General features: G+C 75.0%; 50 protein-coding genes (1 of these 50 only partly in view). 13 read left to right on the top strand and 37 right to left on the bottom strand.

Translation table 11 applies throughout. From position 1 onward, the window contains the following. Positions 1 to 56: 56 nt before the first annotated feature. The 9 genes from ACFQ8Y_RS17235 to ACFQ8Y_RS17195 all read right to left on the bottom strand — a co-directional run bounded on the left by ACFQ8Y_RS17235 (position 57) and on the right by ACFQ8Y_RS17195 (position 8,541). Positions 57 to 1,331 (bottom strand): ABC transporter substrate-binding protein, encoded by a 1,275-nt coding sequence (locus ACFQ8Y_RS17235; protein ID WP_430586246.1) that lies wholly within the window; start codon positions 1,329 to 1,331, stop codon positions 57 to 59. A 5-nt stretch (positions 1,332 to 1,336) separates the two neighbouring features. Continuing rightward, entirely contained in the window at positions 1,337 to 2,512 is a 1,176-nt protein-coding gene (locus ACFQ8Y_RS17230) for a branched-chain amino acid ABC transporter permease (RefSeq protein WP_430586245.1), read from the bottom strand. After that, entirely contained in the window at positions 2,509 to 3,387 is an 879-nt protein-coding gene (locus ACFQ8Y_RS17225) for a branched-chain amino acid ABC transporter permease (RefSeq protein ID WP_430551800.1), read from the bottom strand. Before ACFQ8Y_RS17225 ends, ACFQ8Y_RS17230 begins: the two co-directional genes overlap by 4 nt. Positions 3,388 to 3,444: 57 nt before the next feature. After that, on the bottom strand, positions 3,445 to 4,164 hold the full coding sequence (locus ACFQ8Y_RS17220; RefSeq protein WP_430563034.1) for an ABC transporter ATP-binding protein: 720 nt from the start codon (positions 4,162 to 4,164) through the stop codon (positions 3,445 to 3,447). Further along, entirely contained in the window at positions 4,161 to 5,003 is an 843-nt protein-coding gene (locus tag ACFQ8Y_RS17215) for an ABC transporter ATP-binding protein (protein ID WP_430586244.1), read from the bottom strand. The genes ACFQ8Y_RS17220 and ACFQ8Y_RS17215 overlap by 4 nt, the downstream gene beginning before the upstream one ends. Positions 5,004 to 5,131: 128 nt before the next feature. Further along, positions 5,132 to 5,887, bottom strand: coding sequence for a glucose 1-dehydrogenase (locus tag ACFQ8Y_RS17210; protein WP_430586243.1), 756 nt, complete (start codon positions 5,885 to 5,887; stop codon positions 5,132 to 5,134). Positions 5,888 to 6,004: 117 nt separating this feature from the next. Beyond that, positions 6,005 to 7,075, bottom strand: a complete 1,071-nt coding sequence (locus ACFQ8Y_RS17205; protein ID WP_430563031.1) for an NADPH:quinone oxidoreductase family protein — start codon at positions 7,073 to 7,075, stop codon at positions 6,005 to 6,007. A gap of 60 nt (positions 7,076 to 7,135) precedes the next feature. Beyond that, positions 7,136 to 7,720 carry a TetR/AcrR family transcriptional regulator gene (locus tag ACFQ8Y_RS17200; RefSeq protein WP_430551795.1) on the bottom strand — a complete coding sequence of 195 codons (585 nt, stop codon included), beginning with the start codon at positions 7,718 to 7,720 and terminating at the stop codon, positions 7,136 to 7,138. A gap of 11 nt (positions 7,721 to 7,731) precedes the next feature. Then, positions 7,732 to 8,541: an SDR family oxidoreductase gene (locus ACFQ8Y_RS17195; protein WP_430586242.1), complete on the bottom strand. Its 810-nt coding sequence runs from the start codon at positions 8,539 to 8,541 to the stop codon at positions 7,732 to 7,734. A gap of 128 nt (positions 8,542 to 8,669) precedes the next feature. On the opposite strand from ACFQ8Y_RS17195, the gene ACFQ8Y_RS17190 reads away from it, so the two are divergent. The 3 genes from ACFQ8Y_RS17190 to ACFQ8Y_RS17180 all read left to right on the top strand — a co-directional run bounded on the left by ACFQ8Y_RS17190 (position 8,670) and on the right by ACFQ8Y_RS17180 (position 11,579). Next, complete coding sequence (locus tag ACFQ8Y_RS17190) at positions 8,670 to 9,209, top strand: YbhB/YbcL family Raf kinase inhibitor-like protein (protein WP_430586241.1); 540 nt, start codon at positions 8,670 to 8,672, stop codon at positions 9,207 to 9,209. Beyond that, positions 9,206 to 9,802: a YbaK/EbsC family protein gene (locus tag ACFQ8Y_RS17185; RefSeq protein WP_430586240.1), complete on the top strand. Its 597-nt coding sequence runs from the start codon at positions 9,206 to 9,208 to the stop codon at positions 9,800 to 9,802. The genes ACFQ8Y_RS17190 and ACFQ8Y_RS17185 overlap by 4 nt, the downstream gene beginning before the upstream one ends. A 112-nt stretch (positions 9,803 to 9,914) precedes the next feature. Beyond that, positions 9,915 to 11,579, top strand: coding sequence for a protein kinase (locus tag ACFQ8Y_RS17180; RefSeq protein ID WP_430586239.1), 1,665 nt, complete (start codon positions 9,915 to 9,917; stop codon positions 11,577 to 11,579). Positions 11,580 to 11,604: 25 nt separating this feature from the next. On the opposite strand, the gene ACFQ8Y_RS17175 is transcribed toward ACFQ8Y_RS17180, so the two are convergent. The 16 genes from ACFQ8Y_RS17175 to ACFQ8Y_RS17100 form a co-directional block, all read right to left on the bottom strand. Then, on the bottom strand, positions 11,605 to 12,249 hold the full coding sequence (locus tag ACFQ8Y_RS17175; RefSeq protein ID WP_430586238.1) for a prepilin peptidase: 645 nt from the start codon (positions 12,247 to 12,249) through the stop codon (positions 11,605 to 11,607). Positions 12,250 to 12,263: 14 nt separating this feature from the next. After that, a complete protein-coding gene (locus ACFQ8Y_RS17170) occupies positions 12,264 to 15,446 on the bottom strand; it encodes a LysM peptidoglycan-binding domain-containing protein (protein WP_430586237.1) in 3,183 nt (1,060 codons plus the stop codon). Then, positions 15,446 to 15,907 carry a TadE/TadG family type IV pilus assembly protein gene (locus tag ACFQ8Y_RS17165; RefSeq protein WP_430551788.1) on the bottom strand — a complete coding sequence of 154 codons (462 nt, stop codon included), beginning with the start codon at positions 15,905 to 15,907 and terminating at the stop codon, positions 15,446 to 15,448. Before ACFQ8Y_RS17165 ends, ACFQ8Y_RS17170 begins: the two co-directional genes overlap by 1 nt. A gap of 3 nt (positions 15,908 to 15,910) precedes the next feature. Continuing rightward, positions 15,911 to 16,360 (bottom strand): TadE/TadG family type IV pilus assembly protein, encoded by a 450-nt coding sequence (locus ACFQ8Y_RS17160; RefSeq protein ID WP_430551787.1) that lies wholly within the window; start codon positions 16,358 to 16,360, stop codon positions 15,911 to 15,913. Beyond that, positions 16,357 to 16,752, bottom strand: coding sequence for a TadE/TadG family type IV pilus assembly protein (locus ACFQ8Y_RS17155; protein WP_430551786.1), 396 nt, complete (start codon positions 16,750 to 16,752; stop codon positions 16,357 to 16,359). Before ACFQ8Y_RS17155 ends, ACFQ8Y_RS17160 begins: the two co-directional genes overlap by 4 nt. 17 nt (positions 16,753 to 16,769) lie before the next feature. After that, complete coding sequence (locus ACFQ8Y_RS17150) at positions 16,770 to 16,970, bottom strand: hypothetical protein (protein WP_430551785.1); 201 nt, start codon at positions 16,968 to 16,970, stop codon at positions 16,770 to 16,772. A gap of 53 nt (positions 16,971 to 17,023) precedes the next feature. Further along, positions 17,024 to 17,935: a hypothetical protein gene (locus tag ACFQ8Y_RS17145; RefSeq protein WP_430551784.1), complete on the bottom strand. Its 912-nt coding sequence runs from the start codon at positions 17,933 to 17,935 to the stop codon at positions 17,024 to 17,026. After that, positions 17,932 to 18,798: a type II secretion system F family protein gene (locus ACFQ8Y_RS17140; RefSeq protein ID WP_430551783.1), complete on the bottom strand. Its 867-nt coding sequence runs from the start codon at positions 18,796 to 18,798 to the stop codon at positions 17,932 to 17,934. Before ACFQ8Y_RS17140 ends, ACFQ8Y_RS17145 begins: the two co-directional genes overlap by 4 nt. Then, positions 18,795 to 20,540, bottom strand: coding sequence for a CpaF family protein (locus ACFQ8Y_RS17135; protein ID WP_430586236.1), 1,746 nt, complete (start codon positions 20,538 to 20,540; stop codon positions 18,795 to 18,797). The genes ACFQ8Y_RS17140 and ACFQ8Y_RS17135 overlap by 4 nt, the downstream gene beginning before the upstream one ends. After that, positions 20,537 to 21,331: a hypothetical protein gene (locus tag ACFQ8Y_RS17130; RefSeq protein WP_430551781.1), complete on the bottom strand. Its 795-nt coding sequence runs from the start codon at positions 21,329 to 21,331 to the stop codon at positions 20,537 to 20,539. The genes ACFQ8Y_RS17135 and ACFQ8Y_RS17130 overlap by 4 nt, the downstream gene beginning before the upstream one ends. Before the next feature lie 7 nt (positions 21,332 to 21,338). Next, positions 21,339 to 22,022 (bottom strand): SAF domain-containing protein, encoded by a 684-nt coding sequence (locus ACFQ8Y_RS17125; protein ID WP_430586235.1) that lies wholly within the window; start codon positions 22,020 to 22,022, stop codon positions 21,339 to 21,341. Positions 22,023 to 22,274: 252 nt separating this feature from the next. Then, a complete protein-coding gene (locus ACFQ8Y_RS17120; RefSeq protein WP_430586234.1) occupies positions 22,275 to 23,327 on the bottom strand; it encodes a siderophore-interacting protein in 1,053 nt (350 codons plus the stop codon). Between the two features lie 74 nt (positions 23,328 to 23,401). After that, the gene (locus ACFQ8Y_RS17115; RefSeq protein WP_430586233.1) at positions 23,402 to 24,337 is read right to left on the bottom strand and encodes a universal stress protein; all 936 of its coding nucleotides are present in this window, start codon (positions 24,335 to 24,337) and stop codon (positions 23,402 to 23,404) included. Between the two features lie 76 nt (positions 24,338 to 24,413). Beyond that, the gene (locus ACFQ8Y_RS17110; RefSeq protein ID WP_430586232.1) at positions 24,414 to 26,510 is read right to left on the bottom strand and encodes an iron ABC transporter permease; all 2,097 of its coding nucleotides are present in this window, start codon (positions 26,508 to 26,510) and stop codon (positions 24,414 to 24,416) included. Positions 26,511 to 26,529: 19 nt separating this feature from the next. Next, a complete protein-coding gene (locus ACFQ8Y_RS17105) occupies positions 26,530 to 27,516 on the bottom strand; it encodes an ABC transporter substrate-binding protein (RefSeq protein WP_430551776.1) in 987 nt (328 codons plus the stop codon). Between the two features lie 106 nt (positions 27,517 to 27,622). Beyond that, positions 27,623 to 28,438: an ABC transporter ATP-binding protein gene (locus tag ACFQ8Y_RS17100; RefSeq protein ID WP_430551866.1), complete on the bottom strand. Its 816-nt coding sequence runs from the start codon at positions 28,436 to 28,438 to the stop codon at positions 27,623 to 27,625. 227 nt (positions 28,439 to 28,665) lie between these two features. On the opposite strand from ACFQ8Y_RS17100, the gene ACFQ8Y_RS17095 reads away from it, so the two are divergent. After that, positions 28,666 to 30,618 (top strand): beta-N-acetylglucosaminidase domain-containing protein, encoded by a 1,953-nt coding sequence (locus tag ACFQ8Y_RS17095; protein ID WP_430586231.1) that lies wholly within the window; start codon positions 28,666 to 28,668, stop codon positions 30,616 to 30,618. 69 nt (positions 30,619 to 30,687) lie between these two features. Here the strand turns inward: ACFQ8Y_RS17095 and ACFQ8Y_RS17090 are convergent, their stop codons facing one another. Further along, positions 30,688 to 31,539 carry a TrmH family RNA methyltransferase gene (locus tag ACFQ8Y_RS17090; protein ID WP_430551774.1) on the bottom strand — a complete coding sequence of 284 codons (852 nt, stop codon included), beginning with the start codon at positions 31,537 to 31,539 and terminating at the stop codon, positions 30,688 to 30,690. A 57-nt stretch (positions 31,540 to 31,596) separates the two neighbouring features. Continuing rightward, on the bottom strand, positions 31,597 to 32,616 hold the full coding sequence (locus tag ACFQ8Y_RS17085; RefSeq protein ID WP_430551773.1) for an AraC family transcriptional regulator: 1,020 nt from the start codon (positions 32,614 to 32,616) through the stop codon (positions 31,597 to 31,599). 136 nt (positions 32,617 to 32,752) lie between these two features. On the opposite strand from ACFQ8Y_RS17085, the gene ACFQ8Y_RS17080 reads away from it, so the two are divergent. Beyond that, complete coding sequence (locus ACFQ8Y_RS17080; RefSeq protein ID WP_430586230.1) at positions 32,753 to 33,442, top strand: NAD(P)-dependent oxidoreductase; 690 nt, start codon at positions 32,753 to 32,755, stop codon at positions 33,440 to 33,442. Positions 33,443 to 33,510: 68 nt separating this feature from the next. Next, positions 33,511 to 34,059, top strand: a complete 549-nt coding sequence (locus ACFQ8Y_RS17075; RefSeq protein ID WP_430586229.1) for a GNAT family N-acetyltransferase — start codon at positions 33,511 to 33,513, stop codon at positions 34,057 to 34,059. Positions 34,060 to 34,095: 36 nt separating this feature from the next. On the opposite strand, the gene ACFQ8Y_RS17070 is transcribed toward ACFQ8Y_RS17075, so the two are convergent. From ACFQ8Y_RS17070 to ACFQ8Y_RS17045, 6 genes are all read right to left on the bottom strand, one after another. Continuing rightward, positions 34,096 to 36,117: an ABC transporter ATP-binding protein gene (locus ACFQ8Y_RS17070; RefSeq protein ID WP_430586228.1), complete on the bottom strand. Its 2,022-nt coding sequence runs from the start codon at positions 36,115 to 36,117 to the stop codon at positions 34,096 to 34,098. Next, positions 36,114 to 37,865 (bottom strand): ABC transporter ATP-binding protein, encoded by a 1,752-nt coding sequence (locus ACFQ8Y_RS17065; RefSeq protein ID WP_430551769.1) that lies wholly within the window; start codon positions 37,863 to 37,865, stop codon positions 36,114 to 36,116. Before ACFQ8Y_RS17065 ends, ACFQ8Y_RS17070 begins: the two co-directional genes overlap by 4 nt. After that, a complete protein-coding gene (locus ACFQ8Y_RS17060; RefSeq protein WP_430563008.1) occupies positions 37,865 to 38,629 on the bottom strand; it encodes a TetR/AcrR family transcriptional regulator in 765 nt (254 codons plus the stop codon). Before ACFQ8Y_RS17060 ends, ACFQ8Y_RS17065 begins: the two co-directional genes overlap by 1 nt. A 140-nt stretch (positions 38,630 to 38,769) precedes the next feature. Then, complete coding sequence (locus ACFQ8Y_RS17055) at positions 38,770 to 39,957, bottom strand: SPFH domain-containing protein (protein ID WP_430551767.1); 1,188 nt, start codon at positions 39,955 to 39,957, stop codon at positions 38,770 to 38,772. A 108-nt stretch (positions 39,958 to 40,065) separates the two neighbouring features. Further along, positions 40,066 to 40,545: an NfeD family protein gene (locus ACFQ8Y_RS17050; RefSeq protein ID WP_430551766.1), complete on the bottom strand. Its 480-nt coding sequence runs from the start codon at positions 40,543 to 40,545 to the stop codon at positions 40,066 to 40,068. A gap of 124 nt (positions 40,546 to 40,669) precedes the next feature. Beyond that, positions 40,670 to 41,467, bottom strand: a complete 798-nt coding sequence (locus ACFQ8Y_RS17045) for an ABC transporter ATP-binding protein (RefSeq protein WP_430551765.1) — start codon at positions 41,465 to 41,467, stop codon at positions 40,670 to 40,672. Positions 41,468 to 41,553: 86 nt separating this feature from the next. On the opposite strand from ACFQ8Y_RS17045, the gene ACFQ8Y_RS17040 reads away from it, so the two are divergent. Beyond that, a complete protein-coding gene (locus tag ACFQ8Y_RS17040; RefSeq protein ID WP_430551764.1) occupies positions 41,554 to 42,327 on the top strand; it encodes a hypothetical protein in 774 nt (257 codons plus the stop codon). A 31-nt stretch (positions 42,328 to 42,358) separates the two neighbouring features. Here the strand turns inward: ACFQ8Y_RS17040 and glgA are convergent, their stop codons facing one another. Beyond that, positions 42,359 to 43,663 (bottom strand): glycogen synthase, encoded by a 1,305-nt coding sequence (glgA, locus tag ACFQ8Y_RS17035; RefSeq protein WP_430563007.1) that lies wholly within the window; start codon positions 43,661 to 43,663, stop codon positions 42,359 to 42,361. Positions 43,664 to 43,728: 65 nt separating this feature from the next. Between glgA and glgC the strand changes: the two genes are divergently transcribed. The 4 genes from glgC (at position 43,729) to ACFQ8Y_RS17015 (ending at position 47,767) form a co-directional block, all read left to right on the top strand. Further along, entirely contained in the window at positions 43,729 to 44,973 is a 1,245-nt protein-coding gene (gene glgC, locus ACFQ8Y_RS17030; protein WP_430551762.1) for a glucose-1-phosphate adenylyltransferase, read from the top strand. Next, on the top strand, positions 44,966 to 45,703 hold the full coding sequence (gene serB / locus ACFQ8Y_RS17025; protein WP_430586227.1) for a phosphoserine phosphatase SerB: 738 nt from the start codon (positions 44,966 to 44,968) through the stop codon (positions 45,701 to 45,703). The genes glgC and serB overlap by 8 nt, the downstream gene beginning before the upstream one ends. 76 nt (positions 45,704 to 45,779) lie before the next feature. Further along, positions 45,780 to 47,204 carry a purine-cytosine permease family protein gene (locus ACFQ8Y_RS17020; RefSeq protein WP_430551760.1) on the top strand — a complete coding sequence of 475 codons (1,425 nt, stop codon included), beginning with the start codon at positions 45,780 to 45,782 and terminating at the stop codon, positions 47,202 to 47,204. Continuing rightward, positions 47,201 to 47,767 (top strand): cysteine hydrolase family protein, encoded by a 567-nt coding sequence (locus tag ACFQ8Y_RS17015; protein WP_430551759.1) that lies wholly within the window; start codon positions 47,201 to 47,203, stop codon positions 47,765 to 47,767. Before ACFQ8Y_RS17020 ends, ACFQ8Y_RS17015 begins: the two co-directional genes overlap by 4 nt. Positions 47,768 to 47,782: 15 nt before the next feature. Here ACFQ8Y_RS17015 and ACFQ8Y_RS17010 read toward each other — a convergent pair whose 3' ends face one another. From ACFQ8Y_RS17010 to fabG, 3 genes are read right to left on the bottom strand one after another with little or no spacing between them, the layout of a single operon-like run. Then, complete coding sequence (locus ACFQ8Y_RS17010) at positions 47,783 to 48,331, bottom strand: SixA phosphatase family protein (RefSeq protein ID WP_430551758.1); 549 nt, start codon at positions 48,329 to 48,331, stop codon at positions 47,783 to 47,785. A gap of 49 nt (positions 48,332 to 48,380) precedes the next feature. Next, positions 48,381 to 49,145, bottom strand: a complete 765-nt coding sequence (fabI, locus tag ACFQ8Y_RS17005; RefSeq protein WP_429728911.1) for an enoyl-ACP reductase FabI — start codon at positions 49,143 to 49,145, stop codon at positions 48,381 to 48,383. Between the two features lie 55 nt (positions 49,146 to 49,200). Then, the gene (gene fabG / locus ACFQ8Y_RS17000) at positions 49,201 to 49,941 is read right to left on the bottom strand and encodes a 3-oxoacyl-ACP reductase FabG (RefSeq protein WP_430586226.1); all 741 of its coding nucleotides are present in this window, start codon (positions 49,939 to 49,941) and stop codon (positions 49,201 to 49,203) included. A 268-nt stretch (positions 49,942 to 50,209) separates the two neighbouring features. Between fabG and ACFQ8Y_RS16995 the strand changes: the two genes are divergently transcribed. Continuing rightward, positions 50,210 to 50,722: a DUF3099 domain-containing protein gene (locus ACFQ8Y_RS16995; protein WP_430586225.1), complete on the top strand. Its 513-nt coding sequence runs from the start codon at positions 50,210 to 50,212 to the stop codon at positions 50,720 to 50,722. Then, positions 50,722 to 50,911, top strand: partial view of a hypothetical protein gene (locus tag ACFQ8Y_RS16990; protein WP_430551756.1) — the 5' portion only. 47 nt of this gene lie beyond the right edge of the window; only the first 190 of its 237 coding nucleotides appear in the window; the start codon lies at positions 50,722 to 50,724; its stop codon lies off the right edge, out of view. The genes ACFQ8Y_RS16995 and ACFQ8Y_RS16990 overlap by 1 nt, the downstream gene beginning before the upstream one ends.

The following is a 50,911-nucleotide window of genomic DNA, read 5'->3' as shown; positions in this document are numbered from 1 at the left end:
CGCGAGAACGGGGACTGTTCGTCGACGAACAGTCCCCGTTCTCGCGCTCACCACACCTACGAGGCGGGGATCCCGTCGTTGCGCAGCGGCACCGGCTGCGGCTCGACCTCGGTCACCTTCCCGCTCCCGACGGCGTAGGTCGCGCCGACGTAGTCCTGCACGCCGTCGGCCACGGTCGTGATGCCGACGCCGTCGAACGCGGAGTGGTCCTCCGGACCGAACATGAGCGGCAGGATGCCGTTGCCCTCGAGCCCGCCCGACTCGACGGCCTCGACCAGGCCCTCGCGCGTGGGCTCCTCGCCCGCGCGGGCCAGCGCCTCGGCGAACAGGTAGCCGACGCTCATGCCGTACACGGTGTTGCCGTCGAACCGCGCGCCGTCGTTGTACTCGTCGTTGATCTGCCGGAACAGCTCGACCCACTCGCCGTCCGGGCCGAAGGGCAGGTAGTTCGCGCTGACGAAGCCCTGCAGCAGGGCGGGCGCCACGTCCTCGCCCAGCAGCTCGACGAGCGTGGGGTAGTCGCCGCCCGACGACGACGCCAGCCAGCGCGGGCTCCAGCCCATCTTCGCGGCCGTGCCGACCGCGAGCGCCGTGAAGCCGTTGACCGTCGCGAGCAGGACGCTCTCGCACCCGGCGGCTTGCAGGGCACCCATCTGCGCGGTGACGTCCTGGTTCGACGTCGAGTACGTCTCGTGGGCGGTGACGCCGTCCGCGCCGAGGGCGAGCTCCACACCCTCGAGGAACTCCTCGCCGAAGTCGTCGTCCTGCCCGAGCACGCAGACCTTGCTGCCGGCGTGCTCGTCGGCGGTGTACTGCGCCAGCGCGGCACCCTCGACCACGTAGTCGGCGTTGAAGCCGAACGTGTTCGGGTGCCCCTCGGGGTCGTCCCACAGGGTGCTGCCGGAGGCGACGAAGAGGTCGGGCACGTCGTTCTGGTCGAGGTAGTCGAGCACGGACGCGTGCGTCGGCGTGCCGAGCCCGCCGAGCAGGGCGAACACCTGGTCCTCCTGCACGAGCTCGCGGACCACGGTCTGGGTGTTCGCGGGGTTGTAGCCGTCGTCCTTGACCACGTACTCGATCGAGCGGCCGTGGACGCCGCCGTGGTCGTTGACGTACTCGAAGTAGGCCTTCGTGGCCGCCGAGATCGACGCGTACCCGGCGGCGGCCGGGCCCGTCAGCGGCTGGTGCGTGCCGACCGTGACGGTGTCGTCGCTGATGCCGGGGGCCGCGGCGGCCGGCGTGCTGCAGCCGGCGAGGGCCAGGCACGCGACGACGGACGCCGCGGCGACGCCGGCGGTGGTACCGGCGGTGGCGGTGCGGGGATTCCGCATGGGGGTCACCTCTCTGTGGGTTGTGGCAGGGTCGCGGGCGCATCGGTGCGGCCGCGACGTCGCGAGGGGAGGACGTGGGGTCGGCGGCGGGCCGCGGCGCGGGCGAGGCCGCCCGGCCAGGCCAGCGTCACGACGATCAGCAGGGCGCCGAAGACCAGCACGGCGAGGTTGCCGGACAGCCGCTGCTCGAGGTCCGCGGGGACGCCGACGGCGCCGGTGACGGTGTCGACGAGCCAGGGCAGCAGCACGACCAGCGCCGCGCCGGCGGCCGCACCGCCGAGGCTGCCGAGCCCGCCCACGACCGCGGCCACGACGAGCAGCAGCGAGAACGCGAGGTCGTAGCGACCGGGGCCGACCGACTGCGTGACGAGGCACAGGACGGCGCCGCCGAGCCCGGCGGCGAGCGAGCTCGCGACGAACGCGCCCACCTTGACGCGCGCGGGCGACACCCCGGAGAGCCGGGCCGCGGTCTCGTCGCCGTGCACCGCCCGCATGCGCAGGCCCGCGTGGCCGGAGCGCAGCACGGCCAGCGGCGTGACGGCGAGCGCGGCCACGACGATCGCCACCCAGGCGTGCCACTGCTCCACGACGACGAGGCGGGACAGCGCCTCGGGCACGCCCTCGAACGGGACCGCCAGGCCCTGGTCGCCGCCGACCGCCGGCACCTGCGCCGTGAGGGCGGGCAGCGCGACGACCATGGCCAGCGTCAGCCCGGCCAGGTAGGGCCCGCGCAGGCGCGCGCCGGCCAGGCCGAGCAACCCGCCCACCGCGCCCGACGCGAGCAGCGCGCCGACCAGCCCCAGGACGACGCGCGCCGCGCCGGCCGTGCCGTCGCCGTCGAGACCGGCGCCGGCGACCGCGTTCACGGTGAGGGCGTAGCCGTAGCCGCCCGCCGCCATGAGCACGGCGTGCCCGAGGGAGAGCTGGCCGGTGAGTCCCACGAGGAGCGTGAGGCCCGCCGTCGCGCAGAAGGTCGCGGCGACGACGGCGAGCTGGTAGTTGCGGTACGGGTCGAGCAGGAACGTGGCGGCGACCGCCAGCAGGGTCAGCACGGCCGCACGCACCAGGATCCGCTGGGTGCGGGTGAGTCTCCGGGGAGCCTCAGGGGCGGGGCGCGGGACGGTGCGGCGTGCGTCGCGCACGGCGGCCTCCTCGGTCTCGGCGGGTCTCGTGGCGGTCATGCGGCACGCACCTGGGCGGTCGCGAAGATCCCGCCGGGCCGCACCAGCAGCACCAGCGTGAGCAGGGCGAGGACGGCGAGCGGGGCGACGCCGGCACCGAGGTACCCGGTGACGAGGCTGACGAGCACCCCCACCAGGACCCCGCCGACCAGGGCCCCGGTCGGCGAGTCGAGCCCGCCCAGGACGGCGACGGTGAACGCGTGCACGAAGAGCAGGTCGGCGGAGTGGGCGTTGAGGCCGAGCTCGGTGGGCACGAGCAGCAGGGCCGCGAGGGCCGCGACGGCGCCCGACAGCGCCCAGCCGAGGGTGACCATGCGCGGCACGCGCACGCCCAGCAGCCGGGAGACCTCGGGCGCCGCTGCCGACGCCCGCAGCTGCAGGCCCAGCGACGTGCCGTTGAACAGCCACGCCAGCAGCCCGACCACCGCCAGCGCCACGGTCAGCACGAACAGGTCGTACGGCGAGAGCAGGGGGACGCCGCCCACGACGAACGGGCGCTCGTCGAACGGCGCGGCCATCGGCCGGTGCCGGGGGCCGAAGGCGATCCCGAGCGCCGACTGCAGCACCATGACGAGCCCGATCGCGACGATCATCCCGGGCAGCGGGCTGCCCTGCGGCACGCGCCGCATCAGGCCGCGCTCCACCGCCGCGTTCAGCGCGGCCCCGGCGAGGAGCGCGGCGGCCAGCCCCGCCCAGAAGGACCCCGTCGCGCCGGTGACGGCGAACGCGGCGAAGACGGCGACGGTGGCGACGGCGGCCTGGGCGAAGTTCACGAGGCGGGCGGCGCGCCAGACGATCACGAGGGACAGCGCGAAGAGAGCGATGACGAGCCCCCGGGCGAGCCCGGTGGCGAGGAGGAAGACGAGTCGGTCCATGGGGAGCCTCTCTCGGGTGACGCAGGTCGGGTGCCGGTCGGTGCCGGTCGGTGCCGGTCAGAAGCCCAGGTAGGCGTGGCGGAGGGCGGGGTCCCCGGCGAGCTCGGCGGCAGGGGCCTCGGCCACCACCGCCCCGAGGCTGAGCACGACGCCGCGGTCGGCGATCGACAGGGCGCTCGTGACGTTCTGCTCGGCGAGCAGCACCGTCAGGCCGGTCTCCCGTGCCGTGGCGCGCAGCACGCCCATGAGCTGCGCGACGACGCGCGGCGCGAGGCCGAGCGACGGCTCGTCGAGGAGCAGCACGCGCGGCCGGGCGAGCAGGGCACGGCCGAGCGCCAGCATCTGACGCTCGCCCCCGGAGAGCTGGTGCCCGAGGCTCGCCCGGCGGCGCGCGAGCGGCTCGAACAGGTCGTAGGTGCGGGCGACCGCGGCGCGGCGTGCGGCACGCCCCGGGTGGCACCACAGGGCGCCGAGGTGGAGGTTCTCGTCCACGGTCAGCTCGGTCACGACGCTGCGCCCCTCGGGGACCTGGGCCAGCCCGCGGCGGGCGCGGTCCTCGACGCTCAGGGCGGTGAGGTCGGCGCCGTCGAGCAGGACCCGCCCCGCCCGCGGCGCCGTGAGGCCCGAGAGCGACCGCAGCAGGGTCGTCTTGCCGGCGCCGTTCGCCCCGAGCAGGGCGACGACCTCGCCCGGGGCGACGGCGAGCGCGAGGCCGTCCAGCACGGGCGCGCCGGCATAGCCCACGGTCAGGCCCTCGACGGCCAGGGCGGCGGTCACGCGGCCTCCAGCCCGAGGTAGGCCGCCTCGACAGCGGGGTCGGCGCGCACCTCGTCGGGCGTCCCGCTCGCGACGACTCGCCCGAAGTCGAGCACGACCACCCGGTCGGCCACGGCCATGACGAAGTCGACGTGGTGCTCGACCAGGAGCACCGCACAGCCGTCCGCCACGACGTCGCGCACGACGTCGGCGAGGGCGTCCACGTCGTCCGCCCCGAGGCCGCCGGCGGGCTCGTCGAGCAGCAGGAGGCGCGGGCGCGCCACGAGCGCGCGGGCGAGCGCCACCCGTTTGCGCACGGGGTAGGGCAGGGCGTCGACCGGGGTGCCGGCGGCACCGGTGAGGTCGAGCCGGGCGAGCGCGGCCGACGCGGCGTCGGCGGCGTCGGCGGCTCCGGCCACCGGCACCAGGACGTTCTCGAGCACCGTGAGCCCCGCGAAGAGGCCGAGGCCCTGGAGCGTGCGTGCGAGCCCGCGCTCGAGCAGCCGGGACGGGGACGCGGGCGCGGGGCGCCCGTCGAGGCGGATGTCACCCGCGGAGGGCCGCACCAGGCCGCACACCGCGTTGAAGACGGTGGTCTTGCCCGCGCCGTTCGGACCGATCAGGGCGACGGTCTCGGCGCCCTGACCGGCCTCCCCGTCGGCACGGGCGGACGGGTCGCCCACCGTGAGGTCGACGCCGTCGAGGGCGGTCAGGCCGCCGAAGGTCACGGTGAGGCCGGACACCTCCAGGCGCGGGTGGGCCGCGGGGGTGGTGGGTGCGGGGTCGGGAGCTCCAGGGCTGTGAGCGCCGAGGCCGGGAGCTCCCGGGCTGGGATCGGACGCGGGGATACGGCGGGACATCGGCACCTCTTCGTGTCGGGTGGTGCCACGCTAGCCGATAAACCGACTGGCCGGTATGCCTCGTCGAGACATTCTTCAGAATGTTGCAAGGCCGTGACGTCCGACGCCCGGGACGGGCGCCAGGACGCTCAGACGCCCGCGGTGAGCCCCCCGTCCACGACGAGCTCCGTGCCCGTGAGATACGCCGACGCGTCGCTCGCGAGGAACACCACGGCGCCCGCGACGTCGTCCGGCACGGCCGCACGGCCGATCGGGATCGGCACCGCGTCCGTGTCGATGCGCGTGGTCATCTCCGTGCGCACGAGGCCCGGGTGCACGGAGTTCACCCGGATCCCGTCGCGCCCCAGCTCGACCGCGAGCGACTTGGTCAGCCCGCGCACGCCGAACTTGGAGGCCACGTACCCGTGCAGCCGCTCCCCGCCCCGCAGCCCCTCGACCGACGACACGTTGACGATCGACCCGCCGCCGGCCGCCTTCATCACCGGGACGACCGTGCGGCAACCCAGGAACGTCCCGGTGAGGTTCACCGCGATCACGGCGTCCCACTTGGCCGTGGAGTAGTGCTCGATGGGGGCGGAGTTGGCGATGCCGGCGTTGTTCACCAGAACGTCCACGCCCCCGAACGCCTCGACCGTGGCCGCGACCGCCTCCGCCCAGCCCGCCTCGTCCGTCACGTCGAGCCGGACGTACCGCGCCCGGTCGCCGAGGCCGGTCGCGAGGGCCGCGCCCTCGTCGTCGAGCACGTCCGCGACGACCACGGCGGCGCCCGCCGCGTGCAGGGCGCGGACGTACGCCGCACCGAGGCCGCGGGCGCCGCCCGTGACGAGCGCGACCCGCCCCTCGAGCGGGCGGTCGGGGGCGGTCGGGACGGCACGAGCGGACATGGGGTTCCTCCGGGTCGGGTGCGAGGGAGAGCGGCCTTCCGGCCCGCGATCCGTGGCGGCATCCGGTCGGTTGCCGCGACGGGTCGCGTGCTGGAAGGCCTCGGGGTGGGGGTTCCGTCAGTCGGCGACGCGGACGACGAGACGGCCGGTCGTGGTGCCGCCGGCGAGGCGTTGCACGGCGGCGGGGGCGTCCTCGAAGGGCACGACGTCGGCGACGACGGGCCGCACGGCGCCCTCGGCGGCGAGGCGCGCGAGGGCGTCGTGCGCCGCGTCGACCAGCTCGGGGCGGCGCTGCTGGTAGAGCGCCCAGTGCAGGCCGAGCACGTCGTAGTTCTTCACGAGGGCGTGGTTGGCGCGCACCCGGGGGACGTCCCCGCTCGCGAAGCCGACGACGACGATCCGCCCCTCGAAGGCGATGCACCGCGTCGACTGCTCGAACGCCGTGCCCCCGACCGGGTCGACGACCACGTCGGCGCCCGCGCCACCGGTGAGCTCCTTGACCTGGGCGGCCAGGTCGGCGCCGCGCACGAGGACGTGGTGCGCGCCGGCGGCCGTCGCGACGGCCGCCTTCGCCGGGCTGCCCACGACGGCGATCACCCGGGCCCCCGCCGCGATCCCGAGCTGCACCGCCGCGGTCCCGACACCGCCGGCCGCGGCGTGCACCAGCAGGCGCTCCCCCGGCCGGATCCGGGCCTTGCGGTGCAGCGCGAACCACGCCGTCTGGTAGGCGATCGTCAGCGCGGCCGCCTCGGCGTCGCCCAGCCCCTCGGGTGCCGGGCGCACCGCGGCGGCGGGCAGCACCGCCAGCTCGGACAGCACACCGATGGCGGAGCCCACGACCCGCACGCCCGGCGCCAGGCCGCGATCGCCGGCCGCGACCCCCTCGCCGAGCGCCACGACGTCGCCGCACAGCTCGATGCCGGGCACGAACGGCGGCTCGGGCCGGACCTGGTACTCGCCGCGGGCCAGCAGGACGTCGGGGAAGTTCACCGCCACGGCGCGCACCCGGACGAGCACCTCCCCCTCCCCCGGCACGGGCGCGGGCACCTCGTCGAGCCGCAGCACCTCCGTGGGCTCGCCGGGGCCGGTCACCCGCCAGGCGCGCATCGTCGGCGCCGCCTCGCGGAGTCCCGGTCCGGCGGCCTTCGTGCGGGAGCGGGCGGGGGTCGTGCCGGGCAGCGTCGTCATCGTCGCTCTCGTCTCGTCGGTGTCGTGCCCGCCCGGTCGTCGGCGCCGCGGCAGGCGTGGTCAGGCCGCGGGGGTCCGGATCCCGCGCAGGAAGAGCTCGGTGAGCTGGTGGGCCACCTCGGACTTGGTCTCGGGGCCCTCGGGCGAGTACCAGTGCGACAGGTAGTGCACGTCGCTGAAGAAGTGCGCCACCAGCAGCGGCCGCGGCACGTCGGTGCGGAAGACGCCCTCGTCCTGGCCGCGGCGCAGGAGCCCCGCGAACTCGTCGTGGTACTCGCGCCGCCGCTGCGTGACCTCCTTGAGCCGCGGCTCGGTGAGCATGTGCATGCTGCGGAAGAAGACGGTGCCCTCCGGGAGGAAGTCGATCGACGTCTCGACGACGTCGACGCACACGGCCCGGACGACGTCCTCGACCGGCCCGCCCGCGGCGACGATCTCGTCGAGGTGGGCCTTCTGCAGCGCCAGCATGCGGTCGTAGACGGCGAACAGCAGGTCGTCCTTGGACTGGAAGTAGTGGTACATGGCGCCCTTGGTGACGCCCGCGGCCTCGACGATCTGCTGCACGCTGGTGGTGGCGTACCCCTGCGTGGCGAACAGGTCCAGGGCGGCCGCGGTGACCCGGTCGGCGACGTTCGTGCTCTTCATGCCCCCATCCTTCACCCGACGGGCGCGATGCTCGCGCCGCCGTCGATCCGGAGCGTCTGGCCGGTCACCCACGCCGCGTCGTCCGAGAGCAGGAAGGCGACCGGGCCGGCGACGTCGTCGGGCTCGCCGAGCCGCGCGAGGGGGTAGCGCTCGACCACACGCTCCTCGTGCCCCTCGTAGAGCGCGCGGGAGAACCGCGTCCTCACGACGGCCGGCGCGACGGCGTTGACCCGGATCGCGGGCGCCAGCTCCTGGGCGAGCTGCTGCGTGAGGTTGATGAGGGCGGCCTTGGACGCGCCGTAGAAGGCGATGTTCGGGCTGGACGACGTCCCGGAGATCGACGCGACGTTCACGACCGACCGGATCGGCCCGCCGGCGACGGCGTCGCGGGTCCACTCGAGCGCGGACACGACGTTGACCTCGAGGATCTTGCGCGCGACGCCCGGGTCCACCTCGAGCGCGGGCCCCCACGCCGGGTTGATGCCCGCGTTGTTGACGAGGTGGTCCAGGCGCCCGTGACGCGCGGCGACGTGGGCGAGGACGGCCCCGCGGTGCTCGGGGTCGTCCACGCGGCCCGCCACCCCCGAGGCGCGCTCGGGCCCGAGGGCCGCGACGGCCTCGTCGAGCGCCTCCTGCTTGCGCCCGGTGACGACGACCGCGCAGCCCTCGTCCACGAGGCGCCGGGCGACGGACAGCCCGATGCCCCGGCTGCCACCGGTGACCAGCGCGACCCTGCCGGTGAACCTGCCCGTGGACCTGCCCGTGGAGCTGCCCGTGGAGCTGCCCGTGGAGCTGCCCGTGGAGCTGTCGACCGAACCCACCATCGCCTCCTCGCGACCTCCGTCGACGACCGAACGTACCGTCCAGTCGGTTTGCGCGAGCACCGTACCACGGCGCGCCCGCGTTGCGTCCTGGCCAGCACCGCGGGCGGTCGGGCAGCATGACCCCCATGACTGGCCAGGACTTCGATCGACCGCTGCCCCCGGACCCGTACTCGCTGCTCCCCGTCCCCGCGACGTTCACGCTCAAGAGCGCCGACGTCACCGACGGCGAGCCGCTCGCCGTCGACTTCAGCGTCGACGGCGCCGACGAGTCGCCCCACCTCGCGTGGTCGGGCGCGCCGGCCGCGACGCGGTCGTTCGTGGTGAGCTGCTTCGACCCGGACGCCCCCACGCCGTCGGGCTACTGGCACTGGACCGCCGTCGACGTCCCCGCGGACGTGACCTCGGTGGAGCGCGGCGCGGGCGCCGTGGGCGGGGCAGCCCTCCCCGCCGGGGCGTTCCACGTGCCGAGCGACGGCGGGCGGCTCGGCTTCGAGGGCGCCGGCCCGCCGCCCGGCGACCACCCGCACCGCTACGTCTTCGCGGTGCACGCGCTCGACGTCCCGTCGCTCGGCCTGTCCGAGGCGAACAGCGCGGTGCACGTCGCGTTCAACGTCTACTTCCACGTCATCGCGCGCGCCACGCTCACGACGACCTTCCGCCGGTGAGCGGCGCGACGACGCCCGGGTCGCGACCGGGACTCCCGACGCTGGGCGACCTGACGTGGGCGCCCGCGCTCGACCGCCCCGACCTGCTCGCGCCGCCCGTCGCCGACGCGCTGCGCGCCTGGGCCGCGCGGGACGACCGCGTCGACAGGTCGGTCGCCGTCACCGAGATCGACCCCGACCACGCGGACACGGCCACGCTGAACGACCAGCACGGCCTGCCGCCCGAGGCCTCCGCCAACTGCGTCGTCGTCGCGGGCCGGCGCGGCGACGTCGAGCGGGTCGCCGCGTGCGTCGTCACCGCGGCCACGTTCGCCGACGTCAACACGCGCGTGCGCAAGCTGCTCGACGCCCGCAAGGCGTCGTTCCTGCCCACGGACCGCGCGACCAGCGAGTCCGGGATGGAGTACGGCGGCATCACCCCGGTGGGCCTGCCCGCCGGGTGGCGGGTGCTCGTCGACTCCCGTTTCGCCGCGCCGGGTGCGCTCGCGCTCATGGGCTCCGGGGTGCGGCGGTCCAAGCTGCTCATGCCCGGCGAGCTCCTCTGCGCGATGCCGGGCGTCGAGGTCGTCGACGGGCTCGGCGTCTCCCGGTGACCGCCCGCTGACGGCGTCTCAGATGCCGGTGCGTCGGATGCCTCGTTGGTAGGATCGCCAGCTGCCCCGGGCCGCACCGGAACGCCCTCGACCACACTCCTGGAGAGCTCCCTTGTCGCAGCACCGGACGGACGACGCGGCCCTGCCGGACGGCGTCCGGCCGCTGACCGCGGACGATCCCCAGGAGCTCGGCGGGCACCGTCTCCTGGGCCGGATCGGGCGCGGCGGCATGGGCATGGTCTACCTCGCCACGATGCGCAGCGGCCGGCGCCTGGCGATCAAGGTGATCCGCGACGAGTATGCCGAGGACCCCGAGTTCCGCGCCCGGTTCGAGCGCGAGATCACGGCGGCCCTCCGCGTGCGCGGCCCGTTCCTCGCGGCCCTCATCGACGCCGACCTCACGTCGGCGACGCCGTGGCTCGCCACCGAGTACGTCCCCGGCCCGACGCTCGCGCACCGCGTGACGCAGGGCGGCCCGCTGCAGGTGGCCGAGGTCCGCGCGCTCGTGGGCCACGTGGCCGAGGCCCTGTACGCCGTGCACCGCGCCGGCCTGGTGCACCGCGACGTCAAGCCGGACAACGTCCTCCTCGGCCCGGACGGCCCGTGCGTCATCGACCTCGGCATCGCCCTGACGGCCGACGCGACGGCGCTCACGCGCGCGGGGTCGCCGCTCGGCACCCCCGTCTTCATGGCGCCCGAGCAGGCCCGCGGCGAGGACGTCTCCCCCGCGACCGACGTCTGGGCGCTCGGCGGGGTGGCCCTCTTCGCCGCCACGGGGCACCGCCCGTTCGGTCAGGGGCGGCCGGACCTCATGTACTACCGGGTCGTCCACGAGGACCCGCAGCTGGAGGAGTGCCCGGAGGAGCTCCTGCCGTTCGTCCGGGCCTGCCTCGACAAGGACCCGGACCGACGGCCCCGCGTGCGCGAGATCCTCGACGCCCAGCCCGACCTGCCCGGGCCGGCCGCGCCGCCGACGTCGGCCGCGGCGGCCCCCGACCAGGGGGCCGTCGCCCCCGCCGCACCGCCCGCGCTCCCCGGGCCCGCCGAGACCGCGGCGCCGGCGGTGCCTGCCGTGCCTGCCGTGCCTGCCGTGGCCGACGTCCCCCTCGCGGCACCGGCTCCGGTCGTCGACGAGTGGTCCAGCACGGCGGACACGTTCGTCCCCGGCGGAGCCGCCCCGCAGCCGCCGGAGGAGCCCCCGGCCGCCCCGCCCGCCCGCCGCCGCGGCCTCGTCCTCGCCGTCGTCGCCGCCGTCGTGCTGGCCGGCGCCGCCACCGGGGCCGCCCTGCTCCTGCGGGACGACGAGGTGTCGCCGCCCGAGTCCCCCCGCGCGACGGCGGCCGAGGCCGCGATCGACACCTGCCTCGTCGGGCGGTGGACGCAGACGTCCATGAGCGACACCTGGGAGCAGCCCGAGCTCGGGGAGCCCGTCGACGTCACCGGGTGGGACGGGCGCGTGCTCGAGTTCCGCGCGGACGGCACGGAGATCGCCCGGTTCGACGACGCCGACCCGCTGCGCGGCACCCACTCGACCCTGGGCGAGATCGTCCAGACCTGGAGCGGCACCGCGACCTTCCACGTCACGACGACGGACGGCGTCCTGCACGTCGAGGACGTGGACTACTCCGACGTCACCGTCAAGGACGAGGTGGCCGGGACGGCGCAGAGCAGCCGGCCCGTGTCCGTGCCGGGCGCCGACGTCGACTACGAGTGCGACGACGCCACCATGACGCAGCACGGGGGCACCTACGAGGCGTCGTTCGACCGCCTGGGCTGAGGCGCCTCCCAGCTCGCCGTCGCCGTCAGGCGGGGACGAGGAGCGCCACCGCGACGCCCGCGACGAGCGCGGGGCCGTACGCGAGGTGGGCCTTGCGTCCCGCCCCGCGCGCCAGGAGCGCCACCGCCATGAGCGCCGCCACCACGCAGGTGGCGACCAGGGCCGTCACCACGCCCGACACGCCGAGCGGGCCGACGACCAGGCCGGTGACGACCGCGAGCTTGACGTCCCCCAGCCCCATGCTGAAGAACGCCATCACCGCGAACAGGATCCCGAGCACGAGCGCGCCGCCGAGCGCCCGGCCGAGGACGCCCCAGTCGCCGGCGACCACGGCGGGCACGGCGACCGCGAGCGCGACCGCCGGTCCCCACACGCGGGTCACGGCGTCCGGGACGCGGTGCACGTCCAGGTCGATCCACACGAGCACGGCCCCGCCGACCAGGTACACCCCGGCAGCGGCCGTGAGCGGCCACGGCTCGAACCCCGCGACCGCGCCGCCCGCGGCCGCCATCGGCACCACCGCCCACGTGCGCTCGAGACGGGAGCGCGGCTCGTCGGTGTCGTACCGGTACGTCCCCGTCCGCAGCCACCGCCACAGCACGACGCCGGCGAGCAGCCCGACGGCCGCCCCCACGAGGACCGCGGCCGGCGCGGGCGCGACCAGGGGCACGTCCGTCGGGGCGCTCAGAGCGCGCCGGCCATGAGGCCGTCGAACTCGGAGCCGGGATGCCGGAGCGCTGCGAGGAGCTGCGCCGTCCGCGGCGTCAGGTCGCCGCCGAGCGACTCGGTCGCGGTCAGCAGGCCCTGCACCGCGGCGGTCTCGGACGCCGCGTCACGGCTCTCGTGGGCGGCGAGCACCCGCAGACGCCACAGCGCCTCGTGCGTGGGCTCCGCACGCAGCCCGACGCCCACCGCCTGCTCCGCGGCGCGCCAACGTCCTTCGAGCACCCGCCGGCGGGCCGCCTCGCAGGCGACGTCTACGACGCGCGCCGACAGCCGCTGGCGGTCCGGCTCCGCCCAGGCGTACCGGCCGGGCCGAGCACCCGCGAACGGGGCGCCGCGCACCAGCTCCAGCGCCCGCTCCAGGTCCTCGGTGGCCGCGGAGGTCACGTCGTCGCCCACGACGGTCTCCCACGCCCGGACGTCGGAGCCCACGTCGTGCAGCGTGAGGCGGCCGCCCGACGCATCGCGGGGCAGCCGTTCCCCGCCGTCGGACGCCGGCCCGAGCCACCGTCGCAGCCGCGCGACGGCGGTGGACAGCGCGCCGGCGCGCGCCGCCTCGGCCAGGCCCGGCCAGAGCGCGGCACCCGCCTCCGCGGCGGTCGCTCCGGGGCGCAGGGCCAGGAAGGCCGCGAGCTCCTGCAGACGCGACCGCTCCGCCGGGTCGACGGGGCCGTTCGCGCCCTCCAGGGACACGGCGCCGAGCACGCGGACCCGCGGAGACGCCCCCGCCGGCTCGCGCGCCGCGACGTGCGTCGGGTCGCCGTCGGTGCCGTCGAGCTCGCCGTCCACCACGACGTCGTCGACCGGGACGATCGCCTCCACCTCGGCGAGCGACGGTTCCCGCACGTGCGTCGGGTCGCCGGCGGGCTCGGCGCTCGCCACCGCGACGAGCTCCCGCAGCTGCGCGAACCGCCCCGCGGCGAGCCGCTGCGGCCGGAGCTCCATGCCGGCGGGCGCGAGCTGCGCCCGCGCCGCCCCCGGCCCGACCTGGAGGCTCCAGCCGGGCTCGCCGCCGAGGGCCGCCGGCGCGGCGCCGTGCACGATGCTCGCGAGGGCGACGCGGGGGCTCTCGTCCACGAGGGCCGCGAGGCGGGCACGCTCGGGCTCGGGCACCGACGCGCCGAGCACGACGACCTCCGGGCTCCAGGTGTCGGGGGCGAGCCCGGCGGCGCGGGCCGCGCCGACGCTCGTCACGCCGGACAGCGCCAGGGCCCGGCGGTCCGCCTCCGCGCGCCGGCTCAGCTCCTGCCGCAGGGCGCCGACGTGGTCGTGCCGGCGGACACGACCGGTGCGCAGCGTCCCCTCCAGCTCGACGAGGGCGTCCGCGAGTCGGTCGCCCGGCGCGCCGACGAGGTTGACCTGCAGGTCGTCGGCCCAGGCGGAGGTGGCCAGCTCGACGACGAGCGCCGCCACGACCTCGCCGGCGTCCTGCGCGGCCCCCGTCACGGCGAGGGTCCCCACCGTCTCGAGGTTGAGCAGCACGTGGCACGGGCCCTCGTCGTGGCCGAGGGTCACGAGCGCCGGGTAGGGCGCGGGGACGGCGGCGAGACCACCGCCGTACGTCTCCTCGAGGCGACGCACGCCCGCGCGGTCGAGGGACCACACCGTGCCCGTCGGGTCCGCCGACCACGGGGCGGCGAGCTCGGCGGGGGCGGCGAGGTAGAGGTCGACCGCCGCCTCGCCGAGCCGGACGGCCCGCAGCACGGGCAGCGGGCGCCGGGCGTCCGCGCACTGGCGGGCCAGGGCCCGCAGGGCGAGGTCGACCCGCGCGACCGACAGCGGGTCGGCGAGCGAGCGCGAGTCCTGCTCGAACGCCGCGGCCTCCCCCGACGGCAGCGGCGTGCGCTGTCCGGGCAGCCGCCGCCGCTGCTGCTCCCGGCGACGGCGCGCGACCAGCGCGACGACGCCGGCGGCGAGCAGCGCGCCCAGGCCCGCCCCGCCCGCGACGCGCCACGGCGCCTGGACGCCCAGGTCCGCGTCCGGCGCGGGGGTGGCCGCCTCCTGCGCCGCAATCGTCGGGGCCGTGTCGGGAGCGGCCTCGGGAGCGGCCTCGTGGACGGCGTCGACGGCGGGCGCGGCGGCCGGCTCGACCGCCTCCACGGCCCGCTCCTCGACGGCCGACGCCGTCGTGGCGGACTCCCCGGCCCCCGGCACCTGGAGGGTCCAGCCCGGCAGGATCAGGTCGGGGTCGGTCAGGCGCGCGCCCCCCGGCTGCGCGACGTCGCGCGACGCCTCGAAGATCTCCGGGTACCGGTCCGCGTCACCCAGCTCCTGTGCCGCGATCTGCGAGAGGTTGTCGCCGGCCTCGACGACCACCGTGCCGGCCTTCCCGTCCTGCGCCGCCTCCGGTGCGCCGTTCTGCGCCTGCGGCGCGGGGACGGTCAGCACCCAGCCGGGCGTGAGGAAGTCGGGGCGGTCGGCGAGCGTGCCGGCGTTGAGCGCGACGATCTCGCGGAACCGCTGACCGTCGCCCAGGTAGTGCTCGGCCAGGGACCACAGCGAGTCGCCGTGCTCGACGGTGTGCTGGACGGTCCGCGCGGCCTCGTCGTGGTGCGCGGCCTGCTCGACCGGTGCCTGCTCGGCGGCGACCTGGGCCCGCGCCTCGCGGATGAGGTCGGACGAGATCGGGGCCGCCCCGGCCCCCTGCCCGGCGGACTGCGACGCCAGCGCGGCGTCGAGGGCCAGCTCGCCCACCCCGGCGCTCTGGCCGGGCACGGCCTGCTGCACGGAGACGACCGCGACGACGTCCTGCGGCGCCCCGGCCGAGCCGCCCTCCAGGGCCGTCGCCGTCGTCGCCACGGGCACCGTGGTGAAGAGCAGCAGCGCGGCCGCCACGAGCCCGCGGGCCGCGTTCTGCGGCAGCCGCAGGCCCACGAGCCGCGGGGCGCGCACCCCGCGGAGCTGCGCCACGAGCTCGACGACGATGCTCACCGCGAGGAACACCCACGCCACCCACGCCGCCGCCTGGAGCAGCAGCATGAGCAGGGAGCCGTCGTCCGGCGACGTGAGCATCGACAGGAGGGTGTCGGGCGAGAGCAGCCCGTCTTCGAGGGGGTTCGCCCCGACCGCCAGGAGCAGGTACGGCACCCCCACGGTGACGCCGACGAGGAGCAGCAGGGCCAGGAGCCCCTTGAGGCGGCGCATCACTGCTCCACCCCCTCGAAGGCCCGGACCACGCGCGCCTCGCCCTCGCCGGACACCGGCATCGCGCGGATCCCGATGATGCCCAGGAACTTGGGCTGGTAGGAGTCGGTGGTGTTCACGACCACCAGGTCACCGGCTACGGCGACGTTGGTGACCACGACCCCGGTCGTGCTGGCGTACGAGCGCGCGGCCGCCCCCGCCGCGGCAGGGTCGATCGAGACCCCCGTGCCGCGCAGCGCGTCCGACGCCACGACCGCCTGCCCGCCCGCCCGCGCCGCCTGCTGCGCGACGTCGCGCGCGTGCTGCTGGGCGAGCACCTGGCCCGAGAGGTCGACGGCCATCCCGACGACGACGATCATGACGAACGCGCCGAGCGCGAGCCAGATGGAGACCGAGCCACGCTCGGCGGTGCGGCTCGTGCGTCGCGCGCGGAGGCGCCGGGGGACGGTCCTGGCGGGCATGCTTCAGCGCTCCCGGTAGGTGTCGATCGGGCTGTCCATGGTCTTGGCGATCCGGATCGTCCCCGGGAGGCCGGGGACGGCGAGGTCGCCGACGCCGACGTCGCAGGTCACGGTCGCCGAGACGCTCGAGGCGACGCCGACGGCGTTCCCGAAGCCGTTCGTGTTCACCGCGACCTGCGGGGCGCAGTGCAGCCCCTTCTCGTCGAGGCTGCGCCGCGCGGCCGCGACGGCGCCGGCCTCCGCCTCCGCCTGGGTCCGCGCGATCGACGCGGACCGGGCGGCCTCGGTGGCGGCCGCCTCGACGGACTGGCCGGCGAGCGCCACGCGGCCGCCCGCGAACACCAGGCCCATGATCAGCAGGAAGGCGGGGACGCCGACCGCGGCCTCGATGGCCGCGGACCCGCGCTCGCCGTCCTGCATCCGACGGCGCAGGGCGCGCGCCAGCCGGGTCATCCGGTGAGCCTCTCGACGGGCAGGCTCGCGGACTGCGAGATCTCCGGGTTCCACAGGGGGACGATCGACTGGGCGCTCACGCGCACGGTGACCGTCACCTCGGTGGGCTCCGGCCGGACGGTGATCCCCCTGCCCGTCAGTCCGCCGCCGACGTCCGCCAGGTAGTCCGACGCCGCCGCCTCGCCCGCGCCCGCGGTGCCGTTCTCCGCCGCCGCCGCGCGCACGCCCTCCTGCGCGGCCGCGTACGCGACCGTGCGGGCCTGGTACCACAGCCCCGCCTGGATCCCCGCGAACATCAGGGTGAACAGGGCGGGCAGGAGGAAGACCATCTCGATGGTCGAGGACCCACGCTCGCGCGCCCCGCGGGCACGAGGCCCGCGGGGTCCCTGCACGTGCCTGGGCCGACGGGTCACTTGATCTTGGCCGACTCGCTGGTGACGTAGTTGGTGATGACGCCGACGACGATGGCGACGATCCCGATGACGGCCACGGCCCACAGGACCTTCTCGATGGTCTCCGAGCCGGTCTCGGGCTCGGTGGCGAGCTTGGTGCGGGCGCGGTCGGCGACGTTGACGCCGAAGGTGTGCAGGGTGGCGATGAGCTGGAGCATGGGTGTTCCTATCCGGGGAGGGAGGTGGTCGAGAGCACGTCGACGAGAGGGCGTCAGATGCCTCCCATCACGTTGAGGAGCGCCGGGGTCACGAGGATCACCATGAATACCACGCCCAGCAGCGACATGGGCATGTTGATCCGCTCGCTCACGGCGTTCGCCTTGCCGCGCTCCGCGTTGAGCATGGCCGCCCGCATGGCGGCGGACCGGGCACGCAGGTTGTCGTACACCTGCGAGCCCTCGCCGCTCATCCGCATCACGTCGGCCAGGTCGTCCAGCTCGGGCAGGCCGAGCTCGTCCGCCAGGTTCTGCAGGGCGTCCCACGGGGCGACGCCGTTCCAGCGGGAGCGCTGGAGCTCCTCGCCGATGCGGCGGAACACCCACGAGTCGCCGATCTCGGCGGCGCTCTCCATCGACTGCCGGGAGCCGGCGCCGGAGAGCCGCTCGAGCGCGACCAGGTCGATGTAGGCGCTCAGGGCGCGCGCGAAGTCCGTGCGGGCGTGCTTCGCCTCGGTCCGCACGTCGATGTCCGGCGACACGAACAGCACGACGCCGAGCCCGAGCGACGCGACGGCCGGGATCGTGAACGGCAGGGCGGGCCCGCCCGCGACGGCCAGCATGAGTGTCAGCACGGGCGGGATGACGAGGCCGACGACGCCGTACAGCACCTTCTTGCCGTAGTAGCGGTGCACCGGGATGCGCAGGAGCGCGAGCTCCTTGGTCGGCGTCCTGCCCCAGGCCGCGGCGGGGAACCGCTTGATCGCCCACACGCCGACGCGCTCGTAGCGGTCGCCCGCCACGAGGTCCGTCTGCAGGGTGGCGCGTTCCTTCGCCGCCTCCTGCGAGTAGCGGCGCACGACGTCCGTGACGTCCGGGCGGCTCGGGGCCAGGCGCCACACGAGCAGCCCGATGCCGAGGCCCACCAGCGCGCCGCCCAGCAGCGCGATCTGCAGCCCGGTGGTCATGACCGCGCCCCCTCACGGGCGCGCTCGCCCATGAACCGCGGCAGCGCCTCGCCCTTGGACATCCGCCGCATCATGACGAGCAGGCCGACGTACGCGGCGAGGTAGGCCGTGATGAGGACCTGCCCCAGCGGCGAGGAGTACGGGGCGATGTAGTCGCCCGTGAAGGCCAGCACGAGGAGCACGCCTGCGGTGATGATGGTGACCCAGCGCGCGGTGGCGCGGGGCTTGGCACGCTCCGCCTCGATCTCGCGGCGCGCGCGCACGTCGTCGGCCACCGACTGCGCCAACGACTCCAGCACGGACGCCAGACCGGCGCCGCGGCGGCCCGCGCCGAGGATGAGGGTGGCCGCCACGACGTCGCCCGTCGCGTCGTCGAGCTCGTCGCCGAACGCCCGCACCGCCGCGACGGTGCCCCAGCGGGCGCGCAGGCGGGCCACGAGGTTGGTCACCTCGGGCCGGATCTCCTCGGGCGCCGACCGCAGCGACATGCGGATGGCCTCCTCGAGGCCGACGCCCACGGTGAGCACGCCCGCCAGGCTGCGGGTCCACTCCTCGAGCGCCTCGAGCCGGCGGATGGTCTGGCCCGAGCTGCCGGCGCTGAGCAGCACCGGCAGCCCGATGCCGGCGACCGGGCCGAGCACGACGGCCACGATCCACCCCGTGATCGCGTAGACCACGATGCCGCCGACCAGGCCCGCGGCCGCGAGGATCTTCGTCTGCCGGTCCACCGCGGCGAGCCTGCCGGCCAGGCGTTGACGGCGCGGCGCGGCGTCGTCGACCGGCACGCGACGCACGCCCACCACGACGCCGATCACACCGGCGACGAGGAGCGCGCCGCCGAGGGCGGGCAGCAGGGCCGTCATCGCAGGCCACCCTGCTGGGCGCCCTCGACCAGGTAGGACGTGAGGTCGAAGCCGAATCGCTCGAGGTCGCGCAGCTCCTCCGGCATCGTGCCCGGGACGGCGGGCCCGCCCTGCGGGTTCGGCGTGAAGACGTGCGTCGTCGCGTACCCGACCGCCTCCTCGCCCGGGGCGATGTGCACGATCTCCGACACCCACCGGTCGCGCTGCCAGCGGGTCCCCGTCGCGTCGAGGGGGCGGGTCTGCAGCCCGACCTGGACGACGAGGTCGACGGTCTCGGCGAGCTTCGACGTCGCCAGCTCGCGTGTGACGTGCGGGCCGGCCTCCATGGCACAGGTGACGAGCTTGCGGATCGCGCCCGAGCCGTTCGCGGCGTGGGTCGTGGAGATGGAGCCGGCGCCCGACTCCATCGCCTTGATCATCGCCCAGACCTCCTTGCCGCGGACCTCACCGACGATCTGCCGCGACAGGTTGAACCGGAACGAGTTGTAGATGGCCTCGTCGAGCGTGAACTCGCCCGCCTGGCGCCCGTCGGCGCCGATCTCGCCGGAGCCGGGGCGTGCCTCCCAGGCGTGGACCACGTCGTGCACCTCGGGCAGCTCGTGCAGGTGGAGCTCGAACTCGGTCTCGAAGGTGCCGATCTGCTCGTACCGCGGGATCTCCGCGCACAGCGCGCGCACGATCGTCGTCTTGCCGGCGCCCTGCGGCCCCGCGACGACGATCGACTTCTTCGCCCGGACGGCGGCACGCAGGAACGACGCCTGCACGGCCGACATCATCCCGAGCTCCACCAGCCGGTCGAGCCCGACCTTGCGCATCCGGTGCCGGCGGATCACGACCGACGTGTTCGCCGTGACCCACGACGCGGCCGCCAGACGGGAGCCGTCGTCGAGCCGCATGTGCAGGTGCGGGCTGGCCGGGGAGAAGCTGCGCGCGTTGGAGTCGGAGCGGGTCGCGATGAACGCGAGGTTCTCGCGCAGCTCCTGGTCGGAGTCCGCGACGGGCTCGACCTTCACGAGCTCGCCGGTGGTCTTCTCGACCCAGGCGTTGTCGTGCGGGCTGATGATGATGTTCTCGACGTCGTCCGCGTCGACCAGCGGCTGCAGCCGCCCGAGCCCGAACAGCGAGTCGTGGATCGCCTTGGCGAGCACGCGCTGGTGCTCGATGCTCCACGCCGCCCGCCCGTCGTGCAGGAGGTCCGCGGCGGCGTCGTCCAGGATCTCCTGGATGATCGCGCGCCCGAGCTCCCGCTCGGCCTCGAGGTCCTTGCCGCGGTCCTCGCCGAGCCGCTCGGCCAGCCGCGTCGAGGCCAGCCCGCGGAACTCCGCGACCTGCTTCCAGTCGACGCCCCTGGGCTGGGCGAGGAAGTCCGCCCGCCCGGTCGCACGGGTCGCGTCGTGGGCCGTCCCCTGGGTCGGCGTCTGGGGCGGCATCTGGGGCGGCATCTGGGGCGGCACGGTGCCGTTCGCCGGCATCGCACGCTGGGGTGCGACGGGGGCGGGGTGCCCGCCGGCCGGCCACGAGGACGGGACCGGTGCGGGCGGGGCGACGGGCGGGGCGACGGGCACGGTCGGCGGGTGCGGCACGACGGGGGCGGCGGCGGGCCCGCGAGGGGTGGTCGACTCGTCGATCGGCCCGGCCAGCGCGTGCGCGGGGCGGCGCACCACGGTCTGCTCCGGGTCGTCCGACGTCGGGTACGCGGTGAAGATCGGCAGCGAGCTGGGGTCCGGCGGCGGCGTGCTCACAGGGCGCTCCTCTCCGCGCCGAGGTCGAGCTGCTGGCGCGACCGGGTCACGCGCGAGCCGATGCTCTGCACGGCGGCGCGCACGGACTTGTTGAGGCCGGAGGTCGAGAACTTCTTGGGGCGCTTGGCCCCCAGCGAGTACACCTCGGCCGAGGCCGGGTCCCAGTCGAGGCCCGCGACGACCGGCACCTGCAGCACCTTGGCGACCTCTCCGCTGCCGTACGGCCTGCCGGGCCCGACGACGAGCGCGCCCAGGCTCTCGATCGCGCCGACGCCGGTGAACGCGTCGCGCAGGCTGTGCGCCCACGAGCTCGCGGCGACGAGGGCGGGCAACGAGCTGTGCGTCGTGAGCAGGGCCAGGTCCGCATGCGTGAGCAGCTTGGCCGGGGAGCCGACGAGGCCGAGGCGGCCGGCGTCGACGATCACGTCCTGGCCGTTGCTCTCCAGCGACCTGAAGACCGCCGACAGCGGCTCCCAGAGCTCGTCGAGCGCGCGCGACTGGAGGTGGTTCATGGCCCCGGCGAGGTACTGCACCTGGCTGTCGGGGAAGCTCATCAGCGCCCGCGGCAGGTCCTCGGCGAGGGTGCCCTGCCGATGCGAGACCGCCAGGTCCACGACGGTCGCGTCGGTGGGCATCTGGGCGCCGCCGAAGTAGCCGGCGGGCACGGCGCGCGCGCCGGTGGGGTCGGCGTCCACGAGGACGACGGGGCGGGGCCAGGACAGCGCCAGCGCCAGCGCGCTGGTGGTCACCCCGGGCGACCCGTTGGCGGACGTCAGGACGATCAGTGCCATGGGCCCGTCACTCCTGGCTGTCGACGACGATCGCGGCGCTGCCCTCGGCGGACGCCGACGCGACCTGCGGCGCGTCGTCCGCGGAGACCTGCACGTTGACCAGCGTGTTGCCGGTGACGGTGTCGGTCGTGACGCCGACGACGACGCCCTCGACGGCCGCGGGCTCCGCGGCGTCGCCGCCGCCCGCGGTGGTGGACACGATCCGTACGTCGTCGCCCGACCGCACCTGGCCGGCGGGCAGCATGGCGGCCGTGACGCTCACGCCCACCACCGAGTTCCCCGCGGACGGCACGGCCGCGTCGGTCACCTGCTCCGCGGTGACGACGCCCCCGGCGACGATGTCGAGCGCCGCGTACTTGCCCACGACGGCCTCGGAGCTGCTCGCCGGCACCGCCTGCAGCGCGGGGTCCATCCCGATCCGCACGGTGACGAGGTCGTCGGCGTCGATGACCTGCCCGCGGTGGATCGTCTCGCGGACGGTGAGCACCTCCTGGCTGTTCGACATGGACTGGAAGGCGAACGCGCTCACGAGGGCGCCCACGCACACGAGCACGACGGAGAGCGCGATGAGCGCGGGGCGCCGACGCATCTTCGGCGGAGGCGCGATCTGACCCGCCGGTGCGCCGGACGGGTCCGCGCTCCCTTGGCTGCGCGCCCGGGTGTTCTCCGGCACAGGCGTCGTCGTCGTCATGTCGTGAGGGCCTCTCGGTGCGGGTCAGAGCACGGCGTGCTCGACGGCGGCGTCGTCTCGCCACCGTGAGGAGTTCGGTGAGGTCGTCAGGCTCGGCCAGAGCATGCCAGCCGGATCGCACCCTCTAGATACCACGCCACCGCGATTGACCCAGCACATCGTCCGCCTCGCGAGACAAGACAGTACGTCTCGCGGACTGAGAATTTCGCGCTTATCGGACATCCCGCCGAAACGCGGCCGGCAGGTGCCGGATCAGCACTCCGCGCGGCCGCGGCGCCAGTAGCCCATGAAGGCGACGGCCTTGCGGTCGACGCCCTTCTCGGAGACGAGGTAGCGGCGCAGCGTCTTGATCGATCCGGCCTCGCCGGCGAGCCACGCGTAGAGCACCGTGTCCTGCGCGAGCGGCTGGCCGGTCGCGTCGACGGGCACCTCCCAGAGGATGTCCGCGTCGATGTCGACGTCGGGCAGCTCGCCGTCCAGGTCGACGCCCGCGGCGGTCAGTGCCGGGCCATCGACCTCCGCGGCCAGCAGCTCGGGAGCGGCCGGCGCGTCCGCCGACGGGCGCACGCCCATGGCGAGCAGCCGGTCCGCGGCCTCCTTCACGGCGGGCACGAGCACGTCGCCGTGCTCCCGGTCCTCGCGCGGCAGCCACGAGATCCGCACGCCGGCGGGCGCGGCCAGGGTCCAGCGGTCCTCGCGGTGCGGCACCTCGAGGAAGACCTCGCCGACGGCGTCCGCCGGCAGGGACTCGCAGATCGCGGCGATCGCCGGGACGGCGGTCTCGTCGCCGGCGAGGAGCAGGGCGTGGCTGCGGGCGGGCGGGTTGAACTCGAGCCCGCCGTGCGGCCCGTCCGTGTACGCGGCGTTGGGGCCCATGATGACGAGCGGGGCGCCCGGCTTCGCGCCGTTGGCCCAGCGGGACGCGGGCCCGGTGTCGCCGTGCAGCACGATGTCGACGTCGACCTCGCGCAGGCCCTGCCGGACCGCGCGCACGGTGTAGGTGCGCAGCGGGTTGCGACGCTCCTCGGGCAGCGCGCGCCACGACGTGAACCAGTCCGGGTTCTGCCGGTCGAGGTACTCCCAGCCGCCGCAGGGCGCGGGGAGCAGGAACTTGATCCGCTGGTCCTTGCCGTTGTCGGCGAACCCGTCGAGGTCCTCGCCGGTGAACGTGATGCGGATGAACGACGGGCAGAGCCGGGTGACGCGCGAGACGGTGACGTCGAACATGCGGTACGGCTGCTCGGGGACGACGTCCTGCACGGCGGTCTGGTCGGCGCGCTCGGTCGCCTCGACGGTCTCGGTCACGGTGGTAAGCCTAACCTCACCTCGCCCGGGGTCCGCAACCCCGGGTGACCGTCGTCACACGGCCGCGTCCGACGCTACGTCGCCGCCTCCACCGCGCCGGACGCACGCACGACGACGACCGGGCAGGCGGACGTCCGCACCAGGGTGTGTGTCGCGGAACCGAGCAGCAGCGACGCGAAGCCGCCGCGCCCCCGGGTGCCCAGCAGCAGCCGCTCGGCACCCTCCGCCTCGCGGTGCAGCACGCGCACCACCTGCCCCTCGCGCGTCTCGCCGAGCACCTCGAGCGCACCCTCGGACGCGCCGCGCTCCCGCAGCCGCTCCTCGACCCGGGCCAGGCCGCGCTGCAGCACCGGCCCGGCGTCGGCCTCGGTGATGTCGTGGGCCTCGTGCTCGGTGGGGCCGCGCGACGTCACCCACTCCGCCACCCCGGGCCGCCACACCACGACGACGCGGAGCGCGCGCCCCAGCCGCCACGCGGTGTCGACGGCGGCGTCGAGGGCCACGCCGGACTGCTCGGAGCCGTCGTAGCCGACGACGACGGGGGCGTCCGGCGGCAGGTCGGCCCGCGGGCCCTCGGCGGGCACGACCACCACGGGGCAGTGGGCGTGCGCCGTCACCTGCAGCACGACGGTGCCCCGGATCGCCTCGTACAGGCCGCCGTGCCGGGTGGCGCCCAGCACGAGAGCCCCGGCGTCGGCCGACATGCCCACGAGCGCCGCGGACGGGGAGGCGTACTCCACGAAGGTCTCGACGGTCGCGCCGGGGGCGATGTCGCGGGCCCGGGCGGCCGCCTCCTCGACGACGGGCCACGCCCCGCCGTCCCCCCGCTCCCCCAGGTCGTCGCCGTGCGGGCGCGCGGCCACCCCCGTGTCGTGGGCGTCGCGCACGTAGACGACGCGCAGGACGGCGCCGCGCGTGCGCGCCTCCCGCGCCGCCCAGGCGAGGGCGACGTCGGCAGGGTCCGACGCGTCGTAACCGATCACCACCGGAGCGGCGCCGTGCTCGTCCACCCCGCCATCGTCCCTCGCCGCGGCCCCGCTCGAAAGCGTGGGTCCGCTCGAAAGCGTGGGTCCGCTCGAGGGACCGTCAGGCCGTCGCGCGTCCCCGCGAGCGCCAGAGCAGGTAGACGAAGTACGGCGCCCCCAGCAGCGCCGTCCCGAGACCCGCGGGGATCTGCCCCGGCGCGATGACGACGCGGCCGAGCGTGTCCGCCGTGGACACCAGCACGGCCCCGACGAGGATCGCCACCGGCAGCACCCGCGCGTGCCGGGCGCCGACCAGCGCGCGGGCCGCGTGCGGGGCGACGAGCCCGACGAAGCCGATGACGCCCACGGCGCACACGGCGGCTGCCGTGGTCAGCGCGGCGGCCCCGAGCAGCACCAGCCGCGAGCGGTCCACGGGGAGGCCGAGGACGCGCGGGGTGTCCTCGTCGAGCGACAGCACGTCGAGCTCGCGGCGGTAGGTCGCGGCGAGCGGCACCATGACGAGCAGCGCGAGGGCGACGGGAAGGAGCTGTTCCAGGCTGCGCCCGTACGTCGAGCCCGACAGCCACGTGAGCGCGAGGTTGACGTCCCACGGCGCGATGACGAGGACGACGAGAGTGATGAGCGCCGTCGTGCCCGCCTGCGCGCCGATACCGACGAGCACCAGACGCTCGGAGCCCAGCCCGCCGCGCGACGACAGCAGGTACACGAGGGCGAACACGCCGAGCGCGCACGCGCCCGCCGCCGCGGACATCTGCCAGATGCCGACCCCGGGCACGAGCAGGATCATCAGCACGGCGCCGAGGCCCGCGCCCGACGTCACGCCGAGCAGGCTCGGCTCGGCGAGCGGGTTGCGGCACACGGCCTGCACGATCGTGCCCGCGAGCGCCAGCGCCGCTCCCGCCAGCACGGCGGCGAGCACGCGCGGCACGCGCTGGTCGAGCACGAAGCTCACCTGCCGCCCGGCCACCCCCTGCACCCAGTTCGACACGTCGCCCAGCAGCACGACCCGGTCGCCGAGGAGCAGGCCGGCGACCACGGCCACCACGAGGGCGATGCCGAGCAGCACCAGGACCGCGACCACCCGCGCGCGCGAACGGGGCCGGCCGAGGGCACCCCGGGCGCCGCGCGCCCCGGCACCCGAGTCGCGCAGGCGCCGCGCCATCCACACGAGGATGCCGGCACCGAGCACGCTGGTCACGACGCCGGTCGGCACCACGACCGACGCCTGACCGGGCAGGATCGCGCGCAGCAGCACGTCCGCGCCGAGCACCACGACGACGCCCACGAGGGCGGCGAACGGCAGGAGCAGCACGTGCCGGCCGAGGCCGGGCACCTTGCGCCCCACGAGCCGGGCGATGACGGGAGCCGCGAGGCCCACGAAGCCGATGGGTCCGGCCACGGTGACCGCGATCGCGGCGAGCAGCACGGCGGCCAGGACGGCGAGCACGCGCGTGCGGCGCACGTCGATGCCGAGCACGCGTGCGGCGTCGTCCCCCAGGCCCAGGAGGTCGAGCCGGCGGGCCAGCAGCAAGGCGGCGGCGACGCCGACCAGGACGACGGGGGCCGCCATGCTCACCGTGCGCGTGCCGGACTGCACGATGCTGCCGCTGCCCCACGCGAACAGGCCGGTGGTCTCCTGCTCGAAGAGCACGAGCAGCACCATCGTCAGGGAGTGCAGCGCGAGCATGATGGCCGAGCCCGCCAGCACCAGGCGGGTGGGCCCGTCGGCCCCGCCGCGCGCGAGGGCGAGCACGAGCGCCGCGGCGGCCAGGCCGCCGACGAACGCGAGCCCGCCCTGCAGGTAGAACGGCACGGACAGGCCGAGGGCGGCCGCCGCGACGACCGTGACGTACGCGCCCGCGTTGACCGCCAGCGTGTCGGGCGACGCGAGCGGGTTGCGCGCCACGGACTGCAGCACCGCACCGGCCACGCCGAGCGCGACGCCGACGAGCAGCCCCGCCAGGAGGCGTGGCAGCCGGGACGAGACGAGCACGGCTACCGTGCCGTCGGCGTCGGACCCGACGAGGGCGCGCAGCACGTCGGGCACCCCGACGTCCGCCGTGCCCTGCGTGAGGTGCACCGCGGCCAGGACGAGCACCGCGACGACGGCGAGGACGAACGCCGCCACGACACGGACGGGTGCCGCCCGCCGCCCCGGCGCGGTGGCGGGGGCGGCGGACGGCGGCGAGTCGGTCACGGACACGTGCTGCGGGCGATCAGGCGAGCGAGTCGACGAGCGCGTCGATGTACGCGGCGCCCGACAGCGGGCCGCCGAACATCCAGATGCCGTCGGGGATGCGGTGCACGTCGCCGGCCGTCACGAACGGCAGCTGCTCCCACACCTTGTTGCCCTTCAGCCCGTCGGCGAACGGGTCGGCCTCGGCGTCGTTCGCCGCGTAGACGAACTGCACGTCGCCGAGCTTCGTCAGGCCCTCGACGTCGGTCTGCGCGAGGCCGTAGTCGGGGTCGCCGCCCTCGGTCCAGGCGTTCTCGAGGCCGACGGCCTCGCCGAGCGCGCCGAAGAAGGACCCCGGCGTGTACATGCGCACGGAGACGGTGCCGTTGGCGATCCAGCCGTCGGCCATCGCGAACTCGGCGCCGCCGAGGTCCGCCTCCTCGAGCGCGGTCCTGCCCTCGGCGACCTTGGCGTCGAAGTCCGCCAGCGCCTGGGTCGCCTCGTCCTGCTTGCCGGTGACCTCCCCGAGGGTGGTCACCGTCTCCTTCATGTAGCCGAGCGGGTCCTCGCCGTCGGAGCCGCGCAACGTCAGGACGGGCGCGACCTCCTCGATCTGCGCGATGACGTTCTCGGGGATGTCGGTGGTCGTGACCACGAGGTCCGGCTCGAGCGCCGAGATGGCGTCCAGGCTCGGCTCCCCGCGCGTGCCGACGTCGGGCGTGCCCTCGTCGATCGGCGCGACCGTGTCCCAAGTGTTGTACCCCTCGACGTCCGCCTGGCCCGCCGGCTCGACCCCGAGCGCCACGAGGTTCTCCGTGAGGCCCCACTCGAGAGAGACGACCTCGGTGGCGGGGGCGTCGAGCGTGTGCTCGCCACGCTCGTCCGTGTAGGTGACGGGGCCGCTCGCGGCCGACGACTCGGGCGCCGCCGCCTCGGCGGGGTCCTCCGTGGTGCCGCACGCGGCGAGGGCGAGCGCGGCCACGGCGGCGGTGGCGCCGACGAGCAGGGGGCGGGTGGGGATGCGCATGGGTGTCTCGGTGTCCTTCGAGTCGGTGCGCCGCGGGAGCGGGCGCGACGGTGCCGGGCGGGGGCGCCGGCGAGTGGTGGTGGTCCGGTGGTCCGGTCGCGCGAGGTCAGACGCCGCGCGCGTCGTGCCGGCCGACGGCCTCGCAGCGGGTGCGGCCGGTGTCCGGGTGCGTGGTGACCTCGACGCGGATGCCGTACACCTCGGTGAGCAGCTCGCTGGTGAGCACCCGGGCGGCGGGGCCGGACGCCCGCACCTCGCCGCGGTGCAGCACGACGACGTGGTCCGCGACGGCGGCGGCCTGGTTGAGGTCGTGCAGCACCACGCCGACGGCGACGCCGTGCTCGGTGGCGAGGTCGCGCACCAGGTCGAGCAGCTCCACCTGGTAGCGCAGGTCGAGGTAGGTCGTGGGCTCGTCAAGGAGCAGCACGCCGGTGTCCTGCGCGAGGCAGGTCGCGAGCCACACGCGCTGCAGCTCGCCGCCGGAGAGCTCGTCGACGCCCCGCTCCGCCATCTCGGCGACGCCGGTGACGTCCATGGCGTGCGCGATCGCGCGCGGCCCGTCCGCGTCCGCGGAACGGAAGCGCCCACGGTACGGGTGCCGGCCGTACGCGACGACGTCGCGCACGGTCACGCCGCTCGGCGTCGGATGGCTCTGCGACAGCAGCGTGACGCGGCGGGCGAAGTCCTTGGGGTGCAGGGCGAGCGCGTCGGTGGCGCCCTCCCCGTCAGCGGCGTCGCCGTCGGCGAGCGTGACGGAGCCCGCGTCCGGGCGGTGCAGGCGCGCGAGCGAGCGCAGCAGCGTCGACTTGCCGGAGCCGTTGGGCCCGAGCAGCGCGGTCACCGCGCCGGGCCGCAGCTCGATCTCCGCGCCGTCGACGACGGTGCGGCGGTCGTACGACAGCCGCAGGCCGCGCCCCGCCATCGCGACGGCGGGACGGGACTCGACCGCGGGGGGCGCCGAGGGCACCAAGGTCTGACTCACGTAGGTGAGGCTAACCTTCACCTCCGGGTTTCGTCATCCCCCCGTTGCGTAATTCAGTGTGGCGCGGGTCACCAGCGGACCCCTCGGCGACGACCCCGTCCTCCTGTTGACAGGAGCATCGACCTTCGTCAGGGTGGTCGAACTGGTCTAGACCAATGGAGGTTTCCATGACCACCGTCAGACGACGACTCGCCGCCGGCACGCTCACGGCCACGATGCTCCTCGCCGCCGGCGTGACGACGACCGCGTCCGCGTCGCCCGCCACCCGGGACGACCTTCCCACCGTCAGCCCCGCCCCGCAGGAGATCTGGCGTTCCGACGACGACCTCCGCCTCCCCCGGTCCGTGGACGTCGTGGTCGACGCCGACACCGATGACGCGGCACGCGACGCGCTCACCGGCGCGCTGCGGGAGCACGGGGTGCGCGCCGTCGTCCGCGACGCGGACGACCGCCGCCCGGCCCGCGGGGAGGTCCGGCTCCTCCTCGGTGACGCGTCGCGCACCGACGTCCGGGCCGCCCTGGGCCGCGTCACGGTGCCCGACCACGACGAGGCGTACGCGGTGCAGGTCGACGGGCACCGGGGCCGCGGCACCGTCGTGCTCGCCGGGGCGGACGCGACCGGCCAGTTCTACGCCGTCCAGACCCTCGAGCAGCTCCTGGTCGACGGTCGCCGGGGCACGACGCTCGTCGGCGCCACGGTCCGCGACTTCCCCGCCATGCCGCTGCGCGGCACCATCGAGGGCTTCTACGGCGAGCCGTGGACGCACGCCGAGCGGCTGGACCAGCTCGCCTTCTACGGCGACGTGAAGGCCAACACCTACGTCTACGCCCCGAAGGACGACCCGTACCACCGCGAGAAGTGGCGCGAGGACTACCCGGCCGACAAGCTCGCGGAGCTCGCCGAGCTGGTCGAGGCCGCGACGGCGAACCACGTGCGCTTCACGTTCGCGCTCTCCCCCGGCAACAGCGTCTGCTACTCCGGCGACGAGGACATGGCGGCGCTGGAGCGGAAGTTCCAGGCGCTGTACGACGTCGGCGTCCGGGCGTTCAGCGTCCCGCTCGACGACATCGACTACTCGCGCTGGGCCTGCGACTCCGACCAGGAGGCCTACGGCGACCCGTCGCCGGGGAACGCCGGGAAGGCCCAGGCGGACTTCCTCACCCGCGTGCAGCAGGGCTGGATCGAGACGCACGACGGCGCCCGGCCGCTGCAGATGGTGCCGACGGAGTACTACAACACCACGGAGTCGCCCTACAAGGCCGCGCTGCGGGAGACGGACGAGGACGTCGTCGTCATGTGGACGGGCAACGACGTGGTGCCGCAGTCGATCTCGGTGGACCAGGCGATCGAGGCGGACACCGTCTTCGGCGGCCCGACCTTCCTGTGGGACAACTACCCGGTCAACGACTACGGGCAGACCAGCGGACGGCTCCTCCTCGCGCCGTACGACAAGCGCGAGCCGGGTCTGTCGGACCACCTGGCCGGGATCGTCTCCAACCCGATGAACCAGGCCGCGGCGAGCAAGGTCGCCGTCTTCGGCATCGCGGACTTCGCGTGGAACGACCGCGGGTACGACCGCGACCGGAGCTGGGTCGAGGCGATGCGCTACCTGGCCCACGACGACCGCGACGCGGTGGAGGCGCTCCTGGCGTTCGGGGACCTCAACCACCTGGCGCCGAGCTTCGGCGACCCGTGGCAGCCGCAGGCGCCCGCCCTCGCGGCGGAGATCGGCGACTTCTGGGAGCGCTGGGAGGCCGGCCACCAGGCGGCGGCGATCGCCCGCCTGCGGGACGACGCCCGGACGGTCGCGGGCCTCCCCGAGACGCTCCGGCGGTCCGGTGTGGACCCCGCCTTCGTGTCGGACGCCGCGCCCTGGCTGGAGGCGAACGACCTGTGGGGCGACGCGTTCCTCGCCACGCTCGACGCCGCCCGGGCCGACCTGCGCGGTGACGCGGCGCGACGCGACGCGCTGCTCGCCCGGGCCGACGCCTCGGCCGAGGCGGCCGCCCAGGTGATCGTCGACCCCCCGGACAACCGCTGGGGCGCCGCCCCGGTGAAGCTGGGCGACGGCGTGCTCGACGTCTTCCTCGACGACCTGACGGCCGAGCTGAAGGGCTGATCGGGTCGCCCGCAGGGGGCGGACGACGGGGGTCGGTGCGACGCGCCGGCCCCCTCGTCCGCGCCGGGATCAGGCCCGGGTCGCCCAGAACGCCACGGCCGACGCGGCCGCGACGTTGAGCGAGTCCACTCCCCCGGCCATCGGGATCCGCACGACGACGTCCGCCGCCGCGACCGCCCCTCGCGAGAGCCCGTCGCCCTCGGTGCCGAGCACCATCGCAAGCCGCTCGGGCGGGTCGGCCACCAGGTCGTCGAGGGACACGGAGTCGTCGGCGAGGGCCAGCGCCGCGACGGTGAAGCCGTCGTCCTGCAGCGCGTGCAGGCCGCCCGGCCACGACTCCAGCCGCGTCCACGGCACCTGGAACACCGTGCCCATCGAGACCCGGACCGACCGGCGGTAGAGCGGGTCGGCGCAGCGCGGCGAGACGAGCACCGCGTCCACCCCGAGCGCCGCCGCGGAGCGGAAGATCGCCCCGACGTTCGTGTGGTCGACGATGTCCTCCAGCACGGCGACGCGGCGCGCGCCGGCGCCGGCGCGCGCCCCGGCGAGCAGGTCGTGCACGGAGGGCAGCACCGGCCGGTGCATGGCCGCGAGCGCCCCGCGGTGCAGGTGGAAGCCGGTGATCCGCTGCACGACGTCGTCCGGGCCGACGTACACGGGGACGTCGGGATGGGCGGCGAGCACGTCGGCCAGGGAGTCGAGCCACTTCTCGCCCATGAGGAACGACCGGGGACGGTGGCCCGCCTCGAGGGCCCGCCGGATCACGGACGACGACTCGGCCATGTACAGCCCCTCGGCGGGCTCGCGCACGGAGCGGAGCTTCACGTCCTTGAGGTCGGTGTAGTCGTGCAGGCGCGGGTCGGCGGGGTCGGTGACGCGGGTGGTGCGGGCGTCGTCGACGCCGGGCTCGGGGGTGCTCACCGGGGCATTCTCCCCCGCGCGCGCCCGCGCCCCCCACCGGTCCGGCCCCTCCGCCCCTCAGCGCGCGAGCACCTCGGCAAGGGTGCGCGCCGGGCCGGAGGAGCGCCACGCGCCCGGCGTCGCGCCGTGCCGCCGCACGAAGGCGCGATGGAAACCCGGCACCGAGTCGTAGCCGACCTGCCGGGCCACGCGCTCGACGCTCGCGTCCGGGTCGCGCAGCAGCCGCGCGGCCGCGTCCATCCGGCACCCGGCCACGTAGGCCATCGGCGGCTCGCCCACGGTGCGGGCGAACCGGTCGGCGAACGCGGACCGGGACAGGCGCGCGACGGCGGCGAGCGACTCCAGCGTCCATGGCCGCTGGGGTTCCGCGTGCACGGCGCGCAGCACGGGCCCGAGCGCCGGGTCGCGGAGCGCGGCGATCCACCCCGACGCCGGCTCCTCCGCCTCGAGCCAGCGGCGCACCACGTGCACCAGCAGCACGTCGGCGAGCCGGGCCGTGACGACGTCCGTGCCCGGCCGCGGGTGGCGCACCTCGTGGTCGATCGCCGCGACGACGGCGCGCACCCAGTCGCCGTCCGACCCGTCGTCGCCCGCGCCCGGCCCGCTCGCGGCGTCCGGCGCCCGCAGCACCGCCGGCAGGCTCGCCAGCAGGCGGCCGACCCCCGGGTCGGTGAACCCCACCGCCCCGCAGACCAGGGCCGCCGGGCGCCCGCCCCCGTCGATCCGGAGCTGCTCGTACCGGTCGGCGACCACCGTGCGGTCGACGTCCCAGAGCCCGGTGGCGGGGTCGTCGGCGGTCCCGGTGATCGCGTGCCCGGCACCGTGCGGCACCAGCACGAGGTCGCCCGGGCCGAGGTCGTGCCGCCCGCCCTCGACGTCGACGACGGCGCGGCCGTCGAGCAGCAGGTGGAACATCAGGACGCCCGGCAGCGCGGGCATCGCGATGCCCCAGGGCTCGGAGAACCGGCCGGTGGAGCAGAAGACGGCGTCCATCTCGAGGGTCCCGAGCACGTCGACCCAGGGGTCGACCTGCGGCTTTCCGGCACCGGGGACGGGGAGCAGGGCGGCGTCGCTCATCCCGCCATCGTCCGCCCGTCCCGGACGAACGGTCAAGACTCCTGGATGACACCTCATGGTTCGTCCGGTGATCGGGCGGAAGTCTGGAGCCAGACGCCGGGACCGCACGGGGCCCGGCACGACGAGGAGGACTCTCATGGACGTCTTGGTGGTCGGAGCGACGCGGGGCAGCGGCCTCGCCGTCACCCGCGAGCTGGTGGCCGCGGGGCACCGCGTGACCGCGTTCGGCCGGACGGCGAGCACCGCGTTCGCGGCACCGGTCTCAGGTCTGGACGCGCAGCGGGGCTCCCTGCGACCCGTCGACGGCGACGCCCTCGACCCGGAGGCGGTCGCCAAGGCCGTCGCCGGGCAGGACGCCGTCGTCGTCACGCTCGGCATCTCGGACAACCCGCTCGCCGTGCAGTGGCTGCGCCGGTCGAGCACCCCGCCCGACGTGCGCTCGCGCGGCACCGCGACCGTGGTCGCGGCGATGCGCGAGACCGGCGTGCGCCGGCTGGTCGTGCAGAGCACGTACGGCCTCGGCGACTCGTGGGCGCACCTCGACCTCACGTGGAAGCTGGTGTTCCGGTTCGTGATCGGCCGCCAGTTCACCGACTCGGGCCGGCAGGAGGAGGTGGTGCGCGGAAGCGGCCTCGACTGGACCCTCGTGCGGCCCGTCTCGCTCACCGACGCCCCCGACGACGGCACGGCCGTCGACCCCGCCCACGTCACGACCGACGACACCCGGCGCGGGCTCAAGGTGTCGCGCACGCAGCTCGCGCGCGTGCACGCCGGCGCCCTCGCCGACGCGGGGACCATCGGCGCCACGCTCAGCGTCTCCGCGTGACGCCCGCACCATCCCGCGGGGGCCCCGACCGGCGCGAGCCTGTCGGGGCCCCGTGCCACGATCGCGGGGTGACCTCCGACGCGACCTCCGACGCCCCGGCCCGCACTCCCGCCGTCGTGCTCCGCGACCGCACGGCGGCCGACCTGCCCGCCCTCGTCGACGTCCTCGCCGCCCAGCAGCCGGCGTCGGGCTACCCGCACCGGTGGCCGCTGCCCTTCCCGACCGAGGAGTTCCTGGTGCGGCCGGACGAGGAGCACGCGTGGGTCGCCGAGCTCGACGGCGCGGTCGTCGGGCACGTGAGCGTGACCTCCGTGCCCGACGACCGGTTCGGCGCCATCTGGTCCGCCGGCGCCGGCCGCCCCGTCGAGGAGCTGGGCTGCGTGTCGGTCCTCTTCGTCGGCCCGGGCGCGCAGGGCCGCGGGGTCGGCGGCGCGCTGCTCGACGTCGCCGTCGCGCACCTGCACGCGCAGGGGCGCACGCCGGTGCTCGACGTCGACGACCGCGACGGCGTCGCGCACGCCGTCTACCTGCACCGCGGGTGGCGCGTGGTCGGCGAGGCCCGGTTCGACTGGCAGCGCGAGGGGGCGCCGCCCGCCCGGATGCTCGTCCTCCCCTGATCCCGGCCCGCGGGGAGGATCGGGCGAGCGGCGGGGTCAGACGCCGGCGGGACCGGCGACCGCGTCCTCCTCGTCCACCGCGGGGGCGCTGAACTGCGACTCGTACAGCCGCGCGTAGGCACCGCCCGCCGCGAGCAGCGTGTCGTGGTCGCCCTGCTCCACGATCTGCCCGTGCTCCATCACGACGATGGTGTCGGCGTCGCGGATGGTCGACAGACGGTGCGCGATGACGAACGACGTGCGGTTCGCCCGCAGCGCGTTCATCGCCTGCTGCACCAGCACCTCGGTACGGGTGTCGACCGAGCTCGTCGCCTCGTCGAGCACGAGGATCTCCGGGTCGGCGAGGAACGCGCGGGCGATGGTCAGCAGCTGTTTCTCGCCCGCCGAGAGCGAGGTCGCCTCGTCGTCGAGCAGCGTCGCGTACCCGTCGGGCAGCGTGCGCACGAACGGGTCCACGTGCGTGGCCTCGGTGGCCGCGAGGAACTCCGCCTCGCCCACCTGGTCGCCGTCGCGCACCCCGTAGCGCAGGTTCTCCTCGATGGTGCCCTTGAACAGCCACGTGTCCTGCAGCACCATGCCGATCCGCGAGCGCAGGTCGTCCCGCGTCAGGTCGCGCGTGTCCACGCCGTCCAGCGTGATGCGGCCCTCGTTCACCTCGTAGAACCGCATGAGCAGGTTGACGAGCGTCGTCTTGCCGGCGCCCGTGGGGCCGACGATCGCGATCGTCTGGCCGGGCTCCGCCACGAGGTCGAGGTGCTCGATGAGCGGCGTCTCGGGGTCGTAGGAGAACGAGACGTCCTCGAACGCCACGCGGCCGCGGACGTCGCCGAGCCGGCGGGGGTCCGCAGGGTCCGGGTCCTGCTCCGGGGCGTCGAGCAGCTCGAACACCCGCTCGGCCGACGCGACGCCGGACTGCAGCAGGTTCATCATCGACGCGATCTGCGTGAGCGGCTGCGTGAACTGCCGCGAGTACTGGATGAACGCCTGCACGTCGCCCAGGGACAGCTGCCCCGAGGCCACGCGCAGGCCGCCGATCACGGCCACGATCACGTAGTTGAGGTTCGCGAGGAAGCCCATCGACGGCTGCATCGTGCCGGAGATGAACTGCGACTTCCGCGACGCGTCGTAGAGCGCCTCGTTCTCGGTCCCGAACTTCTCCGCCGCCGCCTCCTGGCGCCCGTAGACCTTCACCAGCGAGTGGCCGGTGAACATCTCCTCGACGTGCGCGTTGAGGCGCCCGGTGGCCGCCCACTGCGCCACGAACTGCGGCTGCGACCGCTTGGCGATCTGCATGGTCAGGACCACCGACAGCGGCACGGTCACCAGCGCCACGAGCGCCAGCACCCACGAGATCCAGAACATCATCCCGAGCACGCCGATCACCGTGAGCACGGAGGTCACGAGCTGCGCGAGCGTCTGGGTCGTCGTCTGCGCGACGTTGTCGATGTCGTTGGTGACGCGCGAGAGGATCTCGCCCTTGGCCTGCTTGTCCACGTAGCTCAGCGGGATGCGGTGCAGCTTGGCCTCGACGTCGTCGCGCAGCCGGCGCATCGTGTTCTGCACGGCGATCGTCATGATCCGCGCCTGCAGCCACCCGAAGAGGAACGCGCCCAGGTAGATGGCGAGCACCCACAGGAGGATCTCGCCGAGGCGGGTGAAGTCCACGCCCCGGCCCACGACCACGTCCGGCAGCGAGGAGATCAGGCCGGCCTGGGCGCTGTCCCCGGAGGCGCGCAGCATGGCGGCGGCCTCGTCGCCGGTCGTGCCCGCGGGGACCCCGGCCACCGCGAGCGCCTTGCCGACGAACCCCGCGAAGATGACGTTGGTCGCGTCGCCGAGGATCTTCGGGCCCGCCACGGTGAGCGCCACCGAGACGATGCCGCACAGGGTGAGCAGGACGACGCGCGCCCGCTCGGGACGCATCACGCGGGCGAACCGCACGAGCGACCCGCGGAAGTCCATGGCCTTGGCGCCCGGGGCCCCGCCCATGCCACCCATGGGGCCGCCGCCGCGCGGGCCGCCGGCGGGACGGGCAGGGGCCTTGCGTTCGGTGCTCATGCCGCCTCCTCGAGGGACATCTGGGAGGAGACGATCTCCTGGTAGGTCTCGTTGTCGGCCAGCAGCCCGGCGTGCGTGCCGCGCCCGACGATGCGGCCGTGGTCGAGCACGAGGATCTGGTCGGCGTCGCGGATCGTCGCCACGCGCTGCGCGACGACGAGGACGGTCGCGTCCTGCGTGCGCGGCCGCAGCGCCGCGCGCAGCCGCGCGTCCGTGCTGTAGTCGAGCGCCGAGAACGAGTCGTCGAACAGGTACACGCGCGGGCGCCGGACGACGGCGCGCGCGATCGCGAGCCGCTGCCGCTGACCGCCGGAGAACGTGGTGCCGCCCTGCGCCACCGGCGCCTCGAGCCCCTCGGGGAGCGCCTCGACGAAGTCGCGCGCCTGCGCGATCTCCAGCGCGGCCCACATCTCCTCCTCGGTGGCGTCGGCCTTGCCGTAGCGGAGGTTGTCCGCGACCGTGCCGCTGAACAGGAACGCCTTCTGCGGCACCAGGCCGAGCTGCGACCCGAGGTCACCCGTCGCCAGGTCGCGCACGTCGACGCCGTCCAGGAGCACGCGGCCCTCGGTGACGTCGAAGAGCCGCGGCACCAGGTTGAGCAGCGTCGTCTTGCCCGCGCCGGTCGAGCCGATGATCGCCGTCACCCGGCCGGGCGACGCGGTGAACGCCAGGTCGTGCAGCACCGGCTCGTCGGCGCCCGGGTAGCGGAACCCGACCCCCTCGAAGCGCACCTCGCCGCGCGGCCCCTCGCCGTCGGCCAGGGAGGAGAGGCTCACCGGCGCCGCCGGCTCCGTCACCGACGTCTCGGTCTCGAGCACCTCGCTGATGCGGCCCGCGGCGACCGAGGCGCGCGGCACCATCATCACCATCATCGTCGACATCATCACGGCCATGAGGATGTACATGATGTAGCTGAGGAACGCCATGAGCGCCCCCACCTCCATCTGGCCGTTGTCGATGCGCTGCGCCCCGAACCAGAGCACGGCGACGCTGGAGGCGTTCATGATGAGCATGACCATGGGGAACGCCAGCGCCATCAGCTTGCCGGCGTTCAGCGACGTGTCGTACAGCGCCTCGTTGGTGGCGCCGAAGCGCTCCAGCTCGCGGTTCTCCCGGACGAACGCGCGCACCACCCGCAGGCCGGTGATCTGCTCGCGCAGCACGCCGTTGATCGCGTCGATCCGCTTCTGCATCGCCTTGAAGTACGGCACCATCCGCCACATCAGCAGGCCCATCGCGATACCGAGGACGGGCACGACGACCAGCAGCAGCGCGGACAGTTCGACGTCCTCCTGCAGCGCCATGATGACGCCGCCGACCAGCATGATCGGCGCCATCACCATGATGGTGAACGTCATGAGCACGACCATCATCACCTGCTGCACGTCGTTGGTCGTGCGGGTGATGAGGGACGGGGCGCCGAACTGCCCGAGCTCGCGGGCGGAGAAGCCCTGCACGGAGTCGAACAGGTCGCGGCGCACGTCGCGGCCCAGCGCCGTCGCGGCCCGGGCGCCCAGGAACACCGCGCCGACCGCGCACAGGACCTGGACGAGGCTCACGAGGAGCATCCAGCCGCCCACGCGCATGATGTAGGCCGTGTCACCGGTCGTCACACCGTTGTCGACGATGTCCGCGTTGAGGGACGGCAGGTACAGGGAGGCGAGCGTCGCGAGCAGCTGGAGCACCAGCAGCAGGCCGACGGCGCCGGCGTACGGGCGCAGGTAGGTCCGCGCCAGGGAGACGAGCATCAGGGCTCCTGGGGGTGGGGGGTCCGGGGCGTCGCCGCCCCTGGGGGGTTCTCGGACGGAGCGTTCGAGGCAGTGTTCGTCGTCGTGGTGGCCGCGGGCACGTGTTTTTCTCCTCGATCCTCCGCGATGCCGTGCACGAGCGCATCGGCGACGACCCGGGGCGAGGGCGCGGGCAGCAGGTGGTCGACCCGCGCGTGCGTGCCGGCGATGCTGGCCTCGACGAGGGCCACCGCGACCTCGATCGGCACCCGGAGCCGGTGCTCGTCGGGCTGCAGCACCCCGATCAGCCCGGCGACGGTGGCCTCGCGCTGCTGCTCGCGCTGCTGCGCCAACTGCGCCCGGAAGTCCTGCACGTGCCCGGGCTCGACCTGGTCGCGCGCACCGGTGCGGTGGTGCAGCGCGCGCAGCACGCCCATCCAGCGCATGACGTCGGTCATCCGGCGGCGGCCGAGCTCGATGACGCGCTCGAGCCGCTCCTCGAGGGGCGCCTCCCGGTCGATCGCCGCGAGCTCGGCGCGCGTCTCGACCGGCCCGGAGGCCCGGTGCAGGCCCTCGACCGCCACCGCGCCGATCAGGGTGAGCTTGTCGCCGAACGCCCGGAACAGGGTGCCCTCGGCGATGCCCGCGGCGTCGGCGAGCTCGCGGCTGGTGACGTCGAGGCCGAACTCGCCGACGAGCGGGAGCACGGCGTCGATGATCGCCGAGCGGCGGTCGTCCGGCGCCATAGGCGCGGCGCGACCGGTCGGCGTGGGCGTGGGACTCATGAGCGCCACACTAAATGAGTGAGCACTCACTCCGCAACGTCACGCGCGGACCTCCCCCCTCCCGGACGGCCGGGACGGGCACGACGAGAGGGCCGCCACCCCACGGGGTGACGGCCCTCTCGATCGCAACCCTGCGCGACCTACTGCTGCGGCTCCTCCGGCTCGCCGCCGAGCGAGCGCGGCTGCGCCCCGGGAGCCGGCGGCGCCGTCGGGCCGTCGGACGGCCGCTGGCCACGCTCGGCCGACGGGTCGAACGGCGCGCCCGAGCGCGTGCCCGCGCTCGTCGCGTCGGCCGTGGCGGCCTCCGCCTGGCGCCGCGCCTCCGCGAGCGCCTCGCCCGGGTCCTCGAGGGCCTGCGCGGGGAGCGACGACGGTCGCGGCCGCGCCTCGGCCCCGCCCTCGTCGCCCGACGGCGGGGTCGGGATCCCCGGCGTGCCCGGCACGCCACCGAAGCCCTGGGCGATGGACCCGAGGGCGGCGGTGAACTCGGTCGGCACGACCCACAGCTTCGAGGCGGTGCCGTTCGCGATCTGGGGCAGCATCTGCAGGTACTGGTAGGCCAGCAGCTTGGGGTCGGCGTCACCCTGGTGGATCGCGTCGAAGACCTGCAGGATGGCGCGGGCCTCACCCTCGGCCGTGAGGATCGCCGACTGGGCGTTGCCCTCCGCGCGCAGGATCTGCGACTGCTTCTCGCCCTCGGCCGTCAGGATCTGGGACTGCTTGACGCCCTCGGCCGTGAGGATCGTGGCGCGGCGGTCGCGCTCGGCGCGCATCTGCTGCTCCATCGCACCCTGCACCGAGGCGGGCGGCTCGATCGACTTCAGCTCGACGCGGTTCACCCGCACGCCCCAGCGGCCGGTGGCCTCGTCGAGGACCCCGCGCAGCTGGCCGTTGATCTGGTCGCGGCTGGTGAGCGTCTGCTCCAGGTCCATGGACCCGACGACGTTGCGCAGCGTGGTGACCGTGAGCTGCTCGATACCGGTGATGTAGTTCGCGATCTCGTAGACCGCCGACTTCGGCTCCGTCACCTGGAAGTAGATGACCGTGTCGATGCTCACCACGAGGTTGTCGCTCGTGATCACCGGCTGCGGCGGGAAGGACACGACCTGCTCGCGCAGGTCCACGCCGGCGCGGATGCGGTCGACGAACGGCACCAGCAGGTGCAGCCCCGGCTCGAACGTCTTGTTGTAGCGGCCCAGGCGCTCGACGATCAGCGCCGTCGCCTGCGGCACGATGCGCACGGCCTTGACCAGCGCGACGATCAGGACGATCGCCAGGATGATGAGCACCACGTAGAGCACGATGGTGCCTGGTTCGGTATCGGACACGTCGGTCCCTTCCGTCGACCTGGTCGACATCAGACGGTGCCGCCGGGGCACCCGGCGGGTCGTACGGGTCCCTGCTCGGTGCGGTCAGGGCCACCCGAGCCACAACCGTCAGGCGGTGTGCTCGGGCTGCTCGTGCGTCGTCGCGACCGGCTCGACCACGGCGGTGGCGCCCTCGATGCGCAGCACGCGCACCTCCGCTCCGACCGGGACGCGCCCGGTGGAGTTCGGGATGCCGTCGTCCTCGAGCCGGGCGCTCCAGACCTCGCCCTGCAGCTTGACGCGGCCGCCGGTCTCCGTGACCTCGGCCAGCACGACGGCCGACCGGCCGATCTGTGCCGCGGCGTTGGTCTCCACGAGAGGCGTGCGCTGGCGCAGGTGGCGCAGCAGCCACGGGCGGAGCGTGAAGAGCAGCAGCGCCGACACGATGCACGCCACGACGATCTGGAGCCAGAGCTCGCCGCCGGCCGCGGCTGTCACCGCACCGCCGAGCGCGCCCCCCGCGAGCATGATCAGCACGAGGTCCAACGAGAGCATCTCGATCGCGGCGAGCAGCAGCGCGCCTCCGACCCACCACAGCCAGGAGTCCACGGTTCTCTCCCCTCGTCGTCCCTCGCGGGAGCGTGCGGTGCCGGGAGACCCTCAGAAAAGCGACGCCCCCGCCACCATGTTTTGCACAGACTTTACCAAGCCTGAGCCGACGCGGGAAGCCGTTTCAGCGACCGGCGGGTCGCGCCGCGCGGGCCAGCCAGCGGCCTCCGCCGTGGGCGACCATCAGCGGGGTGCCGAACGCCTGCGAGAGGTTGTCCGCGGTGAGCACCTCGTGGATCGGCCCCGCGGCCTGGATGCCGCCGCGCTTCATGAGCATGAGGTGCGTGAACCCCGGCGGGATCTCCTCGACGTGGTGCGTCACGAGCACCAGGACCGGCGACGCCGGGTCGGCCGCGAGCTCGGCGAGCGCCCCGACGAGCTCCTCGCGGCCGGCGAGGTCCAGGCCCGCCGCGGGCTCGTCGAGCAGCAGGATCTCCGGGTCGGTCATGAGGGCGCGGGCGATCTGCACGCGCTTGCGCTCGCCCTCCGACAGCGTGCCGTAGAAGCGGTCCGCCAGGTCGGCGACGTCGAACGCCGCCAGCAGGTCCTTGGCGCGCTGCTCGTCGAACTCCTCGTACGTCTCCTGCCAGCGGCCGGTCACTCCGTACGCCGCCGTGAGCACGACGTCGCGCACGGTCTCGCTGCCCGGGATCCGGTCGGCGAGGGCCGCGGAGGCGAAGCCGATACGCGGGCGCAGCTCGAAGACGTCGACGCGGCCCAGCCGCTCGCCCAGGAGCTCGGCGGTGCCGGCCGTGGGGTGCGAGCGCGCGGCGAGGATCTGCAGCATGGTCGTCTTGCCGGCGCCGTTGGGGCCGAGGACGACCCAGCGCTCGCCCTCGTTCACCTGCCAGTCCACGGCGTCGAGGATGGTGGTGGTACCGCGTCGTACGGTGACGCCCTGCAGGTCGAGAACCGCGCTCATGAGGCCCGACCCTACCCGAGCCGTGCGCCGGGACGGCTCGCGTCCCGGCCTGCGACGACGGTGCCGGGACGTCTACCCTGAGGCCCGTGGAGACCGACCCGACCGCGCTGCCCCGCAGCGTCGTGCTCGCGCTCTGGCTCGCCACCGCCGGCGCCGCGCCCGGCGTGGTGGTGCGCAACGTGCAGGGCGACGACGAGCCGCACGGCGTCGTCGGGCTGCCCGGCCGCGCCGACGAGGACGACGCCGACCTGCGCGACCTCGTCACCGCGTGGCTCGCCGGGCCCCGCGAGGTCTGCGCCCTGCTGCCCGCGCCCGGCGACCTGGGCGGCGCACCCGCCGCGGTGAGCGCCGAGGCCACGGACGCCGGGGAGTGCGTGATGATCACCACCCCGGCCGGGTCGTGGGCCGCGGTCCCCGCGGTCACGGCGTTCGGCAGCGCGCTCGAGCCCGGGCACCTCGTGGCGTGGCAGGTGCGGCCCGTGCCCGCCTGGTCGACCCACGTCGCCGGGACCCTCGGCTCGCTCGCCGACGCCGAACGGGAGCTGCGCACCAGCCTCGTCACCGCGACGGACGCGCTCGACTCCCTCGACGTCGCCCGGTGGCGCGACGACGCCGCGGACGCCATCGAGCGGCTGCGCGGCGGCAGCACCGACGCCTGGCCCGTGCCCGCGCTGGACGGCCGGCGGGCCCGCGTGCTGCAGCTCGCGACCCGGCTGCTCGCGATCGTCGACCTCGCGACCGTCGACGACGGCGGCGCCGTGAACCTCTGGCAGTCGGACCAGCGGTCCACCGCCCTGCGCGAGGTGGAGCGCACCGCGCGGCACGCGCTCAGCGCCGCGACGTACGCCTCGGTCCGCTGACGGCACCGACGGCCAGTCGCCCGGCGTCCGGTCAGCCCGCGAGGACCGACCGGTAGACGTCGAGGGTGCGCTCGGCCACCGCCTCCCAGGAGAACAGCTCCTCGGCCCGGCGCCGGCCGGCCTCCCCCAGCCCCGCGGCCCGCGCCGGGTCGGCGAGCACCCGCTCGAGGGCGGCCGCCAGGTCCCCCACGAACCGCTCCGGGTCCAGCGGCGTGCCCGTGCCGTCGTCGGCCTGCTCGATCGGCACCAGCGCGCCCGTGACGCCGTCGTCGACCACCTCGGGGATGCCGCCGGTCGCGGTGCCGACGACGGGCAGGCCCACCGCCATCGCCTCGAGGTTGACGATCCCGAGCGGCTCGTACACCGAGGGGCAGACGAAGACGGTGCTCGCCGCGAGCACGGCGACGAGGTCCGGGCGCGGCAGCATCTGCTCGATCCAGACCACCCCGGCCTCCGCGCCGGTGCCGCCGGGCCCGGCGACGCCCGTGCCGCCCCGCGCCCGGCGCAGCTCGGCCACGAGCCCGCGCACCTCGGCCATGAGCTCCTCGGTGTCGGGGGCGCCCGCGCACAGCACGACCTGCACCTCGCGCGGCAGCCGTGCCGCGGCGCGCAGCAGGTACGGCAGGCCCTTCTGGCGCGTGATCCGCCCGACGAACACCACGGCCGGGCGCTCGGGGTCGATGCCGAGGTCGCGGACGACGCGCTCCGCCGCGGGGTCGCCCGCCGGCGGACGCCGCCAGCCGGCGAGGTCGATCCCGTTGTGCACGACGTGCACCCGGTCCGGGTCCAGCTCCGGGTAGACCCGCAGGATGTCGGAGCGCATCCCGGCGGACACGGCGACCACGCCCGCGGCGCCCAGGTAGGCCGTGCGCTCCGCCCACGAGGACAGGGCGTACCCGCCGCCGAGCTGTTCCGCCTTCCAGGGCCGCAGCGGCTCGAGCGAGTGCGCCGTCACGACGTGCGGCACGCCGTGCAGCAGGCCGCCGACGTGCCCGGCGAGGTTGGCGTACCAGGTGTGCGAGTGCAGGACGTCGGCCCCTCCGACGTCCTGCGCCATCGCCAGGTCCACGCCGAACGTGCCGAGTGCCGGGTTCGCGGAGGCGAGCTCGGCCGGCACGCCGTACCCGGTGACGTCCGCCCCGGCGTCGTCGCCGGTGCGCGGCCCGTCGAAGCAGCGCACCCGCACGTCGACGTGGCGGCGCAGCACCGCCGACAGCTCGGCGACGTGCACCCCGGCGCCGCCGTAGACGTGCGGCGGGTACTCGCGGGTCAGCAGGTCGACCCGGAATGGGCGGCTCGCTGGGCTGCTGGACGGGCTGCTCGTCGACGTGCTCACGCGGCCAACCTAGCGGGGTCGGCGGGTCGCGGGCGCGGCGGCCCACGACGCCCTAGGGTCGGAGCATGGCGTCGACCCAGCCCCGCGTGCTCGCGATCGTCCTCGCCGGGGGCGAGGGCAAGCGCCTCATGCCGCTCACCGCGCACCGTGCCAAGCCTGCGGTCCCCTTCGGGGGCATCTACCGGCTCGTCGACTTCGCGCTGTCCAACATCATCAACTCGCACTACCTGCACGTCATCGTGCTGACCCAGTACAAGTCGCACTCGTTGGACCGGCACATCTCCAAGACGTGGCGGATGTCGTCGCTGCTCGGCAACTACGTGTCGTCCGTGCCCGCGCAGCAGCGGGTCGGCAAGCACTGGTACCTCGGCTCGGCGGACGCCATCTACCAGTGCCTCAACATCATCGACGACGAGCGGCCCGACATCGTCGTGGTCGTGGGCGCCGACCACGTGTACCGGATGGACTTCTCCCAGATGGTCGAGGCGCACGTCTCGTCGGGCGCCCGCGCCACGGTCGCGGCGATCCGGCAGCCGATCGCGATGGCCGACCAGTTCGGCGTCATCGAGGTGGACCGCGAGGACCCGACCCGGATCAGCGAGTTCCTCGAGAAGCCCGAGAGCCCGGTGGGGCTGCCCGACTCCCCCACCGAGGTGCTCGCCTCGATGGGCAACTACGTGTTCGACGCGGACGCGCTCGTCGAGGCCGTCACGAAGGACTCGGCCGACCCGGACTCCCGGCACGACATGGGCGGCGACATCATCCCCGCGTTCGTCGCCGAGGGCACCGCCGGCGTGTACGACTTCATCCGCAACGAGATCCCCGGCTCCACCGACCGCGACCGCGACTACTGGCGCGACGTCGGCACCATCGACGCCTACTTCGAGGCCAACACCGACCTCATCGCCGTGCAGCCGGTCTTCAACCTGTACAACCAGGACTGGCCCCTGCTCACCGGCTACACGGGCCTGCCGCCGGCGAAGTTCGTGCACGCCGGGCCGGGGCGCCTGGGCCACGCCGCCGACTCGATCGTCTCGCCTGGTGTCCTCATCTCCGGCGCGACCGTCGCAGGGTCCATCCTGTCCCCGGGCGCGCACCTGCACTCCTGGGCCACCGTCACGGACGCCGTCGTGATGGACAACGTCCAGGTGGAGCGGCACGCCCAGGTCCACCGCGCCATCCTCGACAAGAACGTGGTGGTGAGCGAACGGGCCCGGGTCGGCGTCGACCACGACGAGGACCGGGCCCGGGGGTTCACCGTCTCGGAGTCGGGGATCACCGTCGTCCCGAAGGGCACCGTCGTTGCTTGATCCCGCTCGTACCGCCCCCGCCCCTCGCAACACCGAGAACGGCGGCGCCGGGGCCCCCCGCCGTCGGCTCGTCGTCACCGACGTCGACTCCACGTTCATCACCGCCGAGGTGATCGAGCTGCTCGCCGACCACGCCGGCACCCGCGCCCAGGTCGCCGAGGTGACCGAGCGCGCGATGCGTGGCGAGCTCGACTTCGCCGGCTCGCTGCGCGAGCGGGTCGCCACGCTGCGCGGCGTCCCCGTCGAGGCGCTCACCGCGGTGCGCGAGGCCGTCGTCCTGACCCCCGGCGCCGCCGACCTCGTGAGCGAGGTGCACCGGCGCGGCTGGGAGTTCGGCCTCGTCTCGGGCGGCTTCGCCGAGATCCTCGGCCCGATCGCCGACGCGCTCGGCATCGGCCGCTGGCGCGCCAACCGCCTCGAGGTGGCCGACGGCGTGCTCACCGGCCGCACCGTCGGGCCGGTCGTCGACCGTGCCGACAAGGCCGCCACGCTGCGCCGCTGGGCCGCCGAGTGCGGGCTCGAGATGGTCGACACCGTCGCCGTCGGGGACGGCGCCAACGACCTCGACATGATCGACGCCGCGGGCATCGGCATCGCCTTCGCCGCGAAGCCGCTGGTGCGCGCGCAGGCGCCGTTCAGCGTGGACGGACCCCGGCTCGACGACGTGCTCGGCGTCATCGACGCGGTGGACGCCGCCGCGGGCCGCGGGCCCGGCACCGCGCAGCCCTGAACCGGCAGCCCTGAGCCGGCAGCCCCTAGCCGGCAGCCGTAGCGCGAACCGCCTGGCAGGGGCCAGGATCGGTGCCATGGCGACGACGGTCGAGACCAACGCGCTCAACACCATCGACGAGTCCGAACGGCACGGGCGACCCCGGGACCTGTTCTGGCCGTGGTTCGCGGCCAACGTGTCCGTGCTGGGCCTCGGCTACGGCGCGTACCTGCTGGCCTTCGGCGTGTCCTTCTGGCAGGCCGTGGTCGTGGGTGCGGTCGGCATCGTGGCGTCGTTCCTGGCCTGCGGGTTCATCTCGCTCGCAGGACGGCGCGGCTCGGCGCCCACGATGGTGCTGAGCCGGGCGGCGTTCGGCGTGGACGGCAACCGGCTGCCGTCGCTGCTGTCCTGGATCCTCACCGTGGGCTGGGAGACGGTGCTCGTCGCCCTCGCGACGCTCGCCACCGCCACCGTGCTCGGCACCCTCGGGTGGGGCGGCGGCACCGTGACGCAGGTCGTGACGCTCGCCGTCGTGGCGCTGGTCGTGGTGGCCGCCGGGATCTTCGGGTTCCAGCTCGTCATGCGGCTGCAGCAGGTGATCACCGTGCTGACGGCGGTGCTCACCGTGGTGTACGTGGTGCTCGTCGCGGGCCACGTCGACTGGGCGACGGTCGCCGCGATCCCGCCGGGGAAGGCGCCCCAGGTGATCGGCGGGCTCGTCTTCATGATGACCGGGTTCGGCCTCGGCTGGGTGAACATGGCCGCCGACTACTCGCGCTACCTGCCGCGCACCGCGTCCGGGCGGGGCGTCGTCGGCTGGACGACGTTCGGCGCGTCCCTGCCGCCCGTCCTGCTCCTGGTCGCCGGGCTCCTGCTGGCCGGGTCGGACCCCGCCCTCGCCGACGCGATCGGCACCGACCCGATCGGCGCGCTGGCCGTGCTGCTGCCGGAGTGGTTCCTGATCCCCTTCATGGTCGTGGCGCTGGCCGGGCTGATCGGCGGCGCGGCCCTCGACATCTACTCCTCCGGCCTCGCGCTGCTGTCGCTGGGGCTGCCGGCGCCGCGCTGGGTGGCCGCCGCGATCGACGGCGTCCTCATGGTGCTCGGCGCGATCTACGTCGTCTTCGTCGCCGACGACTTCTTCGGCCCGTTCCAGGGCTTCCTCATCACGCTCGGCGTGCCGATCGCCGCCTGGTGCGGCGTCCTGCTCGCCGACATCGCGCTGCGGCGGCGGGACTACGCGGACGACGAGCTGGGCGACCGCCGCGGGCGGTACGGCAGCGTGCGCTGGTCCGCCGTGCTGCTCGTCGTGGCCGGCACCGCGATCGGCTGGGGGCTCGTCACCAACACCTACGCGGGCTGGTTGTCGTGGCAGGGCTACCTGCTGGGGCCGCTGGGCCTCGGCGGGCGGGACGGGGAGTGGGCGGGCGCCAACCTCGGCGTGCTGGTCGCCCTCGCGCTCGGGCTGCTCGGCACGTTCGTGCTCTCGGCGCGGGCCGTGCGCCGGCAGGAGGCGGCATGAGCGCCCCGACCCCCGGCGACGGCGGCGCCGCCCTCGTCGTCGTCGACATGCAGGTGGTCTTCGGCCGACCGGGCAGCCCGTGGGCCTCCCCCGGCTTCGACGCCGCCGCCGACGCCCTGCGTCGCCTGCTGCCCGCGTTCGCCGGGCGCACCGTGTGGACGCGCTACGTGGCGCCCCGCGCACCGCAGGGGGCCTGGCGGGAGTACTTCGCGCAGTGGCCGTTCGCCCTCGTGCCGCCCGACGACGCCCTGTACGGATTCGCGGACGGCCTGGACCCCGCGGGGGCGCCCGTCGTCACGGCGACGACGTTCGGCAAGTGGGGGCCCGAGCTCGACGCGGCAGCGGGGCACGCCTCCGAGCTGGTGGTGGCCGGCGTCTCCACCGACTGCTGCGTGCTGTCGACGGTGCTGCCCGCGGCCGACGCCGGTCGGCGGGTGCGCGTGGTGGCCGACGCCTGCGCCGGGGCGAGCGCCGCCGATCACGAGCGGGCGCTCGACGCGATGCGGCTCTACGCGCCGCTCGTGGAGGTCACGACCGTCGACGAGGTGCTGGGCGCGGTCTGACGCCCCGGCGGACGCTCAGGACGGGCGGCCGACGTGCACCAGGCGGGCGCCGTCGCGGCCCCACTCGGCCCACGGCTCGGCCGACTCCAGCACCGCGTAGGTGGCGGTCGGGACGCCCACGCGCACCTGCGCGACGGCCGCGGCGTCCGAGCCGTCGCCCGCGAGGTAGGCCGCCGTCGCCGCCATGGTCGGCTCGTGCCCGACGACGAGCACCGTGCGCGCCGACGCCTCGACCTCCCGCAGGAGGCCGAGGACGTCGCGCACGCTCGCCTCGTAGAGCTCGTCGCGCACCTCGAGCGAGGCGTCGGCGGCGCCGTCGAGGTGCGAGGAAGCCAGGTCCCAGGTCTGCCGGGTGCGCAGCGCGGAGGACACCAGCGCGACCTGCGGGCGCAGTCCCGCGGCGGTCAGCGCCATGCCGACACGGCTCGCCTGCTTGCGCCCGTTCAGCGCCAGCGGGCGGCGGTCGTCGGGGATCACGCCCTTGCCGGGCTCCGCCTTGGCATGGCGCAACAGCACGAGGCGCCAGGTCGGCGCCTCGCCCTCGGCCTGCGTTACCGCTCTCATGGGCTCCGTCTCACAGGTCGTTCCGGGGGCCGCTCCGGGCCCCGACCCGTCACTGACCCATCGCGTGCACACCGCCGTCGACGTGGACGATCTCCCCCGTCGTGGCGGGGAACCAGTCCGAGAGAAGTGCCACGACGGCGCGCGCAGCCGGCTCCGCCGTCGTCTGGTCCCACCCCAGCGGGGCCCGCTGCGGCCAGGCGTCCTCCATGGTCGCGAACCCCGGGATGGACTTCGCGGCCGTGGTGCGGATGGGCCCGGCGGAGACGAGGTTACACCGGATGCCGTGCGGCCCGAGGTCACGGGCCAGGTAGCGGTTGGCGGACTCCAGACCGGCCTTCGCGACGCCCATCCAGTCGTACACCGGCCAGGCGAACGTCGCGTCGAACGTGAGGCCGACGTAGGCGCCGCCGGACATCAGCGGGCGGGCCGCCTCGATGAGCGACTTGTACGAGAACGTGGAGACCTGGAGGGCCGTCGCGACGTCGCCCCACTCGGCACCCAGGAAGTTGCCGCCCATGACGGACTGCGGCGCGAAGCCGATCGAGTGCACGACGCCGTCGAGGCCGTCCACGTGCTCCTTGACGCGCTCGGGGAGCGCCGCGAGGTCCTCGTCGCTGGTGACGTCCAGCTCCACCACGGGCGCCGTGACCGGCAGCCGCTTCGCGAACGCCTGCGTGAGCTTCATCTGGCGGCCGAACGAGGTGAGCACCACCTCGGCGCCCTCCTCCTGGGCGAGGCGGGCGGCGTGGAACGCGATGGAGCTGTCCGTGAGGACGCCGGTGACGAGGAGCTTCTTGCCGTCGAGCAGAGCCATGATGACCTTCCGGTTGTGCGGGGGTGAGGAAGCGAGGGGTGCGGGGCGGGGCCGGTCAGTGACCCATGCCGAGGCCGCCGTCGACCGGGACGACGGCGCCGGAGACGTACGCCGCAGCGTCGGACGCGAGGAACTCGACGACGCCGGCGACCTCGTCGGTCGAGGCGAAGCGGCCCGCGGGGATGGACGCCTTGTACTGCTTCTGGGTGGCCTCGGGCAGGGCCGCCGTCATGTCGGTCTCGACGAAGCCCGGCGCCACGACGTTCGCGGTGATGCCGCGGCCGCCGAGCTCCCGGGTGATCGACCGGGCCATGCCGACGAGGGCCGCCTTGGACGACGAGTAGTTGACCTGGCCTGGCCCGCCGTAGAGGCCCACGACCGAGCCGACGAGCACGATGCGGCCCTTGCGCGCCCGGATCATGCCCTTGGACGCGCGGCGCACGCAGCGGAACGTGCCGGTCAGGTTGACGTCGAGCACCGTCTCGAACTCCTCGTCGCTCATGCGCAGGAGGAGCTGGTCGCGGGTCACGCCGGCGTTGGCGACGAGCACCACGACGGGGCCGAGGTCGGACTCGATGCTCGAGAACGCGGCGTCCACGGCCGCGCTGTCCGTGACGTCGGCGACGTAGCCGTGCACCCCGGCCGGCAGGTCACCGCCACGGTAGAGCGTGGCGACCGTGTCGCCCGCGGCGACGAAGCGCTCGGCGATGGTGCGGCCGATGCCGCGCGCCGCGCCGGTCACGACGACGACCCGGCCGGTGGGTGCGGCGGGCTGGGGGGCGGGGGCGTCGGTCACGGTTCTCCTCGGCGGTCGGGGCGGTGCGTCGGCACCGGTGTCGGCGTCATGCTGCTCGGCATGCCGGTCGACAGGATGCTCGACGTCGTCGGGACGGTGCTGCGGGCGGTCGGGCACGGCCGACGCCCTGGTGACGCTACCCCGACCCGGCGGCCCCGCAGGGTCGCGGCGCGTCACACGTCCTCGCGGCGCTTTGTCGGATCCCTACAAGGCGAGGTGCTGTCCCGTCGGGTCCCTGGGCCTGCGCGTGCCGCCTTAGACTGGCCGGGTGAGCAACGCCCGCGCGACCTCCCCCGGTCCGCGCCCCTCCGGAGGCCGCCGCCACGGTGCGGACCAGGTGCCCGAGGTCCCCTCGATCACCAGCGCCCCCGAGCCGCTGGAGGAGGACCAGGCGCGCCGCACGCGGCGCTACCTCATCCAGATGGGCATCCGGATCGTGTGCTTCGTCGGCGCCGTGCTCGTGGACGTCCTCTGGATCCGGCTGGTGCTGGTGGCCGCCGCGGTCGTCCTGCCCTACTCGGCGGTGCTCTTCGCCAACGCCGGCCGCGACCGCGTCACCTACGACACGTCGCCGATGGTCGACGTCGCGCCCGCCGAGCTCACCACGTCCGCCCAGGACGGCACCACGCCGCGCCGCCGGGAGACCTCCGGGCCGGAGACCTTCGACGGCCCGCACCGCGTCGTGGAGCACCAGGACGACGAGCCGACGGACGAGAACCCCACGGACGTGGACCCGACGGACGTGGACCCGACGGACGAGAACTCAGGAGGAACTCGCTGATGGACCTGCTCGGGACGAACGCCGACCCGGTGGCGGGCGAGCTGGTGTGCTCCGCCAAGGGCTGCCGCGCCGAGGCCGCGTGGGGCCTGCTGTGGAACAACCCGCGGCTGCACACCCCGGAGCGCCGCAAGGTGTGGCTCGCGTGCGACGACCACCGCGAGCACCTCGAGCAGTTCCTCGGCGCACGCT

It is taken from the genome of Isoptericola sp. NPDC056605 (assembly GCF_042792795.1).
GTDB lineage: Bacteria > Actinomycetota > Actinomycetes > Actinomycetales > Cellulomonadaceae > Isoptericola.
Note: the sequence above shows the minus strand (reverse complement) of the source record. Positions and strands in the feature narration are given on the sequence as shown.

Excerpts from the sequence above, each read along its gene's own strand:
- ACFQ8Y_RS17235 (WP_430586246.1), bottom strand. The coding sequence starts at position 1,331 with ATGCGGAATCCCCGCACCGCCACCGCCGGTACCACCGCCGGCGTCGCC.
- ACFQ8Y_RS17230 (WP_430586245.1), bottom strand. The coding sequence starts at position 2,512 with ATGACCGCCACGAGACCCGCCGAGACCGAGGAGGCCGCCGTGCGCGAC.
- ACFQ8Y_RS17225 (WP_430551800.1), bottom strand. The coding sequence starts at position 3,387 with ATGGACCGACTCGTCTTCCTCCTCGCCACCGGGCTCGCCCGGGGGCTC.
- ACFQ8Y_RS17215 (WP_430586244.1), bottom strand. The coding sequence starts at position 5,003 with ATGTCCCGCCGTATCCCCGCGTCCGATCCCAGCCCGGGAGCTCCCGGC.
- ACFQ8Y_RS17210 (WP_430586243.1), bottom strand. The coding sequence starts at position 5,887 with ATGTCCGCTCGTGCCGTCCCGACCGCCCCCGACCGCCCGCTCGAGGGG.
- ACFQ8Y_RS17205 (WP_430563031.1), bottom strand. The coding sequence starts at position 7,075 with ATGACGACGCTGCCCGGCACGACCCCCGCCCGCTCCCGCACGAAGGCC.
- ACFQ8Y_RS17200 (WP_430551795.1), bottom strand. The coding sequence starts at position 7,720 with ATGAAGAGCACGAACGTCGCCGACCGGGTCACCGCGGCCGCCCTGGAC.
- ACFQ8Y_RS17190 (WP_430586241.1), top strand. The coding sequence starts at position 8,670 with ATGACTGGCCAGGACTTCGATCGACCGCTGCCCCCGGACCCGTACTCG.
- ACFQ8Y_RS17170 (WP_430586237.1), bottom strand. The coding sequence starts at position 15,446 with ATGCGCCGCCTCAAGGGGCTCCTGGCCCTGCTGCTCCTCGTCGGCGTC.
- ACFQ8Y_RS17165 (WP_430551788.1), bottom strand. The coding sequence starts at position 15,907 with ATGCCCGCCAGGACCGTCCCCCGGCGCCTCCGCGCGCGACGCACGAGC.
- ACFQ8Y_RS17160 (WP_430551787.1), bottom strand. The coding sequence starts at position 16,360 with ATGACCCGGCTGGCGCGCGCCCTGCGCCGTCGGATGCAGGACGGCGAG.
- ACFQ8Y_RS17150 (WP_430551785.1), bottom strand. The coding sequence starts at position 16,970 with ATGCTCCAGCTCATCGCCACCCTGCACACCTTCGGCGTCAACGTCGCC.
- ACFQ8Y_RS17145 (WP_430551784.1), bottom strand. The coding sequence starts at position 17,935 with ATGACCACCGGGCTGCAGATCGCGCTGCTGGGCGGCGCGCTGGTGGGC.
- ACFQ8Y_RS17140 (WP_430551783.1), bottom strand. The coding sequence starts at position 18,798 with ATGACGGCCCTGCTGCCCGCCCTCGGCGGCGCGCTCCTCGTCGCCGGT.
- ACFQ8Y_RS17130 (WP_430551781.1), bottom strand. The coding sequence starts at position 21,331 with ATGGCACTGATCGTCCTGACGTCCGCCAACGGGTCGCCCGGGGTGACC.
- ACFQ8Y_RS17125 (WP_430586235.1), bottom strand. The coding sequence starts at position 22,022 with ATGACGACGACGACGCCTGTGCCGGAGAACACCCGGGCGCGCAGCCAA.
- ACFQ8Y_RS17105 (WP_430551776.1), bottom strand. The coding sequence starts at position 27,516 with ATGCGCATCCCCACCCGCCCCCTGCTCGTCGGCGCCACCGCCGCCGTG.
- ACFQ8Y_RS17100 (WP_430551866.1), bottom strand. The coding sequence starts at position 28,438 with ATGGCGGGGCGCGGCCTGCGGCTGTCGTACGACCGCCGCACCGTCGTC.
- ACFQ8Y_RS17095 (WP_430586231.1), top strand. The coding sequence starts at position 28,666 with ATGACCACCGTCAGACGACGACTCGCCGCCGGCACGCTCACGGCCACG.
- ACFQ8Y_RS17085 (WP_430551773.1), bottom strand. The coding sequence starts at position 32,616 with ATGAGCGACGCCGCCCTGCTCCCCGTCCCCGGTGCCGGAAAGCCGCAG.
- ACFQ8Y_RS17080 (WP_430586230.1), top strand. The coding sequence starts at position 32,753 with ATGGACGTCTTGGTGGTCGGAGCGACGCGGGGCAGCGGCCTCGCCGTC.
- ACFQ8Y_RS17070 (WP_430586228.1), bottom strand. The coding sequence starts at position 36,117 with ATGAGCACCGAACGCAAGGCCCCTGCCCGTCCCGCCGGCGGCCCGCGC.
- ACFQ8Y_RS17065 (WP_430551769.1), bottom strand. The coding sequence starts at position 37,865 with ATGCTCGTCTCCCTGGCGCGGACCTACCTGCGCCCGTACGCCGGCGCC.
- ACFQ8Y_RS17060 (WP_430563008.1), bottom strand. The coding sequence starts at position 38,629 with ATGAGTCCCACGCCCACGCCGACCGGTCGCGCCGCGCCTATGGCGCCG.
- ACFQ8Y_RS17045 (WP_430551765.1), bottom strand. The coding sequence starts at position 41,467 with ATGAGCGCGGTTCTCGACCTGCAGGGCGTCACCGTACGACGCGGTACC.
- glgC (WP_430551762.1), top strand. The coding sequence starts at position 43,729 with ATGGCGTCGACCCAGCCCCGCGTGCTCGCGATCGTCCTCGCCGGGGGC.
- ACFQ8Y_RS17020 (WP_430551760.1), top strand. The coding sequence starts at position 45,780 with ATGGCGACGACGGTCGAGACCAACGCGCTCAACACCATCGACGAGTCC.
- ACFQ8Y_RS17015 (WP_430551759.1), top strand. The coding sequence starts at position 47,201 with ATGAGCGCCCCGACCCCCGGCGACGGCGGCGCCGCCCTCGTCGTCGTC.
- ACFQ8Y_RS17010 (WP_430551758.1), bottom strand. The coding sequence starts at position 48,331 with ATGAGAGCGGTAACGCAGGCCGAGGGCGAGGCGCCGACCTGGCGCCTC.
- fabI (WP_429728911.1), bottom strand. The coding sequence starts at position 49,145 with ATGGCTCTGCTCGACGGCAAGAAGCTCCTCGTCACCGGCGTCCTCACG.